The 57,671-nt window shown below is 37.2% G+C and carries 53 protein-coding genes (1 of these 53 only partly in view); 21 read left to right on the top strand and 32 right to left on the bottom strand.

Annotation, left to right across the window (positions count from 1 at the left end):
• The 6 genes from BGO88_RS09425 to BGO88_RS09400 form a co-directional block, all read right to left on the bottom strand.
• Nucleotides 1–82 carry the beginning of a tyrosine-type recombinase/integrase gene (locus BGO88_RS09425; RefSeq protein WP_286706708.1) on the bottom strand. Its footprint begins 815 nt before the window's first position, so 82 of the gene's 897 nt are visible here — the first part of the coding sequence; it begins with the start codon at nucleotides 80–82; its stop codon lies off the left edge, out of view.
• A gap of 69 nt (nucleotides 83–151) precedes the next feature.
• Nucleotides 152–346 carry a 30S ribosomal protein S21 gene (gene rpsU, locus BGO88_RS09420; RefSeq protein ID WP_056071364.1) on the bottom strand — a complete coding sequence of 65 codons (195 nt, stop codon included), beginning with the start codon at nucleotides 344–346 and terminating at the stop codon, nucleotides 152–154.
• Nucleotides 347–420: 74 nt separating this feature from the next.
• Entirely contained in the window at nucleotides 421–1,590 is a 1,170-nt protein-coding gene (locus tag BGO88_RS09415; RefSeq protein ID WP_056069287.1) for an acyl-CoA dehydrogenase family protein, read from the bottom strand.
• A 33-nt stretch (nucleotides 1,591–1,623) separates the two neighbouring features.
• Nucleotides 1,624–2,493: a ComEA family DNA-binding protein gene (locus BGO88_RS09410; RefSeq protein ID WP_286706707.1), complete on the bottom strand. Its 870-nt coding sequence runs from the start codon at nucleotides 2,491–2,493 to the stop codon at nucleotides 1,624–1,626.
• 50 nt (nucleotides 2,494–2,543) lie between these two features.
• Nucleotides 2,544–2,771, bottom strand: a complete 228-nt coding sequence (locus BGO88_RS09405) for a hypothetical protein (RefSeq protein ID WP_056071361.1) — start codon at nucleotides 2,769–2,771, stop codon at nucleotides 2,544–2,546.
• Nucleotides 2,772–2,824: 53 nt separating this feature from the next.
• Nucleotides 2,825–4,093: a DUF2851 family protein gene (locus BGO88_RS09400; protein WP_286706706.1), complete on the bottom strand. Its 1,269-nt coding sequence runs from the start codon at nucleotides 4,091–4,093 to the stop codon at nucleotides 2,825–2,827.
• 114 nt (nucleotides 4,094–4,207) lie between these two features.
• Here BGO88_RS09400 and BGO88_RS09395 point away from each other — a divergent pair, with 114 nt between their 5' ends.
• Nucleotides 4,208–5,878, top strand: a complete 1,671-nt coding sequence (locus tag BGO88_RS09395) for a PNGase F N-terminal domain-containing protein (RefSeq protein WP_286706705.1) — start codon at nucleotides 4,208–4,210, stop codon at nucleotides 5,876–5,878.
• Nucleotides 5,879–5,939: 61 nt separating this feature from the next.
• On the opposite strand, the gene BGO88_RS09390 is transcribed toward BGO88_RS09395, so the two are convergent.
• The 6 genes from BGO88_RS09390 to BGO88_RS09365 form a co-directional block, all read right to left on the bottom strand.
• On the bottom strand, nucleotides 5,940–7,301 hold the full coding sequence (locus BGO88_RS09390; protein WP_056069274.1) for a pyridoxal-phosphate dependent enzyme: 1,362 nt from the start codon (nucleotides 7,299–7,301) through the stop codon (nucleotides 5,940–5,942).
• Nucleotides 7,302–7,403: 102 nt separating this feature from the next.
• Complete coding sequence (locus BGO88_RS09385) at nucleotides 7,404–9,374, bottom strand: putative porin (protein ID WP_286706704.1); 1,971 nt, start codon at nucleotides 9,372–9,374, stop codon at nucleotides 7,404–7,406.
• 93 nt (nucleotides 9,375–9,467) lie between these two features.
• Nucleotides 9,468–11,348: a S8 family serine peptidase gene (locus BGO88_RS09380; protein WP_286706703.1), complete on the bottom strand. Its 1,881-nt coding sequence runs from the start codon at nucleotides 11,346–11,348 to the stop codon at nucleotides 9,468–9,470.
• 152 nt (nucleotides 11,349–11,500) lie between these two features.
• The gene (locus BGO88_RS09375; RefSeq protein WP_286706702.1) at nucleotides 11,501–12,292 is read right to left on the bottom strand and encodes a hypothetical protein; all 792 of its coding nucleotides are present in this window, start codon (nucleotides 12,290–12,292) and stop codon (nucleotides 11,501–11,503) included.
• A 9-nt stretch (nucleotides 12,293–12,301) separates the two neighbouring features.
• Nucleotides 12,302–13,816, bottom strand: a complete 1,515-nt coding sequence (locus BGO88_RS09370; RefSeq protein ID WP_286706701.1) for a RagB/SusD family nutrient uptake outer membrane protein — start codon at nucleotides 13,814–13,816, stop codon at nucleotides 12,302–12,304.
• Between the two features lie 12 nt (nucleotides 13,817–13,828).
• The gene (locus BGO88_RS09365) at nucleotides 13,829–16,873 is read right to left on the bottom strand and encodes a SusC/RagA family TonB-linked outer membrane protein (RefSeq protein ID WP_286706700.1); all 3,045 of its coding nucleotides are present in this window, start codon (nucleotides 16,871–16,873) and stop codon (nucleotides 13,829–13,831) included.
• A gap of 200 nt (nucleotides 16,874–17,073) precedes the next feature.
• On the opposite strand from BGO88_RS09365, the gene rnhB reads away from it, so the two are divergent.
• Complete coding sequence (gene rnhB, locus BGO88_RS09360) at nucleotides 17,074–17,673, top strand: ribonuclease HII (RefSeq protein WP_273239231.1); 600 nt, start codon at nucleotides 17,074–17,076, stop codon at nucleotides 17,671–17,673.
• On the opposite strand, the gene lipB is transcribed toward rnhB, so the two are convergent.
• Nucleotides 17,670–18,389, bottom strand: a complete 720-nt coding sequence (lipB, locus tag BGO88_RS09355) for a lipoyl(octanoyl) transferase LipB (protein ID WP_286706699.1) — start codon at nucleotides 18,387–18,389, stop codon at nucleotides 17,670–17,672. The genes rnhB and lipB overlap by 4 nt on opposite strands.
• Nucleotides 18,390–18,630: 241 nt before the next feature.
• Between lipB and BGO88_RS09350 the strand changes: the two genes are divergently transcribed.
• From BGO88_RS09350 to BGO88_RS09330, 5 genes are all read left to right on the top strand, one after another.
• Nucleotides 18,631–19,326 (top strand): GEVED domain-containing protein, encoded by a 696-nt coding sequence (locus BGO88_RS09350; RefSeq protein WP_286706698.1) that lies wholly within the window; start codon nucleotides 18,631–18,633, stop codon nucleotides 19,324–19,326.
• 184 nt (nucleotides 19,327–19,510) lie between these two features.
• Nucleotides 19,511–21,214 carry a lysine--tRNA ligase gene (gene lysS / locus BGO88_RS09345; protein WP_286706697.1) on the top strand — a complete coding sequence of 568 codons (1,704 nt, stop codon included), beginning with the start codon at nucleotides 19,511–19,513 and terminating at the stop codon, nucleotides 21,212–21,214.
• Nucleotides 21,215–21,407: 193 nt separating this feature from the next.
• Nucleotides 21,408–21,737 (top strand): hypothetical protein, encoded by a 330-nt coding sequence (locus BGO88_RS09340; protein WP_101471427.1) that lies wholly within the window; start codon nucleotides 21,408–21,410, stop codon nucleotides 21,735–21,737.
• 149 nt (nucleotides 21,738–21,886) lie between these two features.
• A complete protein-coding gene (locus tag BGO88_RS09335) occupies nucleotides 21,887–22,306 on the top strand; it encodes a DUF4890 domain-containing protein (protein WP_286706696.1) in 420 nt (139 codons plus the stop codon).
• An 82-nt stretch (nucleotides 22,307–22,388) separates the two neighbouring features.
• Nucleotides 22,389–22,709 (top strand): hypothetical protein, encoded by a 321-nt coding sequence (locus BGO88_RS09330; RefSeq protein ID WP_056069238.1) that lies wholly within the window; start codon nucleotides 22,389–22,391, stop codon nucleotides 22,707–22,709.
• Between the two features lie 51 nt (nucleotides 22,710–22,760).
• Here BGO88_RS09330 and hemL read toward each other — a convergent pair whose 3' ends face one another.
• Genes hemL through BGO88_RS09310 form a run of 4 tightly spaced genes read right to left on the bottom strand, consistent with a single transcriptional unit; the run spans nucleotide 22,761 to nucleotide 26,222 of the window.
• Nucleotides 22,761–24,047 (bottom strand): glutamate-1-semialdehyde 2,1-aminomutase, encoded by a 1,287-nt coding sequence (hemL, locus tag BGO88_RS09325; RefSeq protein ID WP_286706695.1) that lies wholly within the window; start codon nucleotides 24,045–24,047, stop codon nucleotides 22,761–22,763.
• A gap of 55 nt (nucleotides 24,048–24,102) precedes the next feature.
• Complete coding sequence (locus BGO88_RS09320; protein ID WP_286706694.1) at nucleotides 24,103–24,978, bottom strand: glucosaminidase domain-containing protein; 876 nt, start codon at nucleotides 24,976–24,978, stop codon at nucleotides 24,103–24,105.
• Nucleotides 24,971–25,873: a 1-aminocyclopropane-1-carboxylate deaminase/D-cysteine desulfhydrase gene (locus BGO88_RS09315; RefSeq protein WP_286706693.1), complete on the bottom strand. Its 903-nt coding sequence runs from the start codon at nucleotides 25,871–25,873 to the stop codon at nucleotides 24,971–24,973. Before BGO88_RS09315 ends, BGO88_RS09320 begins: the two co-directional genes overlap by 8 nt.
• Before the next feature lie 22 nt (nucleotides 25,874–25,895).
• A complete protein-coding gene (locus BGO88_RS09310) occupies nucleotides 25,896–26,222 on the bottom strand; it encodes a hypothetical protein (protein ID WP_286706692.1) in 327 nt (108 codons plus the stop codon).
• Nucleotides 26,223–26,250: 28 nt separating this feature from the next.
• Between BGO88_RS09310 and BGO88_RS09305 the strand changes: the two genes are divergently transcribed.
• The 5 genes from BGO88_RS09305 (at nucleotide 26,251) to BGO88_RS09285 (ending at nucleotide 31,163) form a co-directional block, all read left to right on the top strand.
• A complete protein-coding gene (locus BGO88_RS09305) occupies nucleotides 26,251–26,427 on the top strand; it encodes a C1orf53 family protein (protein ID WP_162239682.1) in 177 nt (58 codons plus the stop codon).
• Nucleotides 26,428–26,510: 83 nt separating this feature from the next.
• Entirely contained in the window at nucleotides 26,511–28,493 is a 1,983-nt protein-coding gene (hutU, locus tag BGO88_RS09300) for a urocanate hydratase (RefSeq protein WP_286706691.1), read from the top strand.
• Nucleotides 28,494–28,511: 18 nt separating this feature from the next.
• Nucleotides 28,512–28,679 (top strand): hypothetical protein, encoded by a 168-nt coding sequence (locus tag BGO88_RS09295; protein ID WP_273238969.1) that lies wholly within the window; start codon nucleotides 28,512–28,514, stop codon nucleotides 28,677–28,679.
• Between the two features lie 32 nt (nucleotides 28,680–28,711).
• Complete coding sequence (locus BGO88_RS09290) at nucleotides 28,712–29,248, top strand: DUF4136 domain-containing protein (RefSeq protein ID WP_056069217.1); 537 nt, start codon at nucleotides 28,712–28,714, stop codon at nucleotides 29,246–29,248.
• 157 nt (nucleotides 29,249–29,405) lie between these two features.
• The gene (locus BGO88_RS09285) at nucleotides 29,406–31,163 is read left to right on the top strand and encodes an aromatic amino acid hydroxylase (protein WP_286706690.1); all 1,758 of its coding nucleotides are present in this window, start codon (nucleotides 29,406–29,408) and stop codon (nucleotides 31,161–31,163) included.
• Nucleotides 31,164–31,190: 27 nt separating this feature from the next.
• On the opposite strand, the gene BGO88_RS09280 is transcribed toward BGO88_RS09285, so the two are convergent.
• From BGO88_RS09280 to BGO88_RS09235, 10 genes are all read right to left on the bottom strand, one after another.
• Nucleotides 31,191–31,802 (bottom strand): DUF4230 domain-containing protein, encoded by a 612-nt coding sequence (locus BGO88_RS09280; RefSeq protein WP_286706689.1) that lies wholly within the window; start codon nucleotides 31,800–31,802, stop codon nucleotides 31,191–31,193.
• A gap of 53 nt (nucleotides 31,803–31,855) precedes the next feature.
• On the bottom strand, nucleotides 31,856–32,503 hold the full coding sequence (locus BGO88_RS09275; protein ID WP_286706688.1) for a response regulator: 648 nt from the start codon (nucleotides 32,501–32,503) through the stop codon (nucleotides 31,856–31,858).
• Between the two features lie 12 nt (nucleotides 32,504–32,515).
• Nucleotides 32,516–34,456 (bottom strand): tetratricopeptide repeat-containing sensor histidine kinase, encoded by a 1,941-nt coding sequence (locus BGO88_RS09270; RefSeq protein ID WP_286706687.1) that lies wholly within the window; start codon nucleotides 34,454–34,456, stop codon nucleotides 32,516–32,518.
• A gap of 159 nt (nucleotides 34,457–34,615) precedes the next feature.
• Nucleotides 34,616–36,481, bottom strand: a complete 1,866-nt coding sequence (locus BGO88_RS09265) for a hypothetical protein (RefSeq protein ID WP_286706686.1) — start codon at nucleotides 36,479–36,481, stop codon at nucleotides 34,616–34,618.
• Between the two features lie 6 nt (nucleotides 36,482–36,487).
• Complete coding sequence (locus BGO88_RS09260; RefSeq protein ID WP_286706685.1) at nucleotides 36,488–36,988, bottom strand: DUF6252 family protein; 501 nt, start codon at nucleotides 36,986–36,988, stop codon at nucleotides 36,488–36,490.
• Nucleotides 36,989–37,048: 60 nt separating this feature from the next.
• Nucleotides 37,049–37,528 carry a YbjN domain-containing protein gene (locus BGO88_RS09255; RefSeq protein WP_273238965.1) on the bottom strand — a complete coding sequence of 160 codons (480 nt, stop codon included), beginning with the start codon at nucleotides 37,526–37,528 and terminating at the stop codon, nucleotides 37,049–37,051.
• 104 nt (nucleotides 37,529–37,632) lie between these two features.
• A complete protein-coding gene (locus tag BGO88_RS09250; RefSeq protein WP_286706684.1) occupies nucleotides 37,633–38,577 on the bottom strand; it encodes a GSCFA domain-containing protein in 945 nt (314 codons plus the stop codon).
• A gap of 115 nt (nucleotides 38,578–38,692) precedes the next feature.
• Complete coding sequence (locus tag BGO88_RS09245; protein ID WP_286706683.1) at nucleotides 38,693–39,694, bottom strand: MvdC/MvdD family ATP grasp protein; 1,002 nt, start codon at nucleotides 39,692–39,694, stop codon at nucleotides 38,693–38,695.
• A 38-nt stretch (nucleotides 39,695–39,732) separates the two neighbouring features.
• Nucleotides 39,733–40,707, bottom strand: coding sequence for an MvdC/MvdD family ATP grasp protein (locus BGO88_RS09240; protein ID WP_286706682.1), 975 nt, complete (start codon nucleotides 40,705–40,707; stop codon nucleotides 39,733–39,735).
• A 102-nt stretch (nucleotides 40,708–40,809) separates the two neighbouring features.
• On the bottom strand, nucleotides 40,810–41,037 hold the full coding sequence (locus tag BGO88_RS09235; protein ID WP_082482215.1) for a microviridin/marinostatin family tricyclic proteinase inhibitor: 228 nt from the start codon (nucleotides 41,035–41,037) through the stop codon (nucleotides 40,810–40,812).
• 369 nt (nucleotides 41,038–41,406) lie between these two features.
• Here BGO88_RS09235 and BGO88_RS09230 point away from each other — a divergent pair, with 369 nt between their 5' ends.
• Both BGO88_RS09230 and BGO88_RS09225 read left to right on the top strand, forming a co-directional pair.
• Nucleotides 41,407–41,829, top strand: a complete 423-nt coding sequence (locus BGO88_RS09230; protein ID WP_056069189.1) for an SRPBCC family protein — start codon at nucleotides 41,407–41,409, stop codon at nucleotides 41,827–41,829.
• A 28-nt stretch (nucleotides 41,830–41,857) separates the two neighbouring features.
• Nucleotides 41,858–42,274 (top strand): VOC family protein, encoded by a 417-nt coding sequence (locus tag BGO88_RS09225; protein WP_056069186.1) that lies wholly within the window; start codon nucleotides 41,858–41,860, stop codon nucleotides 42,272–42,274.
• A 68-nt stretch (nucleotides 42,275–42,342) separates the two neighbouring features.
• Here BGO88_RS09225 and alaS read toward each other — a convergent pair whose 3' ends face one another.
• Nucleotides 42,343–44,979 carry an alanine--tRNA ligase gene (gene alaS / locus BGO88_RS09220; RefSeq protein ID WP_286706681.1) on the bottom strand — a complete coding sequence of 879 codons (2,637 nt, stop codon included), beginning with the start codon at nucleotides 44,977–44,979 and terminating at the stop codon, nucleotides 42,343–42,345.
• 196 nt (nucleotides 44,980–45,175) lie between these two features.
• Between alaS and BGO88_RS09215 the strand changes: the two genes are divergently transcribed.
• Genes BGO88_RS09215 through BGO88_RS09195 form a run of 5 tightly spaced genes read left to right on the top strand, consistent with a single transcriptional unit; the run spans nucleotide 45,176 to nucleotide 48,375 of the window.
• A complete protein-coding gene (locus BGO88_RS09215; protein ID WP_101471408.1) occupies nucleotides 45,176–46,153 on the top strand; it encodes a M23 family metallopeptidase in 978 nt (325 codons plus the stop codon).
• Nucleotides 46,153–46,485 (top strand): MerR family transcriptional regulator, encoded by a 333-nt coding sequence (locus BGO88_RS09210; RefSeq protein ID WP_273238960.1) that lies wholly within the window; start codon nucleotides 46,153–46,155, stop codon nucleotides 46,483–46,485. Before BGO88_RS09215 ends, BGO88_RS09210 begins: the two co-directional genes overlap by 1 nt.
• Before the next feature lie 54 nt (nucleotides 46,486–46,539).
• The gene (locus tag BGO88_RS09205; protein WP_101471406.1) at nucleotides 46,540–47,127 is read left to right on the top strand and encodes a LemA family protein; all 588 of its coding nucleotides are present in this window, start codon (nucleotides 46,540–46,542) and stop codon (nucleotides 47,125–47,127) included.
• A gap of 12 nt (nucleotides 47,128–47,139) precedes the next feature.
• Complete coding sequence (locus tag BGO88_RS09200; RefSeq protein WP_273238958.1) at nucleotides 47,140–47,577, top strand: TPM domain-containing protein; 438 nt, start codon at nucleotides 47,140–47,142, stop codon at nucleotides 47,575–47,577.
• Nucleotides 47,578–48,375, top strand: coding sequence for a TPM domain-containing protein (locus tag BGO88_RS09195; RefSeq protein ID WP_286706680.1), 798 nt, complete (start codon nucleotides 47,578–47,580; stop codon nucleotides 48,373–48,375).
• A 133-nt stretch (nucleotides 48,376–48,508) separates the two neighbouring features.
• On the opposite strand, the gene BGO88_RS09190 is transcribed toward BGO88_RS09195, so the two are convergent.
• Together BGO88_RS09190 and BGO88_RS09185 are read right to left on the bottom strand one after the other, a co-directional pair.
• Entirely contained in the window at nucleotides 48,509–49,960 is a 1,452-nt protein-coding gene (locus BGO88_RS09190; RefSeq protein WP_286706679.1) for a glycoside hydrolase family 30 protein, read from the bottom strand.
• A gap of 64 nt (nucleotides 49,961–50,024) precedes the next feature.
• Complete coding sequence (locus tag BGO88_RS09185) at nucleotides 50,025–52,814, bottom strand: outer membrane beta-barrel protein (RefSeq protein ID WP_286706678.1); 2,790 nt, start codon at nucleotides 52,812–52,814, stop codon at nucleotides 50,025–50,027.
• 423 nt (nucleotides 52,815–53,237) lie between these two features.
• Here BGO88_RS09185 and BGO88_RS09180 point away from each other — a divergent pair, with 423 nt between their 5' ends.
• Entirely contained in the window at nucleotides 53,238–54,158 is a 921-nt protein-coding gene (locus tag BGO88_RS09180; protein ID WP_286706677.1) for a hypothetical protein, read from the top strand.
• A gap of 479 nt (nucleotides 54,159–54,637) precedes the next feature.
• Here the strand turns inward: BGO88_RS09180 and der are convergent, their stop codons facing one another.
• Nucleotides 54,638–55,948: a ribosome biogenesis GTPase Der gene (gene der, locus BGO88_RS09175; RefSeq protein WP_286706676.1), complete on the bottom strand. Its 1,311-nt coding sequence runs from the start codon at nucleotides 55,946–55,948 to the stop codon at nucleotides 54,638–54,640.
• 162 nt (nucleotides 55,949–56,110) lie between these two features.
• Between der and BGO88_RS09170 the strand changes: the two genes are divergently transcribed.
• Complete coding sequence (locus BGO88_RS09170) at nucleotides 56,111–56,605, top strand: hypothetical protein (RefSeq protein ID WP_056069156.1); 495 nt, start codon at nucleotides 56,111–56,113, stop codon at nucleotides 56,603–56,605.
• Here BGO88_RS09170 and era read toward each other — a convergent pair whose 3' ends face one another.
• The gene (gene era / locus BGO88_RS09165; protein ID WP_056069153.1) at nucleotides 56,606–57,490 is read right to left on the bottom strand and encodes a GTPase Era; all 885 of its coding nucleotides are present in this window, start codon (nucleotides 57,488–57,490) and stop codon (nucleotides 56,606–56,608) included.
• Nucleotides 57,491–57,671: the final 181 nt, after the last annotated feature.

Genomic DNA, 57,671 nt, shown 5'->3' with positions numbered 1-57,671 from the left:
TACTGTAGGCCGTAACCGTATGAAGGGAATATTTTTTCTCTTTTTGAAGATAATCCTTAAATGATTCTTTATTATCAAGCATAAAAAAACCGTTAGCATCAAAGGTATTAAACTTTCATGACTAACGGTTTTATCTTGAAGAAAATTAATATTAATTTTCTAATTGATCTCTAAGGCTTTGGATGTAACCAGCTTTTTGGATTTGAGCTCTTCTGACAACAGACGGCTTTATGAAAGCCTGACGTGCTCTTAATTGACGAACTGTTCCAGTTTTATCAAATTTTCTCTTATAGCGCTTTAATGCTCTATCGATATTTTCTCCGTCTTTAATTGGTATAATTAACATAAGTATGACACCTCCTCTCATTAAGGCTGCAAACTTATAAAATAATTATGAATTAAGAATTATAAATTGGAAATTTATTTTACCGCCGGTTTATAATTCTGCTTGTCGATTATTATTTTCGATAAAATTTCTTTTAAAATTTCTGAGGTTCCTCCACCAATCGGACCTAAACGACTATCTCTCAATAAACGCGCCAGAGGATATTCTTCCATATATCCATAACCTCCTAACATTTGCAAACAGCTATAGATTGTTTCATCAGCCACTTTGGTAGATTTCAATTTAGCCATCGAGGCCTCTTTCACCACATATTCTTTTTGGTTTAGCCTGGCAACTGTGGCATAGTTAAATATTTTGCAGTGTTCCACATCTGTCGCATGTTCAACAATGGTGTGTCTTAATGCCTGAAATTTGTCTATCGTTTTTCCAAACGCCTCACGTTCCGACATATACCCTATAGTATATTCAATGGCATATTCAGCTCTCGCATGCGCATTTATTGCCATAATCAATCGTTCGAGTGCAAAATGCTGCATAATATAAGGAAAACCTTTTCCTTCTTCTCCCATAAGATTCTCTTCGGGAATTTCAACATTATCAAATGCAATTTCGGCAGTATCTGAAGCTCTCCATCCTAATTTATCCAGTTTTGTAGTGGCTATCCCTTTTAGATTCGAATCCACTAAAAACATACTTATACCCTTATTGCCCAATTCCGGACTTGTTTTGGCCGCTACTACATAATAATCTGCATAGACACCATTTGTGATAAAAGTTTTTGAGCCATTAATAACATATTTATTACCCTGCTTAACTGCTGTTGTACGCATTCCGGCAACATCGCTTCCTCCAAAAGGCTCTGTAATACACAATGCCCCTATTTTATCTCCTGAAATACTCGTAGCTAAATAATCCTGTTTGATCCTCTCGTCGCCTTCTGCATTTAAGTGCGTCATTGCCAAATAAGCATGAGCCCACATTGCTGCTGCAAAGCCCGAAGATTTAATTTTCTGAAGTTCCTCTAAAAAAACCACAGTATAAAATAAATCCAAATTCATCCCTCCGTAAGCTTCAGGATAATTGATTCCGAAGAAACCCATTTCGCCAAATTTTTTCCAAATAAAACGCTCTATTGTTCCTGTTTTTTCCCATTTTTCAATATGCGGGACCACTTCTTTTTGTAAAAAATCTTGTAGGCTCTTTCTAAATAATTCGTGTTCTTCGGTAAAGTATGTTGAATTCATATATATAATTAAGGGTATTTTTATGTCATTTTTTTAGAATTCCAAATATAAAGCAATTATTTTTATTTTTTCAACAGGAAAACCTTTAACTTTTGTTAAATCCTCAATAGTTAAAACCCCATTATTCATGCTTCTGTAAGTGACTATTTCCTTACTAACCGGATATCTAAAATACGGGAATTGAGACAGTTCTTTTACAGATGCATCATTTATTTTTATTTTCTTAATTTCCGTCAGTGATCCAACATAAAATTGCACATTTAGCTTTTCAATAACTTCCGGCGATAATCCCCATATGTCACTCATCTGCTCCATGCTGACAAAACCTCCCAGCAAATCTTTTTGCTTCAAAATCCGTTCAGACAAACCCGATCCGATTCCATATATTTTCACCAGGTCTTCCTGGGTCGCCTTATTGATATCGATAAGTGCTATTTTCTCTTTCTTAAACGCAGGCTGTTTTTCTTGTGAAAAATCATTCTTCTTATTTTTAACCCAATCCGGAAATTTGAAATACGGAGAAATGACATTTAACAATGAATCGGAAATTTTTGTGACTGTCTGAAATTCTTGTGCAGAATTTACATATTTATTTGCCTTTCTGAATTCCAGAAGCCTGTCTATTTCAATGGTAGACATCCCTAATTTATAGCCTTTATAATCTGTAATGAAATTAGGGTTAAAAGGATACATTTCCGGTTTACGGCTTGTCTTTGCAATTTTCAGGGAATCCATTTCTGTTTGAAGAGAAAGCCACTCTTGTTTTTCAACAGAGACGTCTTCCTTAATTGTCACATCAATAAAATAAGCCGTTAACTGTATTATCAGTATAATCATGAGTAGTACAAAAATACCCATGCGTTGTTTGGAATCAAACCTGAAGAAAGATTTGTTTATTGGCATATATAAGAAATTGGTTGGCGTAGAAAAAAGAAATGGTGTAAATAAAGAATTTACAAATCAAAAACGGAACTCCGTTTTGTATAGACAAGGTCTTTTAACCTGACCAGAAAGGCAAGTGTGAGATAAACCCCAAACCAGAGACCTACAGTAAAAAAGGAAATATAGATAAAAAACAATCGGACACTGGAAGCCCTCATCCCGAGCCTGTCTGCCAAACGGGACGATACTTCAAAGCCGTGCTTTTCAAAAAAGTGCCTGATGTTTGTTATAAACGACATATCATTGGAAAGTTCAAAAGTAAGCATTTTCCATTTTTTTAATACTACTATTTTCAGTTTTTCATGAGTTCGAGCCCAATTCCACATTCCAGGCAGCGTTTCTTGTTACAATATTCGTTTTTGAGCTGTAATAAGGCCTGCGTTTCATAGGCATTGTTCGCAACAATCCCAAAATCGCGGAACTTATCGATAATTATGTTTTTCTCTGCCGGAATTTCAGAAAGCAATTGTACAATCTCCTCAGAAATATCATTACCTACATAAGCAGCGTAAGCAAATTTTAGCGGAACGACGGTATTAATCAGTAATAAATCAATAAAAGTATTCGTAAGCTTTTTCTCTTTTCTGTGGCTTTGCCTGTCAAACTGGTAATGTTCGTTCCAATAGTCAGAAGCAGACACATTAAAGATTTTATAAAACTCTGCAAGCGATTTGCTTTCTATGACTTCCGAAAATAAATTTGGCTTTGAATGATACAGATTGGCCAATTGCGAAAGTCTGATCGTCGGAAAATTACTTGGGCGGAGTCTAAAAAACTGTACCGGTTCAACATATATTCTCTTCAAAAGATGCTTATTTCTTAAATAATCCCATCGTCCTTTCAAATCCTGAAAATAAACATCTTCATTTTCATTATTAAGCAATCCAGCCCGACCATAAAATAAGGCTTCCAAATTTCTGACTTCAAAACTTTCCTTTCTGATTTTCTGAAAAGGAATGGAAAGTGCCATCTTTAAAAAGGTTTCACCATTATTGTTTAGTCCGAAGTTTTTCGCCAAAAGGCAAAACAACAAAGCTTCCCAATCATTTAAGGTCTCTGAAAATGTATTCCATATCAATCGTGATTTTTTTTCAAGCCTTTCAAAAAACTGCCGTTCTTTCCAATTATCCAGCACAAAACTATCTACCGAGGCAATCTGTTTTTCACAAAAAAGCCAGGTTTTATCCAGCATTAGCGATTCGTAATTCTCCAACATTTTTCCAGAAACAAATTTACTCAGTTCCAAAACGGCAAGTTCCGTGTTGTCTTTTCTGAAAACTTCTGTATCATGTTCCCATACAACATGAAGAATTACATTGTCATAATTAGGATCAGTTTCATGGTTATGCAAATACCAGTCTGATGACTTGCGATGTATTTCAACATTTCCGGCCCATTTTTGGGCACCTATAACAATCTGGGCATTAAAAAAATCTGGCCCGGCTTTCTGAAGATAGAGCCCTGAACTGATAATAGTGAGTTTTTCTCCCTGAGTAGTGTATAATCGGGCAAGATCAAACTTTTTGAACTGCCAGAGAAAATGCAGAAAATCTTCTTTCATCTGTATGGATCTTAAAATTATTATTAGGCGTGTATTACTCAAAAGATTAACTAATGTAGCAAATATTATTTAACAAACAAATCTATCTTTGCGATACTAACTATTATATGAACCATGAAACTCTACTTCTTAATCATTTTTGCTTTTTTTACGATTGCTTCTACGGCTCAAAAAAACAACAAGGCCTATAAAATAACCTATTCCAGAACTTCAAACGGAAAAACAATCGAAGGCCAGGATCCTGTTTTGGTATTTTCGGATGCCAATGAATCTATCATTACTTCTGAAAACAATATTACCGGCAAAGCCGAATATCCTTTTGAAGAGACTTTTATTACCCAAAATTCTAATGTCATTCAACTTGCACGTCTTTCTGCCTCAAGAAAAATTTTTACTGTTGACAGCTTGTCTCTGGCAAAACAAACCTTTGAAATTGGAAATGAAACCCGCACTATTTTAGGATATAAATGTAAAAAGGCAAAGACGATTATCAACTCAAATACTATTGAGCTGTGGTTTACGAATGACCTGAACATTAAAGGTGCGTCAAGCATTTTAGGACAGAAATTAGGTTTGGTACTCGAAATGAACCGCAATAACAATTACATCATTACTGCTACAAAAATTGAAAAAATCAAATCGATACCAACCAGCTTACTTACATTAAAAAGTAACTTTTCAGCTATTGACGCTTTAACCTATCGCGACCTGCTGTGGAAAAGCCGATTTATTACCATTCCGGTTTTCGAAAACGAAGTCATTAATTTTTCCGATGCATCAAAATCAAACGACAGCATTCTCAGATTTGCCAACGGGACGATTATCCTGAAAAAAATAAAGTTTCCTGAAATCAAATCGGGCAGTCAGGTATTTGTTGACTTGAAAGAACAATCCAACGGAGATGCGTATGACAGGACTGGAACCGTTTTCGCCATTCCTGCCAAAGAAAAATTTTCTTTTATGGAAGGACTGAAAAATGGAGCCAAGACACTTCCTGTCTATGAGAACGGAAATGGAAAACAATATCAGGGCGTAATAAAAACAGGCGAGTTTTCGCCACTATTAGAATTAATGCGATTTTTTACTCCTTTTGGCATCAAACAGTATGGACACATACAGCTAAAAGATAAGACCTGGCACGAAAGTGTACCTTATCGTCAGGATATTTCAGAACTGTATTCTGCCTTGAGCAATCAGGAAGTTTATATAGGAACTTTTATTGGGAATTATGATAAAGGCGGGCATAAGATAAGCCTGAACATTACAATTCATGGAGAAGAAAGACAATCCCCTAAAGACACCTTCGTACTGCCTCTTTTCAACACGACCAACATCATGGAGATGGCCGGCCAGGAATATGCAACGATGTTCAATAATGAAAAAGGACTGGTTGTAGATTTCGTTTTGGAAAAAGATGTAAAAAATGCCAAACTCCGTTATATTACAACCGGACATGGGGGATGGGAAAATGGAGATGAGTTTGTTCCAAAGAAAAACACGATTCTATTGGATGGAAAAGAAGCATTCGGTTTTATTCCCTGGCGAATGGATTGCGGTTCTTATCGTCTTTTTAATCCGGCTTCAGGCAACTTCAACAACGGATTATCTTCGTCCGACTATAGCCGTTCCAACTGGTGCCCTGGAACAGTAACCAACCCTATGTTAATCGAATTAGGCGACCTTAAAGCAGGTAGGCATTCTATTCAGGTAAAAATTCCTCAAGGTCCTAATGAAGGCGGCGGTTTTAGTTCCTGGAATGTTTCAGGAATCTTAATTGGTGATTAATCCATTTTTTCAATAAAAAAAGCCTAACAAATATGTTAGGCTTTTTTTATTGTCTGAACTATTATTTTATAGAACCAATAATATCGTATTTGGTAATAATATGATGTTTCCCGTTACCCAAATCAACCAGTACTGCCTGATTGTCTTTGCTGAACAATTTAGAAACTTCTTCTATTGAAGTTCCCGATTTCACAATCGGATAAGGCTTGCCCATAACTTCCTTAATTGGTTTATCGGCTACATTTTTATCTGAAACATAGCTTTGGAATAAATCCGTTTCATCAACCGATCCTACAAAACCATTGATATCGATTACAGGAATTTGTGAAATTTTATATTTGCGCATTCTTTCAATGGCATGAGAAACTAATTCTTCTGTACGGACTACCACCAATGGTTTATCTATATGATCTTTGATTACGTCTTCCGCTTTTGTAATTTCTTCATCAAGGAATCCTCTTTCACGCATCCAGTCGTCATTGAACATTTTACCCACGTAACGACTTCCCGAATCATGGAAAAGAACCACAACGACATCCTCCGGCTTGAAATGCTCTTTTAACTGCAACACACCTTTTATAGCTGAACCGGCTGAATTACCAACGAAAATCCCTTCTTCCAAGGCAATTTTTCTTGTATAAACTGCTGCATCTTTATCGGTTACTTTTGTAAAACCATCTATTAGTGAGAAATCAACATTCTTTGGAAGGATGTCCTCACCTATACCTTCTGTGATATAGGAGTAAATTTCATTTTCATCAAAAATTCCGGTTTCATGGTATTTTTTAAATACAGAACCATAAGTATCAACACCCCAAATTTTAATATTAGGATTTTTTTCTTTCAGGAATTTTGCGACTCCGGAAATAGTTCCACCTGTCCCTACACCAACAACAAAATGCGTGATTTTTCCATCCGTCTGTTCCCAGATTTCCGGACCGGTTTGCTCATAGTGTGCTAAAGAATTGGATGGATTATCATATTGATTCACATACCATGAGTTTGGCGTTTCTTCGGCCAGTCTTTTCGAAACTGAATAATAAGAACGTGGGTCAGTTGGTTCAACATCTGTCGGACAAACCACAACCCGTGCTCCAACCGCACGAAGAATATCCATTTTTTCTTTGGACTGCTTATCAGAAATTACACAAATCAGCTTATATCCTTTTACAATAGCACCTAAAGCCAAACCCATCCCTGTATTACCAGAGGTACCTTCAATAATAGTCCCACCTGGTTTTAGTCGTCCGTCAGCTTCGGCGTCTTCAATCATCTTTACCGCCATTCTATCCTTAACCGAATTGCCGGGATTGAAGGTTTCTACTTTTGCCAAAACCAAAGCATCGACCTCTTTAGTGACTTTGTTTAGTTTTACTAAGGGCGTATTCCCTATAGTTTCTAATATATTATTTGCGTATTTCATGTATAATTCGTGATTTTTTTAAGCTACAAAGATAGGAACTACAAAATTAATTACGAATTATGAAGTATAAATTATACGCCTTCTGAGTTGCGATATAAAATCTTAAGAGAAGAAATTCCAAACCAATCCGAAACGCACGATAAAATCACGGTATGGATAATTAGGCGCCGAATAATAATTTTTATCCATAAAACCCGAATTGAAATGCTCTGCTTTCAGATAGACTCTTGTATTGCGAATCTTAGCATTTACAAAAAAGTCAAACGTTGGAAAACCTCCTATTTCTCTTTTGGTTTGGATGTAGAAGTCACCTATAACCGGATTGTAATCATTTGCATAATATTTCGAGAAATAGCTGAATGTTACACCTGTCTGTAAAAACATTGCTTTCTTGAAAACATGGGTAGAATAATAAAGCGTATTTCTTGTAACCAATTGTGGAACATTTATAATGTCATCGTCCTGGGCTACTTTTTGGTAAAGGACAGTATTGTCAAGCGCCCATTTTCTGAATTTAAATTCTTTAGAAACTTTCAGCGACAAATAATTAATTGCTTTGGAGTATTGTGCCGGTTTGATCGTTAATGTGTCCTGGGAGGTGCTTTCATTAAAAAAGTACAAATGATTTTTCAAGTTTGACACCTGCAAGGATGCATTTGCCCATTGCGTATTTGCATTTACGTTCAGGCTATTTATCTTTTCATTTTCAAAATTATTAGCCCAATTATAATCTATATAGCTACTTTGAAAAAGATTATATATATGATCCGGAACCTTACTCAGATTCTGATATTGGAAATGTATATTGTTTTTTTCATCAAATTTGTAGGACAGGTTCGCATCAAGCGTAAACATTTTCTGTTCGGAAATTGAGCTTGAAAATAAAAACCTTCCATTCCAATTGTTTTTTTGATAAGTGTATTGCCCGCCAACTAAATTAAATTTATCGGACAACAGGTTCCCAATGGTATAGGTTGGACTTTCTATTATTATACGGTTATAGAAATAATTGTATCTGAAATCTTCTATAAAAAACTGGAACTGCCCTAATGTACTGTTTTCATAAGTCGCCCCAACTTTATTGTACATCCTGTTATAACGGGTTTTATCATTTATGTTGCTTGACCTGTAGGAACTTCCAAATCTGGACATTCTGATTGTTCCTTGTGCAGGTGTAGTGATTGAGGTAACGATTGTTGGCTGTGTATATTCAAAAAACTTATTTTCGTAATTGAACTGGTGGTCTACATAAAGGTTGTTAGCACTCTTATTGGCATTGATTCTAAAATGATGGTCTATAAAATAACGATTCCCTTTAAGAATTGAAGTAGCATCTAAAAAATACACATCCAGCCTTGCCCTGTTGTCAAATTCACTATCGCCTCCTTCAAAGTCTTCCAGATTTACAATACCTCCATTTTCTCCATTGGTGAGATCCTGGCCGGTAAAATGTGCTTTTAAGAAATATCTTTCATTTGAGGTATTATAACTGGTCATAAACTTGAAATTCCCGTTACTTGAAAGCTGATTCACATATTTTCCAAGCGAACGCAAACCTCTGTATCCAATTGAAAAGTTTAACCTTTCTGACGTATTCAGGGTAATAAAAGCATCTATCATCTGGCCTTGCTCCATAACAGTTTTAAAATAAAGGTCTGTCATTGGCGTAGCAACATTATAGTATTTTATGTCGTCTACTTCAAGATAGTTGAAATGTTTTCCTGCGAATCCAAATCCCGGATAGGCTGTCGTTTTGTTATAGCTATAATCAAGCGTATTAAAAGTCTGTCCTTCGTTGGCAAAAGGAAGTAACCCGAAATTATCCTTCCGTAGATAATTGAATTTATATTCCTTCTGTATGGTTAAAGAAGTATCAACATAAGTAGTATCATGCTGCAGAGTGATAATCTTGTACATATCAATTGTAGCAATAGTGTCATTTTTGGCAGGTTCGGTTAATTGAACCTTTTTTTCTTTGCCCGCAGCAATATTCCCTTTTGTTTGTGGGTCTTTTGTTTGCGCAAAGACAAAAAGGGGTAATAAAAATAGCGCTACATAAAAAAACTTTGCCATTCAGATACAATTTGAGCAAAGATACTTTTTTTAAGTAAAATAAAAACATAAAAAAACCCGCTTTAAAAGCGGGTTTTGTATATACTTCAAGAATTATTGCTTGATGAATTTTTTGGTAACTGTTTTGTCTTCACTAGCAAATTTTGCAAAGTAAACTCCTGATTGAAGTCTTGAAACGTCAATAGAGTTTGATGACAAATCTTTACTTGAAAGAACCTGTTTTCCTGTTACATCATAAATTGAAACATCAGACAAAACAATTGAATTTGATACAGCAAAACTCAAACTGTTAGCAACAGGGTTTGGATAAATTGATATTGCATCATCAATCTTAGCCGTTTCTTTTGTACTCAAAACCTGAGGACCTGAAACAATCAATGAAAAGTTTTGTGAACCTCCTGTTAATGTACCTTTGTGAGTTACAACGATATTGTATGTCCCTCCAGGATTATCAACCTGTACTTTTTCATAGTTGTCTCTAAAGTTATCTTGAGTTCTTAAAGGAGCATTAAACGTGTTTGCAGGATCTAATGTCCAAGGAAAATATGTTGTATTATCTGTTTTAATTACTCTAACATCCAAATCATTTACAAGATTTAAATCTGTCGGGTCTTCAACTCCATTATTGGCGGTACCCGGCCTGTCTGTCCAAGAAATTGATACCATCAAAGGTTCAGTTCCGTTTACAGTTATAGATCTTGTATATGTCTGGCTGTTGTTCAGAGTCAGTTCATCAATTATTGTAGACCCAACATTTTTACCTGTAATAACATTAGCTGCCTTTTCAGCATTTAGCAAGCCCCATCCATACTCATAATCCGGACCATCATATATACCCGCCTCATCAGCTGTGTGCAACAGTAAGCCTTTCACAGTTGCTGCCCTCATGTAGTTATTAAAAATATTATGATAATGTTGCTGCATTAACACTACGGCTCCAGTTACAGCAGGTGATGCCATAGAAGTACCGCTTTTAAGTCCTGAGGCTGTATCTGAAGAAACCAATGTTGACCTCACACTTACTCCTTTAGCAACAATTTCAGGTTTAATTCTACCATCATCTGTTGGCCCCCAACTACTAAAAGAAGACATTACAACACTGTCCGGGCCTGTATAATTACTTACCTGGCTTACTGCACCTACAGTTAAGAAATTTTTCCCATTTTGCATTCCTCTTATTAGATTATATCCAAATTTTTGATTCAAATATGGACCAATTAGCGGATCTGCCGAATCATTCCTATCATTTCCAGCCGCTGTAACTGCTAGATAAAAAGGAGCATTGAAAGCAATCTGATCGAAAGATCTCGCCCTGGAATCATAAGCTCCAAAATTCCATCTTGCATTTTGTCCAATCCAATAAGAATGATTAGACACTAACATCCCGGAAGCAGCCTCAATAGCCATTTCACCATAATCATTATTCCAATCATAACTATCTGCTGAAGCATCAAAAGCTATACCTTTTAAAGAAGCAGTAAGCCCTTGTGCTACTATAGTTCCAGTAACGTGTGTAGCGTGATCATCAAGAGCTGCTCCATCAATAATATTAACCTTATTGTTAGGAAACTCAACATGGGTAGTTCTTGCTCCTCCGCCATCCCAGACAAATGCTTTCATACCTTGGCCTTGTACATTTAACCCTAATGATCCTCCAGAGTATAATCTATTCGTACGAATAGTTGCAGAAGATCCAGCATTTGATGTTACATAATAGGATACTTCACCATTTACAACATCATAAATTTCTTTTTTGGAAAACTCATCCTTTATTACCCTTGAAGCTTGAGGATTCTTTAGCAAATAATCATTAATTCGTTCTTGACGTTCTGCATATTCAGCCTGGAACTTTTTATTTAATTCCATCAGCTCAGGAACATTAGTATTCTTTATTACCTCTTTCAAATCTTCTTTAGATTGAGAGAAAAGTATGCTTGTGCAAAAAACACTAATTAAAACGTAATAGTTTTTCATAGTAAATAGTTTATAGAATGCCAAAAATAAATAAAAAAAGCGAGATATCACTTTCAAACTAAAATTTAACACCGTACAAAAAGTTTAAGTTATGACAAATAAAAACAGCTATAAGTTTCCTTATAGCTGTCCTTAATTATTATATTATAAAATTACTGTTTTGTAAAAATATCTTCTCCGTCAGGATATGCTCCTAAATTAGGAATGTAATATTTCACCTTAAGGGTAATTTTATTTGTACATGGATCTATTTTTGAAGTACCAACTGTAGCAGCTGACATTCTTAACCATAAGAATCCACCATTTGAATCGTAGTAACCTGTATTTTGGTCTGCAAAAGTAACATTGTTATCTGCATCATATGTCAATACAAGGTTTGGATTTGTAGTAGATGGGAAAAAATCTACAATTTCTAAAGTATTAGGAGCAGATCCTTCGATAATATCGTAGTCTCCATTATCCCAGTAATAAAGATTTCCACTGAAAACACCAACGAAATCTTCCATAACTAAAGGACAAACCTCATACATATTAATTGTTATTTTTTCAGTATCAGTAGATTCTTTAGCATTTAAGCCAGAAACTTCAAGAACAAGTTTTTTAACAACAAAGTCTAACAAACCATTATCAGTACCAGTTATAGTAGCAACTCCTTCATATGAATTTGCAGGAATAGTTATAGTTGCAGGAACACTGTAAGTAAGAGGATCTGCATTAGTTTCTTCTGTTACAACACTCAGATTATAAGTTCTAGCCACATTCGACTTGCTACTTGCAACGAATTTAATATCTACTGTAGAACTAGAGTTTACAACTACTGGCAGATTGTACGTACTAGCTTGGAAACCAAGATAAGTCGAACTATCGTTGTAGGTAACCCCATCTACATCTGAGCAGCTAATAAAAGATGCTACAGAAATTAAAAGGATAAAAAGTTTTTTCATAACAATAAATTAATAATTAGGATTTTGAACAATCGTAGGGTTTGCAGTAAGTTCTACTGTAGGAATTGGCAAAGTAAATCTATAATCACCAGCGGCCAAAGAAGTAGGAGCACTAAATGAAAAAGCATCCGACTCTAATCTATTGATACCTACATTAATCTCACCTCCAATACGCTTTAAATCAAGATATCTATGACCTTCAAAAGCAAATTCTTTTCTTCTTTCAAGCAATATATCTGTTAATGCACCATTTAAGCTAGTATATGTTGGTAGAACATTGGTAGTACTGATTCTCTTATCTCTAAGTTCTTTTACAGCTGTGGCAGCACCTAGAAAATCACTATTTCTAGCTTTACATTCAGCAACAATCAATTTTAGCTCAGAAGATCTGAATAATTTAACATCATTAATTGTAGGCCCATCTGTACTTCCAACATATTTACGTATTGGGAAATTATTAATAGCTAAATTCTCTGGCGTTACAACATTTCCGAAAATAACAACTCTTCTAACATCAGGGTTATTTGCACTATTTCCAGCTGGGAACAAATCGTACAATTGTCTTGAAGCTGTTAAGTATGGATCGATTGGACCTGTAGAATTAGTATTAAAATAAAATAAATTTAAAATACTATTATTGTTAAGAACTCTAGAAAGTTTAAAGATACATTCACCAGGAGCATCAGCATTACCATACATTTGTAAGTAGGCTGCTCTATTAGCTAAATCAAAAGCTGGAGTAGCCAAAATTGTAGTCGCAATACTTTCAGCAGTTGGATAATCTCCTTCTAACAAAGCAACTCTACATCTGATAAAGTCAACTGCTACAGGTCTTAAATAAATTACAGAATTATATGCTGTTACACCACTAGGTAAAGTTGTTTCACCATCAACCAACTGTAAACCTGCATTCAAGAAAGTTTTTGCATCAGTTAAATCCTGTTTAATAAATGCAAGAATTTCACCCACAGTATTTCTAGGATATACATCAAAAGGCGAACTTGGCACAAAATCCATTTTTATAATAGAAGGAGCCGAAAGATTCTTGTAATCCACAGTAAAATACTGGAACAAATCTAAATGACATAAAGCTCTTAATGCTAATAAATTTCCTTTAACGTGCTTAGCATTTCTTTGGTCAGCTTCATTAAAAGTAGGGAATAATCTATCATATGCTCTTAAAACTCTATTAATTCTGTTAATAGTAGCATATCTGTTACTCCAAACTGAGGTAGGCATATCAGAATTAGGCTGCATAAGGAAATTATACTCCTCAGCTCCTTGACCATTATTGTTTGGCCCTCTTCTTATGTTATCAGTAAACAAGTCATTAAATGCTATGGCATCACCTCCAAAATCAGGCCCATAAGCTGCATATGCTCCATTTAGCCCTGATCTTAAGTGGCCAATAGTCACATAGGCTTCGTCTTCAGGCAATTCATTATCTTGAATAATATCATACGCATCTGAGCACGACAATAGCATCAAGAAAAAAATTGGTAATAATAATATCGATTTTTTCATATTCTTTTTTTTTTAAAAATTAATTGATGTTCCAAAAGTAAAGATTTTTGGAGTAGGATACTGACCTCTATCAGTAGATCTAAAGTTAGATTCAGGATCCCAACCTCTCCAAGAAGAGAAAGTAACAATATTCTCAGCCTGGATAAAGAAACCAAGGCCTTTCAAGAATGTTCTGCTCAATTGGTCAGAAGTAAAGTTATAGCTTAATTTAATGTTTCTCAATCTTAAGTATGAAGCATCTTCAAGGTATCTGTCAGTACTATTGATATAATCAATTTCGTTGTATCCTTGACCAATTCGTGGAATAGAAGTGATATCACCAGGATTTTGCCAAGCATTTAGCAATGTTGTAGATCTGTTACCACCGTTGTTCAATGAACCTGATGTTCCATTTTCTAAAGTACCTAAGTCTAAGTTGTTTCTGTAAATATCAGCAACAAAGCTCCATTGTGTATATAGGTTGAACCCTTTGTAAGATACATTTGTATTGAAACCTCCTTGCCATACCGGATATTGAGACTTTCCAGTAAACACTCTGTTTGCATCAGTAATTGTTTCAGTCAATCCGCCATCAGCAGTTCTGAATAATGGGTTACCATTTGCCGGGTTAACTCCCGCGTATCTAACTACATAGAAAGAACCAATAGCTTCTCCTGTTCCAAGAGCAGTAGAACCTCCCTCAAATACTAAACCATTTGTAGATGGAGGTAAGTCCTTAATTTTATTCTTATTGTAAGATCCATTACCACCAACTGAGATATCCCAATCCTGGTTTTTGAAAATATTATAATTCAAGGTTAATTCAATCCCTTTATTCTCCATTGAGCCTATGTTAGTAACAATATTAGTATCTGAATGGATAGGAGAAATCGGCACACCTTGGAAAAGTTTAGTAGTTACTTTTCTATAAACATCCAAACTACCATTCAATTTATTTTGCCATAGACCAAAATCCAAACCAATATTTGTTTGAGCAATTTCTTCCCACTGAAGAGCTGGGTTTCCTAACTGAGTTAAAACTGTTGAAGTTGTACCATTATAACCTGTACCTCCACCATATAAGAAACGAGGGAAACTCAATGCAGAATATTGCGCATTAAGTATTCTTTGGTTACCAGAAGTACCGTAAGACCCTCTTAATTTCAACATATTAAACATAGAGCCTTCCATAAAGCTTTCCTGATCGATATTCCATCTACCTGCTACAGACCAGAAAGTACCCCATCTATTATCATCAACAAATCTAAAAGAAGCATCTCTTCTCACATTGGCACTAAAACCATATTTTTCAGCATAGTCATAATCAACCTGCCCAAAATAAGAGAATAAACCTTCCTGTACTTTACTAGAACCAATAGTTGGAATATAAGGAGGCAAAGTTCGGAAAGACTCAACTGTTGTTCCAGGAATAAACGCTGCACCAGTACCTGTCAATCTTGGATCTAAACCTCTTTTTTGGAAGTTAAAACTGTTGAAGTGAGCCTTATAATATTCAGTATACAAACCTACATTTAACGAGTGTTTCTCATTAAACACTTTGTTATATTTCAAATAAGTAGTACTGTTAAATCTGAAATCTCTTGAATTTCCTTCAGTATGAATACCACCAAATTGTGCTGCAGCACTTACCTGAAATGGCCCTAGTAAACTTAACGGATCAAGAATACTTAAAGTGTTGAAAGAAGAGTAGTCAACCCCTAAGTTAATTCCAGCCGTAAAATTATCTGTAAGTTTATAATCTGCATTAAAATTAGCTAAGATTTTAAGCTCATCTGAAAGGTTTTCATTCATTCTAGCAGAATTCAATAATACTAGCGGAGCATTAGTCGGCGTAAGAGCCGCTGTATCACCATAAGGTAATTCGAGATTAGGATCAACATAAGGTAAACCTCTGATAGCAGCCGTAAAAGGAGCAAAGAATGTTGCATTAGAACCGGCACCATCCTGACCTTTACTTCTAGAGAAGTTCACATTGATGTTTGAAGCATAAGTAAACTTTTCGTTATCAGATTTTCCGTTGAAGTTATTTCTAAAGTTAAATCTTTTAAAGTTTGTATTGATAAAGATACCATCTTGATCCATAAAACCTATGGATGTAAAGTTTCTTGAGTTTTTTGAACCTGAAGAAAATGAAATATCATGCTGTTGAGTAACTCCTGTTCTAAAGAACACATCTCTCCAATCAGTATTAATCAAAGCAGCCTCAGCAAGTTGAGCATCAGTCAAAGTACTTCCGTAACCGTCATTATATTTCTTTTGGAATTCCAAAATCTGTCTTGAGCTCATTACATCAAGATTAAATTTCTGAAGCTCAGTAATACCGTATTGTCCACGATATTTAATCTCAAGACTTTGTCCGAATTTAGCATTTTTAGTATTAATAACAATAACACCATTCGCACCTCTGTTACCATAAATAGAAGTAGCAGCCGCATCTTTCAAAACCGCAATCGATGCAATATCATTTTGGTTTATAGATCTGAATCCATCCTCATCAACAGGCATACCGTCAACAATAAACAATGGCTCTATGTTACCATTGATCGACCCAACACCTCTAAGAAGGATAGTACTATCAGCTCCTGGCTGACCACTACCTGTACCAATGTTCAAACCAGCCACCATACCTTGAAGGTTTTGAATTACCGAAGCATTTGATCTTTCTTCGATTTCATCAACACTTACAAAGTTTACTGCCGCCAAACTTTTAGGTCTTTTGGTGCTTGTATATCCAGTAACAATTACCTCATTAAGCATCTCGTCACCTTCTTGCATAGCCATATTTACTACACTTGAAGCCCCAATAGTTGCCGTTGAAGTTTTATAACCTACGAAACTAAACTGCAAAACCTCACCCTGACTTGCCGAGATGGAATATTTACCATCAAAATCAGTCTGTGTTAAACGAGCTGTTCCTTTAACTACAACATTAACACCTGGCAATGGCAAGCCCTGACCATCGGTAATTGTACCAGAAATAGTTTTCTCCTGTGCGAAGGAAAACTGCATTGAAAACGCTAGTAAAAGCGCAAAAATCCATTTGAACTTAGATCTCATATTTAAATTTATTTGAGTTAGTTATCTTGCAAACTTCTTAATAATTTCTTAAATAAACAAATATTACTTCGGAATAATATTTTTATTAACGCTAAAGAAGCCCAATATTTCAGATTTATGCAGATATCCTTCATATTAGATACACAAAATTCAAAAGGTTGCGTCATTTTTTGTATTTTTGCTAAAATTCCGAAATGTTAATGTTACTTAATAGTTACTCCAATTTAAACTTTGAATGCGGAACAGACGAGGCGGGACGCGGCTGTCTTGCCGGACCTGTAACTGCCGCCGCATTAATTCTGCCCGAAGATTTTCTTAATGAATTATTAAATGATTCCAAACAATTGTCAGAAAAAAACAGAGATTTCCTGAGACCTGTTATTGAAGAAAATGCACTATGTTTTTCTGTCACCCATATTGAGCCGGGAATTATTGATGAGATAAATATCCTGAACGCCTCAATACATGCCATGCAGGAATGTATAAAAAAGCTGAATCCCATACCTAACTATATCATAGTAGACGGCAATCGCTTTAAACCTGTAGCCAACATACCGCATAGCTGCATCATCAAAGGCGACAGCAAATACCTGAGTATCGCTGCCGCTTCTGTTTTAGCAAAAACATACCGGGATGAATACATGAATCAAATTCATGAAGAATTTCCAATGTATAATTGGAAACAAAATAAAGGCTACCCAACTAAAGAGCACAGGGAAGCCATAAAGAAATATGGCACGACCAAATACCACAGGATGTCGTTCCGTTTATTGCCAGAGCAGTTAGAAATTGAATTTTAAACCATCGCAGCCTTAAAAGTAACAAACTGCGATTCGAAGAGTTCCGTGAAGTGTTTTTTTATTTTTTCTTTCACCTCTTCCATATCTATTTCTTCCATGCCAAGCTCTACATTTAAGGATGTCACCGATTTGCCCCGTATTCCACACGGAATAATATTATCAAAATACCCCAGGTCAGCATTTACATTCAAGGCAAAACCATGCATGGTAACCCAACGCGAAGCCCGTACTCCTAAAGCACATATTTTTCTTGCAAAAGGCGTTCCTACACCCAACCAGACACCGGTTTCCCCTTCGCTTCGGGTTGCAGTAAGCCCATAATCTGCCAAGACACGAATAAAAACCTCTTCCAGAAAACGGAGGTACTTGTGAATATCTGTAAAAAAGTTTTCCAAATCTAAAATCGGATAACCTACAATCTGTCCAGGCCCGTGATAAGTAATGTCACCACCCCTATTTATTTTATAAAAAGTGGACCCTTTGCTCTCCAATTCTTTTTCACTCAAAAGCAGGTTGTTAAAATCTCCGCTTTTTCCTAGTGTATAGACATGCGGATGTTCTACAAAAAGAAAGTAATTTGGCGTATTCAGTGCCAACTCTTCCCTTCTGTTTTTTATTTTTAAATCAAGAATATCCTTAAAAAGGCTTTCCTGATATTCCCAAGTATCTTTATAGTCTTTCCGGCCCAAATCCAGAAGCTGAATCTCTTTATTCATAATCCAAACTTTATCAATACAAAGATACTAACTTAAATACCACAATTTACACAGGCTGAAACACAAACAAACCATTAATACAAATAGTTAAATATTAACAAATTAAATATATTAAATTTATTTTATTTAAATTTACATATACACATTCTTAAATAACAACCTCTAAAACCACATTATTATGAATTGGAAAACTACTTTTAAAAATCAAAAAAAACAATTTACCCGTATTAGATTTCACAATATGAAGTTTATTTTCGGAATTCTTTTTTGTTCGTTAGGATTTCAGGCACATTCTCAATACTGCCAGCCAGTATTGGACTGCACCGATGACGATTTAATCCTAAATGTTTCAATAGGAACATTGACCAATGCCAGCACATGCGGCAGTAACGGATACAGCAATTTTACAGCACTGGCAGCACCTAACCTTAACATGGGATCCTCTTATCCTATTTCAGTGACTGTAGGAGATGGATGGTCAAACGAATCCGTAAGCGTATGGATTGATTATAACGGAAACAACTCTTTTGAAGCTTCTGAATTCACATACATCGGCACTGGAAGTGGCAGTGTTGTAACCGGAAACATCACGATTCCAACAACAACTACAGTCGGAAACAAAAGAATGAGAGTTCGTGTGGCTGCAGTTGGCGCAGCAGCAGCTACAGATGATCAGGCTTGTGATGAAGATTCCGAATATGGAGAAACAGAAGATTATACTGTCAATATTCAGCCTGCCTTAGGAATTGATGAAATAAAAAACCAAAACAAACTGGTTGTATCAAACTCAAATAGCCTTTTAAACATTAGCAGCTCCAATAGCTTAATAGACAGCATTGAACTTTATGACCTTACCGGTAAACTAATTTACCATAAAGCCAATATTAAAACAACTCTTCCAGTTTGGACAACTCCTTCTTTAGCAATCAAATTTTAGTACTAAAAATATTGACTTCAGACCAGGTTGTGCATATTAAAAAAATAGCCAACTAACAGACTGAAATTCTACCTTTAAAAAGGCTGCCATTTAAATGCGTAGCCTTTTTTTTCATCTTTTCATTTTTTTGATTTTCTGACATACCAACTTTTAATTATCTTTGCACCCTTAAAATTAACACTATATGCAACTTTCAGAACAAGAAATCATCAGAAGAGAAAAGTTGGGCAGACTGAGAGAACTCGGCATCAACCCATATCCGGCTAATTTGTTTCCAGTGACACACACTTCGAAACAGGTCAAGGACACTTTTGAAGAAGGAAAGAAGGTGATTGTTGCAGGTCGTGTGATGAGTACACGAATTCAGGGAAAAGCTTCATTCGCATCCTTACAGGACAGCGAAGGACGTATTCAGATTTATGTAAATCGTGACGAATTATGTACCGGCGAAGATAAAACTCTTTATAACGAGGTTTTTAAAAAATTGGTTGATTTAGGTGATTTCATAGGTGTTGAAGGAACCTTGTTCACCACACAGGTAGGCGAAAAATCAATCCTTGTGACCAATTTTTCCCTGTTAAGCAAAACGCTCCGCCCATTGCCATTACCAAAAATCGACGCTGAAGGTAACCTTCACGATGGTTTTACAGATCCGGAATTGCGCTACCGCCAGCGTTATGTTGACCTGGTTGTAAATCCGCAAGTAAAAGAAGTTTTCGTAAAAAGAACAAAACTGTTCAATGCCATGCGTAACTTTTTCAATGCGGCAGGATATATGGAAGTAGAAACTCCTATCTTACAATCTATACCGGGAGGGGCTGCAGCCAGACCATTTATTACGCACCACAATTCCTTAGATATTCCTTTATACATGAGGATAGCCAATGAATTGTATCTGAAAAGATTGATTGTAGGTGGTTTTGACGGTGTATATGAATTTTCTAAAAACTTCAGGAATGAAGGAATGGACAGAACTCACAATCCTGAGTTTACCGCCATGGAAATTTATGTAGCTTACAAAGACTATAATTGGATGATGGAATTCACAGAAAATCTTCTGGAGCATTGTGCCACAGCGGTAAACGGAACTCCTGAAGCGACATTTGGCGAACACAAAGTAAGCTTCAAAGCCCCATACACCCGTGTGACAATGACAGATGCCATTAAAAAATATACGGGTTTTGATATTTCCGGAAAATCAGAAAAAGAAATTTTCGAAGCTGCGCGTTCTATGGGAATTGCAGTTGATGAAACTATGGGTAAAGGAAAGTTAATTGATGAAATTTTTGGAGAAAAATGCGAAGGAAACTTTATCCAGCCAACTTTCATTACCGATTATCCAAAGGAAATGAGTCCGCTTTGCAAAGAACACCGTAACAATCCGGAACTTACAGAACGTTTTGAGTTGATGGTCTGCGGAAAAGAAGTAGCCAACGCTTATTCTGAATTGAACGACCCTATAGACCAAAGAGAACGTTTTGAGGCACAGTTGAAATTGTCTGAAAGAGGTGACGATGAAGCCACACAGTTTATCGATTATGATTTCCTTAGAGCTTTAGAATACGGAATGCCTCCTACATCAGGATTGGGAATTGGAATGGACAGATTGATAATGTTCCTAACCAACAATGCTTCTATCCAGGAAGTATTATTCTTCCCACAGATGCGTCCTGAGAAAAAAACAGTAGAAGTCGAGCTTACGGCAGAAGAAAAAGGGATTATCGAAATCCTGAAAACTAATGAAAATGCCATGCCTTTAAACCTGTTAAAAGTCAAAGCAGATTTGAGTGGCAAAAAATGGGATGCTTCTATGAAATCGCTGGCAAAACATGCTTTAACAAAAGTATCTATTGAGGGTGAAGACAAAATAGTCCACTACATCGGATAATATGGCTTGACACAATATTCAAAAAGACTGTTCCTTGGACAGTCTTTTTTTTATTACCAGAATCGTAATAACTTTGAAAAGCAGCAAAACCTGTTAAAAAATTACATAACCATCAATTTTACAATTATATTTCTTTGATTTTATTTTTAAATGATTTAGATTTGGTTTCTTAAACCTAATCAAATCAGCTATTATGAAAAAAATACTTGCTATTCTTGCCTTTTTCCTTGCATTCTCAATTGGAGCAAGTGCACAAGAATCTCAAAAAGACGCTTATGCATCTGCCCAAGCGGATTTTGCTGCACTAAACGCAGTAATACCTATATCTAAGAAAATAGAAAAAGACATCAAGGAAACGCTTTATGATAAACATAAATTTTTAATCTCACGAACTGATGTGACCGCAGAACAAAAAGCTCAGCTTTCTACAGAAATTGAGACAAAATTAGCTGAGATATTATCTCCTGAACAATTCAGAAAGTTAAAAGCAAACCAACAACTCTTTAAAAAATTAACTCAATAATTTTTTAGAATTATATACAAAAAAAACCGCCCTATGGCGGTTTTTTTATTTTAAATCCTAAATAAATACAAAAAATACAACTGGAGATTAAACCTTTCTTTCCTACTTCGGTCTTATTATTAAACTAAAAATTTAAAAAAGAAAAGATTATGAAAAAAATGTTTGTATTTGCAGTATTGATGATAGGAATGGCATCATTTGCACAAGAAAAACCAGTTGTCAAAAAAATGGACAGAGCTAAAATGGAAAGGTTAACACCGGAACAGCGTAATGAACAGCACTTGAAAAAACTGACTACAGATCTCGGTCTAAACGAATCCCAACAAAAACAAATGGCTGCGTTACTTTCCGAACAGTCTGCAAAAAGAGAGGCTAAAAAAGCAGAAAGAGAAAAATTAATGCAGGCAAAACGTACGGAAAGAAATGAAGAAATGAAAGCTTTCGACACTAAGGTTAAAGCTATTTTAACTCCGGACCAATCTAAAAAATGGGACGAAATGAAAGCTGAAAGACGCGAAAAAGTAAAAGAAAAAGTTCAGGAAAGAAGAAAAAGAGCTGAAAAAAAGTAAGTAAATATTGAATGTTTTTTGAAATTATCGTATTTTGGCTTCAAATTTGATATACTATTATCAAAACAAATTCATTTTAATCATGAAAAAATTTATTGCTATTCTATCGGTATTTTTTGCATTCACGATTGCTTCATTTGCTCAGACAAGTCCTGCTGATCTTGCAAAAAAAGATGTTGCTTCCTTATCCGAAGCAGTAACATTAAGCGAGCAGAATAAAGCCACTTTTCTGGAACTTTTCAAAAAGAAACATGAAGCGCTATCGAAGCCAGGACTTACTGATGACAAGAAAAAAGTAATTTACAAATCGATTGATGCTAAATTGAGAGGTACTTTAAGTGCGGAACAGATGGCAAAAATCGACAGCAATCCTGAATTATTAAAACAACTGACTCAGAATTAATCTTCTGAGATTCAATAAAAAAAGGCTTTCCAATTGGAAAGCCTTTTGTATTTAGAATTGTTTTGATACTTTATCGACAGCATTTATTGTAAAATCTAAATCTTCATAAGTCAGCGCATCTGTAATGAACCAGGTTTCATAAGCCGATGGCGCTATATAAACTCCTTCCTGTAACAAACCATGAAAGAATTTCTTGAAATTTTCATTATCTCCTTTTGAAGCCGATTGCAAATCGGTTACCGGACTTTCATCAAAATGTACCGAAATCATTGAACCTACCCGGTTAATAGTAAAGGCTACGCCATTAGCAGTTAGCTTTTCTCTTATTCCTTTTTCCAAATAAGCTGTTTTTTCATCCAATCTTTTAAAAACATCGGCATCGGCATTCAGAGCTTTCAGCATTTCAAGACCTGCTGCCATTGCCAAAGGATTTCCAGACAACGTTCCTGCCTGATATACAGGCCCGACAGGGGCCAGATAATTCATAATTTCATTTCTTGCAGCAAACGCTCCAACCGGAAGTCCACCGCCTATAACCTTTCCAAAAGTGACAATGTCTGCTTTGATGTCAAAAAGCTCTTGCGCTCCTCCTTTTGCAAGGCGAAACCCTGTCATGACTTCATCAAAAATCAACAGCGCACCATTTTCATTACAAAGACTTCTTAAAGCCTTTAAAAAGCCCTCATTTGGAGGAATACAACCCATATTTCCTGCTACAGGTTCAATAATTATAGCTGCAATTTCATTTTTATTAGCATTGAACAAATCAGCCACATTTTGAATATCGTTGTATCTGGCCAACAAAGTATCTTTTGCCGTTCCCTGTGTTACTCCGGGACTGTTTGGCGCTCCAAAAGTAATGGCTCCGCTACCGGCCTGGATTAAAAACGAATCGGAATGTCCGTGATAACAACCAGAGAATTTGATAATCTTATCTCTCTTTGTATAACCTCTTGCCAAACGTATGGCACTCATACAGGCCTCTGTTCCAGAATTTACAAACCGGATTTTATCAATATTCGGAACCATAGAAACTGCCAAGTCCGCAATTTCTGTTTCCAAAGCAGTAGGCATACCAAAAGAAGTTCCCAACTTTGCCCTTTCAATTACAGCATTGACAACCGGATCATAGGCATGTCCTAAAATCATTGGCCCCCAGGAATTAATATAATCCACTAGTCTGTTTCCGTCTTCATCATACAGATAAGCTCCTTTAGCAGATTTTACAAAAATTGGTGTGCCTCCAACAGCTTTAAACGCACGAACCGGAGAATTGACTCCTCCGGGAATTACTTTTTCAGCCTGAGCAAAAAGCTGGCTGCTTCTTTGATATAACATACTTTTAATTAACAACCCCGGCAGGGTTTGGAATCCTGCCAGGGTTAAGATTAAATTATTTTACTTTTATAAATTGTCCAATCGAAATGGCATTGTCAGAAAGATTATTCAATCTTTTCAAATCGTCAACAGTAGTATTGAATTTTTTTGAAATCGAATATAAGGTATCTCCTTTTGTCACTTCATAAAAACCTTCCGTATTGCCCGGCCTCGTATTCACGGCTACCGGTTGACTTTTCTGGATAGGCGTAAACTCTACACCTAAAACCTCAGCATCATATTGATGCAAATTGTATCGTTCAATATAGCTGATTAACTTATCCGGATATTTTGGGTCTGTTGCATATCCCGCAGCTTTTAACCCTTTTGCCCAGCCTTGATAATCACCTTTTTCTAACTTAAAAAGGCTGGCATAACGGCTTCTTCCCGTCAAAAACTCTGCATGGTCCCTATACGATTCAGCCGGGTCATTATATTTTCTAAAACATTCCTGTTCGGCATCATCATCATGACGGACACTTTCTCCGGTCCATCCTGTATGGCATTTGATTCCGAAATGGTTGTTTGCTGTTTTGCTCAAAGTTCCTGAACCAGCACCCGATTCCAAAATTCCTTGCGCCAGAATAATACTTGCAGGTATTCCATATTGTTTCATGTTTCCTTTTGCAATTTCTTTGTATTGCAAAACATAACTGTTTACCACATCACTGTATACGATTGTCTTTGAAGTTGATTCGATAACTTCTGTAGTACGACCTGAGCCAGCACCGGATTTGGTAGTTGATACTGTTCTTCCGGTGTGAGTTTTTCTTGTTGCTACCTCTCTTTTCGGCTTATAAGCCGCTTTTTTTGTCGTAGCTACCTTTGACTTTGAAGAACCGCAACTAGCCAGCGTTGCGATTGTCAATAGAAAGAAGATTTTTTTAAACATTGATATTTATTTTGGGTAATTGTTTATTCTCTAATACTGTGTTCATCCCCTGGATACCTTGCAATCCGCCTGTGTGGATTATCAAGATTTTCGACTTGTCGGGAAAATAATTTTTCTCAATCAAATCGGCAACACCAAAGACAAGCTTTCCAGTATAAACGGGGTCTAACGGAACATTATTATCCTGATAAAAATTATTTATAAATTCTATCAGTTCTAAATTGACTTTTCCATAACCTCCGAAATGATAGTCAGCAATCAGCTCCCAATTTTCATTTGAGGCAAATTTACGAATTTCTTTTTTTAGGAAATCCCCTTTTAACGCCGGAAATCCTAAAACTTTCTGATGCGGCAATACCGAATTAATGATTCCCGAAATCGTACCTCCCGTTCCTACTGCACAACAGATATAATCAAATTGCGCATCGTCAGCGGTCAGTATTTCTTCACAGCCTTTAACCGCTAACTCATTTGTTCCGCCTTCCGGAATAAGATAAAAATTACCAAACCTGCGTCTTAATTCCTCCTCAAATTCCGGACTTTGCTTATCCGAATATTGCGCCCTTGAAATGAAATCAAATTGCATGCCGTTTTCCTGAGCAAATTTCAGGGTTGGGTTGTCTTCGACTTTCTCTCTCAATTCATCACCTCTGATTATCCCAATGGTTTTAAAATTATTTTCTTTTCCTGCAAAGGCAACAGCTGCGATATGGTTCGAAAAAGCACCACCAAAAGTCAACAACACAGAATATCCATCTTCTTTAGCTTTTAGCAGGTTATATTTGAGCTTTCTATATTTATTTCCGGAAACAAACGGATGAATAAGGTCTTCCCTTTTTATGAAAACACCAACCTTGTTCGTCTTAAGAATCAATTGATTTTTTATCTCGACCATACAACATTTAGATTTAGGGGATTTATAAATACTTTCTAAAATCCCATACTTTCCTATTCTTTAGATAATTTAAATCAAACTCCCGGGAATAGGCTTCCTTTTCAAAACTGATATTTCTGTAAGCTATGTTTTTATTTTTATACTGAATCAGCCTTATCATATATTCTACGAAATACCATAGAAAAAAAGGAATGATTAAAAATTCCAGCTGTTGGCGGATGTGAATCTTTTCATGATTGACCAATACCCTATTTTGCCTGTCTAAAGGATTTTTAAGAATGACAAACGGGAACAATGTTATGCCACGATAACCTTTAGGAATTAAATATCTGGAAACGATTAGAAACATTCATTATAAAGTTTATAAATTTGTATTTATGAATGAGCAAAATAATGAAAATAAATTAAAAGAAGGCGAAGATTTTTATTATACGCCCGAAGGTTACAAGTGCTTTACAGAAAAACACCATTTAAAAAGGGGTTACTGTTGCAAGAGCGGATGCCGGCACTGTCCTTACGGGTTCGATAAAAAAACAGGGCTGAATAAAAAATAGACAACCTTATTATCCTGCGAAAAAACGAATTAGAATCAAATATACTAACGGGCCAAAAGACAGCCCTGAAATTAACAACTAAAATGACTTTCCAAGAACAAATACAACAAGGCATTCCATCGGTTTTGCCGCAACCAAAGCCATACGAAACCAATATAAATCATGCGCCAAAACGAAAAGAAATTCTTTCTGCCGAAGAAAAAAAACTGGCTGTACGCAATGCATTACGTTATTTTGACGCAAAACATCATGAGGTTTTGGCCAAAGAATTCAGAGATGAATTGGAAACTTACGGGAGAATTTACATGTATCGTTTACGTCCGGATTACAGAATGTATGCCCGTCCGATTTCAGAATATCCAGGAAAATCAGAACAGGCAAAGGCGATTATGTTGATGATTCAAAACAACCTGGATTATGCTGTGGCGCAGCATCCTCATGAATTAATTACGTATGGCGGTAATGGTGCCGTTTTTCAAAACTGGGCACAATACCTGCTAACTATGAAATACCTTTCTGAGATGACCGACGAGCAGACTTTGGTTATGTATTCCGGCCATCCGATGGGATTATTTCCATCTCATAAGGAAGCACCAAGGGTTGTTGTTACTAACGGAATGGTTATTCCTAATTATTCCAAACCGGATGATTGGGAAAAATTCAATGCTCTGGGAGTTTCACAATACGGACAAATGACGGCAGGAAGTTATATGTATATTGGCCCGCAAGGTATTGTTCACGGAACAACAATTACCGTTTTAAACGGATTCCGAAAAATAAAAAAATCACCGGCAGGACACCTTTTCGTTACTTCAGGATTAGGCGGAATGTCCGGAGCACAGCCAAAAGCTGGAAATATTGCGGGTTGTGTTACAGTTTGTGCAGAAGTCAATCCAAAAATCACCCACATACGCCATTCACAGGGATGGATTAATGAAATCATAGAAAATATTGACGAATTGGTTCCGAGAGTAAAAAAAGCCCTGGAAAATAAAGAAGTAGTTTCTATTGCCTATTTAGGAAATGTTGTGGATGTATGGGAGCGATTTGACCAGGAAAACCTGCATATCGATTTGGGTTCAGACCAGACTTCATTACACAATCCATGGGCTGGCGGCTACTATCCTACCGGATATACTTTTGATGAATCGAATGAACTGATGGCCAATGACCCTGAAAAATTCAAAGCCGAAGTACAGAAAACATTACGCCGACATGCAGCCGCCATCAACAAACATACAGCTAAAGGAACTTATTTCTTTGACTACGGAAATGCTTTCCTTTTGGAAGCTTCGCGTGCAGGTGCAGATGTAATGGCCGAAAACGGTATTGATTTCAAATATCCAAGCTATGTACAGGATATTATGGGCCCAATGTGCTTTGATTACGGATTTGGACCTTTCCGTTGGGTTTGTACCTCAGGAAAACCTGAAGATTTGCAAAAAACTGATGAAATAGCTTCAAAAATATTGGAAGAAATGTCCAAAACAGCTCCGGTTGAAATCCAGCAGCAAATGCAGGATAATATCCAATGGATTAAAGGCGCTCAGGAAAACAAACTGGTCGTGGGTTCACAAGCCAGAATTCTTTATGCTGATGCCGAAGGAAGAATCAGGATTGCCGAAGCTTTTAACCAGGCAATTGCCAAAGGAGAAATTGGCTATGTGGTATTAGGGCGCGACCACCACGATGTTTCCGGAACAGATTCGCCTTACAGAGAAACTTCCAACATTTATGACGGTTCCCGATTTACGGCAGATATGGCTATCCATAACGTCATTGGCGATAGTTTCAGAGGCGCAACCTGGGTCTCGATCCATAATGGCGGTGGCGTTGGCTGGGGCGAGGTTATTAATGGCGGCTTTGGTATGGTTCTTGATGGTTCAAAGGAAGCTTCCAGACGCCTGGAATCCATGCTTTTCTGGGATGTAAACAATGGAATTTCCAGAAGAAGCTGGGCCAGAAATGACGGTGCCATTTTTGCTATAAAAAGGGCAATGGAAGTACAACCGTTATTAAAGGTTACGCTTCCAAATAAGGTAGACGAAAGCCTTTTGGATTTTTAAAATTTTCATTAAGCAATCATGAAAACGCTAAACAGCATTTCATTAATGTTTATGAGCCTTGGGTTCTTTATTCTCGGGATGCTTTTTGAAAATGTACGATTAAAAATCGTTGTCCTGACAGCCGCTGCAATTGTAAGCATTGCTGCTGCAATAAAAAGTTTTCAAGAAAAGAAAAAGAACAAATAACTCATTCTCAATAAAATATTAAATAAATTGCTATGAAAACAATTAAATTATTACCCCTGCTCTTTCTTTTTGCGCTGGTATCCTGCTCATCAGTGCAGGTTGCTACAGATTATGACAAAAATGTTGATTTTGCCAACTACAAATCATTTGCCTTTTTCAAATCAGGCATTGATAAAGTTGAAATTTCCGACCTTGACAAAAGAAGAATACTGAACGCAATTGATGCGGAACTAACTGCCAAAGGAATAACAAAAAGCGAAAATCCGGACCTTCTGGTTAATATTTTTACCAAGTCAAGACAGCAGGTTGATGTTAACCAATTCAATGCCGGATGGGGCTATGGTTGGGGATGGGGCTGGAACCCATGGATGTGGGGCGGCAGGTCTACTACCGTTTCTACTACAACAGAAGGAACCCTATATATAGACCTGATTGATGCCCGAAAAAAAGAACTGATTTGGCAAGGTGAAGGCGTAGGCGTACTGACGCAGAACATCAACAAAAAAGATGAGCGCATCAAGGAATTTGTCAAAAAAATCCTGGAGAAATATCCTCCCGGAAAGAAATAATAATAATACGATTTAAAAACCGCAATTTCTTGCGGTTTTTTTATAGCCTGGTTTTCGATTATTCGCAACAACAGGTGTTCGACTATTTTTTAAATTTTTTTAAGACATGTTTCTGCTAAAGATTTGTAATTTTACAAAAACTACAACGTTTGAAAACATGAATGCACCTTTTGAAAGCAACCCATTAATTGACAGACTTCCTGAACATTTAAAGCAATTTATAAAACCGCAGGATTATGAAGACTATACACCTATCAATCAGGCTGTATGGCGCTATGTAATGCGTAAAAATGTGGATTATCTTTCAAAAGTAGCACACAATTCATATTTGGACGGATTGAAAAAAACAGGTTTGGAAATAGAAAACATTCCAAACATGTATGGCATGAACCGCATCCTTAAAGAAATAGGATGGGCGGCTGTAGCTGTTGACGGATTTATCCCGCCAAATGCTTTTATGGAATTTCAGGCCTACAATGTTTTGGTAATTGCTTCCGACATCCGACAATTAGAACACATTGAATATACGCCTGCGCCGGATATTATCCACGAAGGAGCCGGCCATGCTCCTATTATTGCCAATCCGGAATATGCCGAATACCTGAGAAGGTTTGGCGAAATTGGCTGCAAGGCTATCTCATCTTCCAGAGATTATGAAATGTATGAAGCCATCCGACTGCTTTCTATCCTAAAAGAGGCAGAAGGAACACCGCAGGACGAAATCGACGCTATTGAAAAAAAGGTGGACGAACTTCAAAGCGATATGGGTGAATTGTCTGAAATGGCACTTATCCGAAACCTGCACTGGTGGACAGTAGAATACGGATTGATTGGCGATATTAATAATCCGAAGATTTATGGTGCCGGTTTACTTTCTTCAATTGGAGAGAGCACCTGGTGTATGACCGATAATGTAAAAAAGATTCCTTATGATATTACGGCGGCTTTCCAAAGTTTTGATATTACAAAACCGCAGCCGCAACTTTTTGTTACTCCGGATTTCGCACACTTAAGCCAGGTTTTGGAAGAATTTGCCAACACTATGGCCCTACGAACCGGAGGACTTTCAGGTGTTCAAAAATTAATACAGTCAAAAGCTTTAGGCACGATTGAATTAAGCACGGGAATACAGATTTCAGGCGTATTTACCAACGTTATTGAAAGTGAAGGAAAACCTGTTTACGTACAAACCACGGGAGAAACTGCCCTATCTTACAGAGAAAAAGAACTGGTTGGACATTCTACATCCTATCATTCAGAAGGCTTTGGCAGCCCAATTGGCAAACTCAAAGGAATCAATCTGGCTATTGAGGACATGAGCCCGAGAGATTTAAAAGCATACGGTATTTATGAAGGAGAACGTGTTACGCTCGAATTCCAGGGTGATATTACCGTTACGGGAGAAATTATTACCGGCACAAGAAATATTCAGGGAAAAATTATCCTGATTAGTTTTAAAGATTGTACAGTAACCCATAACGACACCGTTCTTTTCCAACCGGAATGGGGAATATATGATATGGCTGTAGGCAAAAAAGTAATTTCCGCTTTTTCCGGACCAGCCGATGTCAGAAGTTTTAACCTCGTTAACCATGTGCCTTCAAGCAAAACTATAAAGGCCAAAAAAAGTACGGAAAGAGAAGAGTTGGAAAGCCTTTACCTGAACGTCAGAAATATGCGTGAAGGAAAGACACCGTTTATGACTATTGAAAAAACCTTTGAAATACTAAAAGAAAACCATCCTAAGGATTGGCTTTTGGCGGTAGAAATTGCCGAATTACTCGACAAGAACCATCAAACCGATTTCTTACAGGAAGTGCTTATTTATCTCGAAAAACTAAAACAAACCCGTCCTGAAATAGCGCATTTAATTTCCGGTGGTTTGGAATTAATTTTTGAGAACGAAAGCGTTTAATCTATAAAAAAACAGGGAATCGATTGGCTAAAGCAACACTTTGTCAATCGATTCTTCATTTACAGTCTGCCCGTCATAGCGTAGGGTCCATCCCATTGAATTGGTCGTAATCAATATTTTGGAAAGCTCGCTAATCAGCCTGTTCTGGGCATTTGTTTTCAAAGATGATTTTTCTATTTTTTTGGCCAGATTGGCCTTTACAGACTTATTGATTTTATTGTAGTCATCGCTTGTAAAAGGATTCATACGGCTCTGATTAATATCATAAAACTTGATATCAGGATTTATTTTTATTTCTTCTTTGGGAATATATTTGATTGTTATCGTTTTGTTTTTCTCGTCAATATCATATTTCATCTGTCTCAGGTCATAAGACACAGTCACATCTGCATTTACAATAACCAATGCCTTCTTCTCAAAAGAAATCAGGTCCATTAAATATTTTTCCTGGTCTTTATAGGTAAGCACTTCGGCAAAATGTCCTTCTGTAACAATCAACTTGCCTACATTCACAATTCGTTCCTGAATAAGATTGGTGTCATATTCTATTGTGGAACGGTCATCTTTTTTGAATTCACAAAAACGAAAGGCTAAAATAACGGCTAATACTATTCCGGCTATGATGAGGATTCTTCGCATTTCTTTTTTCTATAAAGTTACAGAATTTTAATAATGTCCTGCAAAGATTTTGTTTATATCAACTTGTTGTTTTTGGCTTTTTCAATGGCTTCAATCTTGTTGTGCACCTGAAGCTTGCCATAAATATTTTCGATATGTTTTCTCACCGTGCCTGGTGAAAGAATAAGATTGTCTGCTATTACATTATAATTCAAACCTTTGCTAAGCTGTTCTAAAACTTCTATTTCGCGGGATGTGAGCTTGACTTCTTCAACGCATTTTCGTTCAAATTCTATCGGATTCCGAAGCAGTTTTAATGTTTTAAGGGCAATTGAAGGATTCATTGCTGCACCACCATTCATGGTTTCCAAAATGCCCTGACACAAATCTTTTGGATTTACTTCTTTCAGCAAATAACCGTCTGCCCCAACCTTAATGGCATTAAAAATGTTTTCATCATTATCAAAAACAGTCAGCATGATAATTTTGATATGGGGATATTTGCTTTTTACACGTTCTGTTGCTTCTATACCATCCATTTCGGGCATTTCTATATCCATCAATATCAAATCAATATTGTGGTTGACTTCCAGTTTTTCAAGCAACTCTTTCCCATTGAGTACCGTAAACCTGCATTGCAATTCGGTAAAAAAAGACAATTTTTCCAGAATGGTTTTCTGCAAAAAATAATTATCGTCTGCTATAGCTATCTTGATGGACATAGTTTTTGCGGGTTAGTCGTTATTGGGTAGAAACAGCTTCATGGCCGTTCCCTCACCCGGTTTAGAATTAAGTTCAATTTCACCCCCGATTTCTTTGGCGCGTTTTCGGATATTATTGAGTCCGTTTCCTTCCTTATTCAGCCCGGGACTGAATCCTTTGCCGTTGTCTGTTACTTCTATGACCAGATTATCTTCATCTCCATCAATGGTTACTGCTATTTTTCCGGCTCCGGAATGTTTTATGGAATTGTTTATTGTTTCCTGAATAATCCTGTAAATATTCATTCCTTCTACAGATGTAAATGTCCTTTTACACAAACCGGCATCAGAATAAACAAATTGAAAATCAATTCCTACAGAAGAGATTTTGGCATTATCAATAAAGTTTGATATTCTTGATTTTAAATCCTCAAAGGTTATCTGGTTCATATTCATCGCCCAAATCGTATCCCGAAGTTCATAGATAGTTTCTTTGGTAAATTCGCTGATTCCCGCCAATCGGTTTTGCAGCCTCTCATCGTCAATCTGAAAGCCATATTTGAGATTGTCTATTGACGAAATAATAAAGGTCAGCTGCGCCCCAATAGTATCGTGCAGGTCTCTTGAAATCCGAAGCCTTTGTTCCTGTAATTTATTTTGGGTTTCGATTTTTAAAAGTGCGTCTTTAAGTTCATTTTCTTTTTGAAGCTGTATGTTTTTTAGTTTCTGCCTGTTGAAAAACTGCCAACCTATTAAAACGGAAAGCAACAACAGAAAAACAATCGCCAGAATCATGAGGTTTTTACGTTCAATTTTTAACTCATTCTCTGCAATTCTCGCTCTTTGTATCAGGATTTCCCTTTCCTTTTTTTCCGTTTCATACTGAGTTTCCAACTCAAAAACGGCTTTGGTTTTTTCTTCTTCAAAAAGAGCGTCCCTGCCTTTAGAATAGGCACTTGACAGTTCGTAAGCTTTTAGATAGTTTCCAATACCCGCATAAGCATTGGCGAGATTTTTTAAAGCATTGACTTCCAGAGGAAATAATTTTGCCTTTTTTATATAGCCCAAAGCTTCTTCAGAAATGCGAATACTTTCCTTAAATTTTGATTGCTTGTTCAAACTTCTGGAATAGGCATTCGAAATATTCCCTATTTCATAATCATTTTTAAATTTTTTATGCAGGTTTATGGCCTGCAAATAAAACACTTCTGACTTATCATATTCTTTCAGGCTATCGTAAGCAATTGCAATATTAGAAACCGGATAGGCCACATACCTATCATAACCCAGTTTTTGATAGCCTTCTTTTGCCAGTTCCGAATAGCGTATTGATTCTCTGAACTTTTTGAAATCAATCAGAACAGAACCTATATTTCCTGAGGTAGCCGCAAAACCAAATTCTGATTTGTTTCGGGCATAGATGGCGTTAGCTTTTTTATAATAGTCTAACGATTTTTCGTATTCTTTTTGGGTTTTATAAACGATTCCGATGTTTACATAGGTCATCGCTATTTTCTCACTGTCTTTTTTCCTTTCATATATTTTCAGGGCTTTAAAATAGTTTTCCAATGCTTCCTGAAATTTTCCCTGCTGGTCCAAACAAATCCCGATATTGTTGAAAGTGTCTGCCATTCCAATCCGGTCTTTCAATTTGACACGAATATCGAGGGCTTTTTTATGGTAAAAAAGCGCCGAATCCAGTTTGCTTCGAACTTCAAAATTTAAGGCAATACTGTTATAGCTAACTGAAATAAGACTGTCGTTTTTAATTTCCTGTGAAGTTCTTAACGCTTCCCGGGCATACAAAAGTGAATTTTCAGGATTGGAACTTGACAATTCATCCGAAAGCAGAATCAGCGATTTGGCTTTGGAAACACTGCTTTTAGAATAAATCTGTTTTTTTAAACTGTCAATTTTTGTCCTATTGGCTTGACTGAAACCGGAAATAGCTCCAAACAGAAGGAAAACTGCCAAAATAAATTTAGTTTTTAAGTGCATAGTCTCAAGATATAACAGACAAAAACGATTTGGGCTCTTTAAAAATACAAAAAATCTTGCCTCATTAAAAAAGTCCTTTCCAGGCGCACAAAACTATTTTCCCGCTGCGGCCTGAAAAGGACAAGTCAACAACTTTTATTGTTGTGTTAGGTTATAGGCATTAATCTTATTACTTCCTGCCTTATGATAGAGTATTCCTGCAATTTCATCAACTTCGTACTCCGGCTTTTTATCTTTCAGGACAATTTCTTTTTCTTTTTTCCCGCTATCCTTACTGATTTTGACCAATCCGACTCCGTCATCTAGTTTAGTAAGTATAAATTGGGCATTTTCTGTGGCAGCAGTAGCCTTGAAACGTTTGTTCATTTCAGAAAATGAAGCCGAGGCAATACCGGAGAAAGCATCCTGAACATTTTTTGCATTTTGTCCATAATCGTTATACTGTCCGATGGCATTTTTATTGGCTCCGGCAGTAAATGCAGCCGAGCTTGCCACCGCCATAGAAGCGGCTCCCATAACACCAGTCAGGATTTTACCGAAAGTACTTGTTCCGGGCGACTTATAGTATTCGTGAAATTTCGGGGTTCCGTCAAAATTCAGCATGACCATATTTTGTTCTGAAGTAAGAAGCAATCCGTCATTTCTGACCTGTAATTTTGAAGGGACTTCCTTTTCCTGAAATTTATAATTGGCCAATGTTGAAATTTCTCCCGATTCTTCCTGTATTGCCAGCATTTCCTCTCCAGTACTAATCAAATATCTTTTGTTTGCCTTATCATAGGTACTCGCTACTGCTTTTGCCTTTTTATACTTAATAGGTTTGTTCCAGATAGATTCGCCTGTTGAGAGATTAATAATGTCCGCATCCAGATCTGTAATATATATCATTCCTTTTGGCGTTAAAGCCATCGTATGGATATTTTCTCCTGTCTTTAAAGGTTTCTTGAATAATGTCTTGCCGTCAAAAGAAACCTTGTTTATTCCGCCTTCCTGAATTCCGAATAAGATTCCATCATCCATAATATAAAAATGCTGTACATAGCCTTTGGTTTTAGGAGCTTTCTCCCAAAGGTCCTGTCCGTCAGAGGCACTTAGGAAAGCTATTCTGGATTCAGAAGCTGCAGAAGCCAGTTTTGCCAAACCCGATTTCCCCGAATTGTCCACATCACTTACAATTGCCAGTCCTTGAGGCAGAATCTCAAACCTGCTTATTTTCCCTTTCACCTTATGAGAATCTGCCCATAGAACCTGGCCCGTATTGCTGACTTTATGAATTCTCGTGTCGCCACCCGGAGTTTGCTCAAAAGCGTAAATTTCTTTTCCTGATGTATCTGCTGTCATCCACGTAATGTCGTCCACCTTTGCTGTCCATGTAATATTTCCGGAATTCATATCAATATGAAGCAGGGCTTTACTTGTTGGAACAATCAATCCGCTTCCAACCATTAAAGGTTTTCCGGTAACGGTTGTAATTCCCATCGAAACTTTATTAGGGTCCTGAAGATTAAAAAGATAGTCCTGATTTCCACTAACCAAATCATAAATTCCTACAGCCATTGCATACTTTTCTTTTGCCGTACGCTGTCCGCTGACAACCAATTTATTTTGAGGCATCATAACGTCACAGGTATAAATCATCTTCCAGCCTTTATCTTCGGTCGCAAAAAGCTTCTTTCCAGACACAAAATCCAGTACGCTTTTCTTTGAACTCAACATTCCTCCCTGAGAAATTACTACATAAGGAGTCATTGGAATGAACTCCAGTTCCTCTTGCTTTACCTTACCATAATCATTAAAATCAAAATGTAACTTACTTTCACCAGGTTTGATTCCGGCAAGGCCATCGCCATTAGCCACTACCAAAACACCGGATTCTGTCAGTTTCATAAAGTCAATTTTACCGCCAAGATTATAGGTGTAATCCGGAGTGTCCTGTGCAACTGACACAATAGAAGTCAGCAGCACAAGAACACTGCAGATTAATTTTACAGAAAATTTCATAATCTATTATTGAGCCTGTATCTTGGCCTTAAAGCTACCTTCTGTAATCTCCACACTTTCTGTAGAATTTGAGACATTCTCTGGCGCAGTCGCTGAAAATGTTCCTTTTACGTAAGTATCTGTCACTTCCGTAATTTCCACCAAACCATCACCTCGAACCGAAGTAAAAGTCTTGAACTGGCCTACTGTAGCTCCTGCTTTAAGATAATTAATATATCCCGCCATCAGGTTATTGTTCCCTGAAGTATAGCTTCCAACTCCGTTATAATTCATAACCTGAATCTGAATTGAGTTTCCACCATTATCGCTGCTTTGGATAACCAGAATGTTGTTTGTAATGACCGCCATCGGGTCAAAATAATTGGAATTGGAATAATTGGCCCCATTCACTTTTGCTGTTAGCGAAAATCCTCCTGAATTTGAGCCGCCTCCGCTATCATCGCTACTGCATGAAAATAAGATTGTGGCCAAAAGGCACATTGCTCCTAATGTTTTTAATGTTTTCATAGTTAAAAGTTTTAAGTTAGTTATTAAAATTTGTTTGATTTTAAAGGGATGCTATAGCTTTTATTTTATAATCTTCTTGGTGTCTTTTTGAAGTGAAAGCGTCAATGCCGAAACATACATCTTAAAAGCGCTAACCATTGACTGCGGACTAAATCCTCTTTCTGTCCAGAAATAGGCGATGTAGTTAATCGAATTGTTTTTTTCGATATAATAGCTCTTTACCAGAATGATGTCTGTATTTAGCAGATTCATCAATTCCAGGGCATCTTTTGAAGAAGTTCCGGCCACTAAAGAATAAGAACTGCTAAAACAAACATATCTTTTTGAAGGGTCGATATCAATAAAGACATCATACGTATCCTGCACCTTGATAAAGCCATCCTGAGTTTCCAGAACCTTGATATAGGCATTTTCAAATGTTTGTTTTAAAAGTGCCGGAGTCAGATTTTCTGCCGGAACCAAATTTTGGGAGAAGGCTGTCGTTCCGAGAAAGAAAAAGAAAACGATAGCCATTTTTGAAAGTAAAGTTGTTGGTTTCATAATAAAGTTATTTTTTAGGTTTAACATTCCAAAATTCTCTTTATTCCGGGCAAAAAAAAATACGGCATCTGCCGTATTCTTATAAAAATGAACCTATTACAGTCTCAAAACTCCATAAAAGGGTACTCCGATTTCAAAACCAATATCTTATTCTGAAGGTTTTCTAAAAACTTTTGGTGCTGTTCTGATTGCGGATTAAATGACCTGTGGCTCAGTCCCTTCTGAATACTGTCTATTTCCTGCATTATTGAAGAAGCATCTTCCGAAATCCAGGTTTCTGCAAACCGTTTCCAGATGTAATCTATTGCCAATGAACCGGGATGAATCATGTCTTCTGCATAAAAGCGGTAATCGCGTAATTCATCCATCATAATTTCATAGCTTGGAAAATAGGTGCTTTCTGTAGCATGGACTACCTCTTGAAGGCTCGAAATTAGATTGGCTTTGCTCCATTGGTTTTCCACAAAACCATCTTTGATGTGACGCACAGGAGAAACTGTAAAAATCAATTTTGTTTTCGGATTGAAAGTCAAAATGGTTCCGATAATTTCTAAAAGGCTTTCTTTAATCTGTACTACAGAAAGTAATTCTTTTTTAAACGCCGCCTGAGGCACTTTATGACAATTTGCTACGATGGCATCTGTTTCAATTTTCCGATAAACCCAGGAGGTTCCTAAAGTGATTATAACATGCGAACTTTCCAGTAAAGCATTGTGAAAATTCCCTATACCAGAATTAAGGTTCTCCAAAAACGTTGTCTTGTCTGCAAGGCTCAACTCAGAATGTACGTCAAATGAATGCCATCTTTCGTTATGATAAAAAACATCTTTTTCTGAGAACAGTTCCTGTCGGACCGCTTTGTGTATTATTTTCTGTAACGCCAACGGATGAAATAAGATTCCGAAAGGATTGGTTGTATTCTGAAATTTAAAATAATCCAGCTTGTTTCCCATGTTTTCGGCAAAGCAGGAACCCAATGAAACAACTTTCGAAGCATAATCGATTGAATGAGAGCTTTTGGGTATTGGTACAGGCGTAGTGAATTGCATTTGTTATAATTTTAGTTGCAAAGATAGGAAACTGGTGGGAAGCGGACAGTGGATAGTGGGTAGTGGGTAGTGGGTAGTTAAAAAAGCCGGCCTTGATAAGGCCGGGATTAAGTTTTTAGAGTACCGGGATGTAACGTCTGGGTGCTTCGTCAGACAAAACTTTGGCAATCTGGTCTGAAATAGCACCGTCAATAAGTCGGTCGAGCCAGAAAAATTCTCCTGCCGAATTAATTTCAAGGAAATAATGTTCGTTTTCAGGAGTAACAATAATGTCTACCGCACCATAGTTAATCTGGTAGATATCCATCATTTTCAATAATTTTTGTTTTATGGTTTCCGGCAAGTCATAAGGCTCCCACTGGTCCAGCAGTTCAACACCTTCACGACGCCAATCAATTTTAGCATTGTCCAGTTTTTGGGAATCAACCGCAAAGGAAAAAACAGCATCACCCACAATGGTTATTCGTAACTCTTTCTGTTTTTCCAGTTTTTCCTGGAACTGCATCGGGCAATATTGCAAGCTGTCAATCGCATCCAGATTGTCTTCGGTTATGACATTGGTAAACACAACATGCTCTACGCCTCCTCTGTCAATGGCAAAAGAGCTTTGCATTTTTGTAATTGCTCCTTTGGGATGTGAGAGTACAAATTTTTTAGCTTCGTCCGGATTGTTCGTTATGCAGGTTTCCGGAATTTTCAATCCGAGTGAAGAAGCAATTTTCATCTGTTCTTCTTTACTGTCCAACCTCCTGTATTGGCTGAATTTGCCTATCTGGAAGCAATTCATACTTTCCAGCATTCCAAAAAGCGTGGTTCTTATTTCTCCGTGCGCAGAAGACAAATACTCTCCTTCCAGCACGCTGCTCAAACCGCTTCCCAGATTATGGCTACGCCTGTACCACAAAGCTGCAATGTCGTGTAGAGACTCCCTTTCACCGTTGTGGTCAAGATAGATTTTCCATTGCCCGTCTTCAAAACAACTTGTCAATCCGTAGTGAAGCGGATATAAATCGACATTAAAACGTATGGCCCGGGCATTATATTTTTTTAGCTGTTGCGTAACAGTTTCTATAGATTCGTTATCGTGGGTATGTGTAATTATCAGTACTTTTTTCATAGAATTTTGGGAGTTTAATTGATTAGGGAAAGGAACCGCTACTCTAACCTCGCGACTAATTTTTCGGCTATGGTTTCCCCAATAGGATAGCTTAAATCTCTTTGCAGCATTCCCCATTCACCCTGAGGATTTACCTCCAGAAAAATATAGCGCCCGTCCTGATGGCGAATCATGTCAATAGCGCCAAAAAAGAGTCCCATCTGTTGCATCATTTTTGAAAGCGAAGTTGCAACCGGGTCTGGAAGTTTATAAGGTTCCCATTTAAAATAAATATCAGTTGCAATACGCCAGTCTGTTTTGCCTCGTTCTGACTGTCCCGCATTTATTTTTCCGGCAAAAAATTCGCCATCAACATAAATTATGCGGAGCTCATAGGCTTTCGGAATCATTTCCTGAAAAATCATGGGACAGTAAATCAGGGTAGCAAGGCCGGCCAGATTAGGTTCTGTTATCTGTGTAGTAGGAAAAAAAGGTGTATTGCCCAACATACTTCGGGAAAGTGTACCATGAAGCTTGGCTATCATCTGTTTGTTGCATTCCTCATAGAAAAACGCTTTTACCTGTTCCTGATTGTTTGTAAAAAGACTTTTGGGTATCTCAATGCCATTTTGAGCGGCAACAGATAATTGTCCGAACTTGTTATTGCTTATTTCATGGTCTTTTGCTATTGGATTAAACCAGGGAATATCACGTAGCGATTCAAAAAAGATATTTTGCATGGTGTAATATTCCTGAAGATAGATTTCTTTAAAATCATCATCGAGTTCGTCAGGCGCTTCTGCCTGCCAAAGTTTTCGGTACCAAACAGCTTCCACTGCATTGGCATCAATGACACGGTCATCAATTTGGATTTGGACAGTATTCTTATTATCGGAAAGCGAATAATCAAAAGATAGTTTGGACGAAAAAAGGTCACTATTCATTCTATAGGCCTCCTTCCCCAGTTCTTTCAGCCTTTTCATCACTATATCTATAGTATAGAGATCATTGCTGTGTGTCAGACAAAGTATCATTAATAGGAATTATTTAAATAAAAAAAGCCCAAGCATATCCCTCTTGAGCAAAAAAAAAGCAACAGTATTTCCATACAGAAACACTGTTGCTTTCATCAAATCTTAAAGCTCGACTCCTTCTTCATCACTATCAGACGGATATTTCATCGTCTGATAAAGATCTTTGACTCTGCTTGTGATTACCTGGCCCGGGCCATCTTCACCATCTGATGGGAATTTCATAGTTACTGCATCAGTTCCACCATTAATTTGTTCCATTTCCTTTTCAGGAACCTGGCTTTCCAAAAAGTTGGCAAAGAAAGGTTTTTTCAATTTTTTGTCATTTTCCATGATAATAAATTTGGGATTAATACTATGTTTTTCTTTTTCAGTCCTAAGATAGGAAAATAACCCAAACAATCTTAATTTATAGCATTGAAAATCAAAATTTTAACATCGTTAGTTCGCATTTAGCGAACAAAAAACAGGTAAGAAATCGCTCACATGTCCTTATTTGACTGGCTTTGGCAGAAAAATCTTTTGAGGAATCAGATCTGTGTCTGCAATATTTTTCCTGAAATTATTTTCTTTATTGAAACCGATATGATAACTGTCCTGTTTCGCCCTCAACATTGTCTAATTTACAACCTCTCACTTCCATAGCTTCAATCTACCTTTGTAAAAGGCAAAAACAAAATCAATCATTTAAAAAAACAAACAATGAACAATTCAAATCAAACAATTACCGTAGAAACTACTGTAAAAGCACCTATTTCCAAAGTATGGCAAAGCTTTACAGAACCACAACACACCATGAACTGGAGTTTTGCATCTGAAGATTGGCACGCTCCTGAAGCAGAAAACGATTTGAGAATCGGAGGAAAATTCAGAACAAAGATGGCGGCTAAAGACGGCAGTATGGCATTTGATTTCGAAGGCGAATACACCCAGGTCGAGAATCATAAAAAAATAGAATATGTAATGGGTGATGGCCGTCGCGTAAGTGTTAGTTTCGAAGATTCCGGTGATACCGTAAAAGTAACGGAAACTTTCGACCCAGAAAATACGCACCCTATCGAATTCCAAAAAGCAGGATGGCAAGCCATCATGGATAATTTCAAAAAATATACAGAGACACTGTAAATCATTACACAACTAAAAAACAACAGTTATGGCAAAAGAATTCTGGATAAATCTTCCGGCAAAAGACCTTGGCAAAACCAGGGCTTTCTTTAAAGCAATTGACTTTAGGGAAAATTCACAATTTAGCGAAAACCCTACAATGGCTTCGTTTTTTGTAGGAGACAAGAATGTAGTGGTTAATTTCTTTCCTGAGGCGCTTTTTAAGAGCTTTAGCGGCAACGAAATTGCAGATACGGCAAAAGGTACCGAAACCCTGTTTTCAATAGATGCACAATCCCCTAATGAGGTTGACGAACTGGCTAATAAAGCCGTGGCTGCCGGAGCAGTACTTTATGCCCAACCGGGTGAAAAAGACGGCTGGATGTATGGTTGCGGATTCAGTGACCCGGATGGCCACCGCTGGAACGTTCTTTTTATGGATTTCAGCAAAATGCCACAACAATAATAATTCCTCTTAAAAACAAAAAACCACAACAGTACTGTTGTGGTTTTTTTATGAATTTTTAAAATCTGTTACTTTATAAAATCTTTTGCTTTTTCAAGCGCTTCTCTGATTCCGTCTGCATTTTTTCCTCCTGCTGTTGCAAAGAAAGGCTGACCCCCACCGCCACCTTGGATATATTTTCCAAGTTCACGAACAACTTGTCCGGCATTCAGGTTTCTTTCTGCTACCAATTCTTTAGAAATATAACATGTCAGCATTGGCTTTCCTTCTTCGGCTGTAGCCAAAACCAGGAAAAGATTAGTACCAAGACTACCCAATTCATAAGCCAGATCTTTCGCCCCTTCCGGATTCAGGTCAACTTGTTTAGCTAAAAATTTCAAGCCATTTATTTCCTCGATTTCTGAAACCAATTCGCCTTTTAGATTTTTTGCTTTTTCTTTCAGCAAAGCCTCCACCTGTTTTTTCAATTTGGCATTTTCCTCCTGTAAAGAAACAACCGCTTTTAATGAATCCTGTGGATTTTTCAAAGCTTCTTTTATTTCTTTCAAAGCATTTTCCTGAGAAGCAAAAAACTCTTTTGCACCTTCATTTGTGATGGCTTCAATACGTCGTATTCCGGCAGCCACCGCTCCTTCACTTACAATTTTAAAATACCAGATGTCTGCGGTATTGCCAACGTGGATTCCTCCGCAAAGTTCCATGCTGTCGCCAAATTTTATGGCACGTACCGTATCGCCGTATTTTTCTCCAAATAATGCCATAGCACCTTCTTCGATTGCCTGTTTGAACGGAATATTTCTTCTTTCAATCAACGGAAGCTGTTCCTGGATTTTTGCATTTACAAAAGTTTCTACTTCCTTCAATTCATCGTCGGTTACTTTTGCAAAATGAGAAAAGTCAAAACGAAGATGGTTAGGCGCTACCAACGAACCTTTTTGCTCTACGTGTGTTCCTAAAACATGTCTCAGGGCCTGGTGCAACAAGTGCGTAGCCGAGTGATTGCTTGCCGATTCGCTTCGCAGTTTGGTATTGACCAATGCCATGAATTTTCCTTGCGGATTTTCAGGCAATTCTTTTGCAAAATGCAATATCAGGTTGTTTTCCTTTTTGGTATCTATAATCTCGATGGCCTGGTTTGGCGTGAACAATGTTCCTTTGTCACCTACCTGACCTCCGCCTTCCGGATAAAATGGTGTAGCATCTAAAACAATCTGGTACAGCTTACCGTCTTTTTTAGAATCTACTTTTCTATATCGTGTTATTCTTACTTCTTTTTCTACCTCATCATATCCTACAAAAGTTTCAATGTTTCCTTCCACCAAAACAGTCCAATCATCTGTTGAAGTTTCTGATGCGGCACGGGAACGGTCTTTCTGCTTTTGCAATTCGGCATCAAATTCTTTTTCGTTATAGGACATTCCTTTTTCTTTCAGAATCAATGCAGTCAAATCTTTTGGGAAACCAAAAGTGTCATACAGTTCAAAAGCTTTTGCTCCCGAAACCTCATTCCCTTTTGTTTCTTTGACAACATTTTCAAGCAGCTGCAACCCCTGGTCCAGTGTTCGCAAGAAAGAAGCTTCTTCTTCCTTGATTACATTGGTAACCAGATTCTGCTGTGTCTTGATTTCCGGAAAAAACTCTCCCATCTGGTTTGCCAAAACAGCAACCAATTTATAAATAAACGGTTCTTTCGTATTCAGGAAAGTAAATCCGTAACGGATAGCGCGACGCAAAATCCTTCTGATAACATAACCCGCACCTGTGTTGGAAGGCAACTGACCGTCTGCGATAGCAAAAGCTACGGCACGAACGTGGTCTACAACAACGCGAATTGCAATATTGGTTTTATTCTGTTCTTCGCTTATATCTTTAACCTCGTTTGAAGTATATTTTTTTCCGGTGATGGATTCAACTTCGCGAATGAGCGGTGTAAATACATCTGTGTCATAATTGGACTGTACACCTTGCAAAGCCATGCACAAGCGCTCAAATCCCATACCGGTATCCACATGCTTAGCCGGTAGTTTTTCAAGAGAACCATCAGCCTTACGGTTGAATTCCATAAAAACGTTATTCCAGATTTCTACAACCTGCGGATGGTCGTTATTGACCAGGCTCTTTCCGGAAACCTTTGCCTTTTCTTCTTCACTACGCAAATCGACATGGATTTCTGAACACGGCCCGCATGGTCCCTGTTCTCCCATTTCCCAGAAATTGTCTTTTTTATTTCCAAGTATAATACGGTCTTCATCGACCAACGTTTTCCAAATGTCCCAGGCTTCCTGGTCAAACGGTACATTTTCAGCCGGATTACCTTCAAAAACAGAAACGTACAGGTTTTCTTTTGGAATTTTGTAGACTTCTGTCAGCAGTTGCCAGGCCCAATTAATCGCTTCTTTTTTGAAATAATCACCAAAACTCCAGTTCCCCAACATTTCAAACATGGTGTGGTGGTAGGTGTCAAAACCTACATCTTCCAAATCGTTATGTTTACCGGAAACGCGAAGGCATTTTTGGGTATCGGCAATTCTTTTACTTTTTGGCGTGGCGTTACCCAAAAAATATTCCTTGAACTGGGCCATCCCAGAATTATTAAACATCAAGGTTGGGTCGTCTTTTAAAACGATAGGCGCTGAAGGCACAATTAAATGCCCGCGCTCCTCAAAAAATTGTAAAAATTGCTTTCTGATATCCTGTGATTTCATCTGAAATATTAGTTTATGGTCTTGGAGTAAATTTCTTTATTCTAAAAATAATAAGACGAACCTATGAAACATTTTTTAAATTTGTTCGTATAACATTTATACAATTGAAAATAATAATCAATTGTTGTTATCAGTAAACTTTTAAAACTAATTAGTTTACCGCTAATAAAGCTGCAAAAATAGCATATTTTAAAATATGAAGAAGGTAAAATATTATTACGATACCGAAAATTTAGCTTACCGGAAAATCAAACCCAAAAAAGGACAAAAACTAGGCGTAATCGCCTTATTTTTATTGGCTTCGGCATTGTTCGGATTTTTATGCTTCGTGATATTAATCAATACACCGTTCTTTGAAACTCCAAAGGACAGACTTCAGGCCCGTGAGATTGAAAACATGAAAATCAATTATGCTATCCTGAACAAAAAAATGGACCAGATTGATGAAGTTCTGGAAAACGTTGCGGAACGTGACAATAATTTGTATCGTGTTTACTTCAACTCCTCACCTATTCCTGAAGAACAGCGAAAGGCGGGTTTTGGCGGTGTGAACCGATATAAGGCACTGGAAGGCTATAACAATTCCGAACTGGTTGTCAGTACGACAAAACGCGTGGATATTATATCCAAAGAATTGGTTATCCAATCCAAATCTTTAGACGAAATCCTAAAGCTGGCAAAAGAAAAAGAAAAACTACTGACAGCAATTCCTGCCATTCAGCCAGTCAAAAATGAGCAATTGAAGCAGATGGCATCCGGATTCGGTTACCGTAGCGACCCGTTTACCAAAATCAGGAAATTCCACGCAGGAATGGACTTTTCTGCCAAAACAGGAACTCCGGTTTATGCAACCGGTGACGGTGTAGTAGAACGGGCAGACAATACGGCATCCGGTTATGGAAACCATATCGTAATTCGGCACGGATTTGGATATGAAACATTGTATGGGCATTTAAGCAAATATAAAGTAAGAGCCGGGCAAAGAGTAAAACGGGGTGATGTGATTGGCTATGTAGGAAGTACAGGGCGTTCCGAGGCACCACACCTGCATTATGAAGTCCATAAAAACGGAGAAGTCGTAAACCCATTGAATTATTATTACGGAAATATTTCGGCAGCAGAGTTTGCGGCCATATCAAAATTAGCTAACCAGGAAAACCAATCTTTAGATTAATGCATTTAGACTTATCGCCGGATAAAAGATATTACAGCATTGGCGAACTAGCCAAAGCTTTTGACGTGAATGCTTCGCTCATCCGATTTTGGGACAAGGAATTCGATATCCTGAAACCTAAAAAGAATGCGAAAGGCAACCGTATGTTTACGCCCGAAGACGTAAAAAATCTCCAGTTAATTTATCATCTGGTCAAAGAACGAGGCTTTACCCTTGAAGGTGCCAAAACGCATTTAAAGGAAGGCCAGAAAAAGACTTTGGATAAATTTGAAATCATCAGCAAGCTGGAAGCCATAAAAGCCCAACTGACTAATATTAAAAATGAATTATAGCGTTATAATTAAAATAGAAAACAAATAAATAATAAACCTAAAAACAAAAGCAAAATGAGAAAATGGTTAATACCTCTGGGAATTATTGTTGTATTGGTAGTAATTATCGGATTCTGGGTTGTCGGAATTAAAAATACGGCATTGAAACACAATCAGGCTGTTTCAAAAGAATGGGGAAATGTTGAGACTACTTACCAAAGAAGAAATGATCTTATAGGCAATTTAGTCAATACCGTAAAAGGAGCTGCCGATTTCGAAAAAGGAACCCTGACTGCAGTTGTGGAAGCCCGTGCAAAAGCAACTTCTATGACAATTGACCCAAGTAATGTTACTCCGGAACAAATGGCACAATTCCAACAGGCACAATCGAATGTATCTTCCAGCCTTTCCAGATTATTGGTCTCTGTTGAAGCTTATCCGCAATTGAAAGCAAATGAAAACTTCCTGAAACTGCAAGATGAACTGGCCAGTACAGAAAACCAAATCCTTACAGCGAGAACGCGTTTCAACGAGCAGGTTCAGATTTACAACGGTTATGTGCTTAGCTTCCCGAACAGTTTATTCCTGGGAGGTTCCTATCCTGAAAAACCATACTTTAAATCGGTTGAAGGCGCTGAAAAACCTGTAGAAGTAAAATTCTAAAAACACAAATCAATGTCAAAAGTTGAAGATTTCCTTACTCGGGAAGAAGAAAACGAAATCGTGCAGGCTATTTCGCAGGCAGAAAGAAACACTTCTGGAGAGATAAGGGTGCACATTGAAGACCATACTGAAAAACCTCCGCTCGAAAGAGCCCAGGAGGTTTTTAATTTTTTGGGTATGCAAAACACCAGTATGCGCAACGGCGTACTGTTTTATGTAGGTGTTTCAGACCATACTTTTGCAATTATTGGAGATGAAGGCATCCATAAAATGGTTGAGGAGGATTTCTGGGATTGCACGAAAGATACCGTCATTTCGCACTTTAAGGAAAAGAAATATAAAGACGGGCTTGTTTCCGGAATTTTAAGAGCCGGCGAACGGCTGAAACAATATTTCCCTTTTGAGAATGACGATACGAACGAATTATCTAACGAAATATCTAAAGGATAAATGAAATTTTCCCCTATAAAAAATACGTTCCTGTTATCCTTTTTTTTACTGTTGCTGGTACAAACCGGATATGCTCAATTTGATATTCCGAAAAAACCCAGTTTTCAGACCAGCGTTTATGATTATGCCAACATACTTGGGGCTGACAAGGCAAAACTGGAAGAAAAACTGATCCGTTATTCTGATTCTACCTCTACGCAAATTGTAGTGGTTACTGTTCCTACCATAAATGGCGAAGACATTGGGCTTTTAGCGCCAAAATGGGGCCATGCCTGGGGCATAGGTCAGGAAAAAGAAGACAACGGTGTTTTTATCTTATTGGCTGTAAAAGAAAGAAAAATATGGATAGCTCCCGGTTATGGCGTTGAAGACAGACTAACGGCAGGAATCAACGGAGAACTTATACGGAACATAATAATACCTGAATTTAAAGCAGGCAATTATTACCAGGGCCTGGATAAAGGTGCTGATGCCATTTTTGATGTATTGAAAGGAAAATACAAAGGGACCCGAAAAGGCTCTAACGGAGGAGAATCAAACTCTGGCGGCCTGGTCGTTTTCATCATTATTTTTATCGTTATTCTTTTTATTCTTTCCAAAAACAAGAACAACAGAAATGGCGGGAATCGTGGTGGCGGTTTAGACCTTTCTGACATCATTATCCTAAGTAGTCTTGGGCGCGGAGGCGGAGGCTTTGGCGGTTCTTCCGGAGGCGGATTTGGTGGCGGAGGCGGTGGCTTCGGCGGAGGTTTTGGTGGCGGCGGCTTTAGTGGCGGCGGTGCCGGAGGAAGCTGGTAAAAATATCACAATAAAAAAAGACTGCTGTTTAGCAGTCTTTTTTTTAAGTAATTGTTAGCCAAACTTAGCGCCTTTGCGTCTTTGCGTGCAATTATTTCTCGCAAAGGCGCTAAGGCGCTAAGCACAAACGATTTTAGTACACTAAAGTCTGAATCGCATGCGCAGGAATCGTGAGTTCTGACTCTGAATTACCTACAAACAATTTGTATTTGATTTCATTGTCTGATTGGTTCATCACTACAGTTACCATTTCTCCGTTTGTATTCAGGAATGTTGTGCTTAGCAATTGGCTTCTGCTGGCTGCCGTGCTCACTCTTTTAGCTTCCGGACGGATAAACTTTGAAAAATGCCCTATGTAATAATACGATGGCGTGTAAATTAACTTACCTGCCGTTAAATCTCCGTGAATTGGTGCAAAACAGAAGTTAGACACGTGGTTTGGCCCGCCTTTTTCATCGAGAAGAATGTTCCAGTCTGTCCAGGCAACCGTTCCGTTATTGAAATCGTTAATCATGTTGATTCCATAACGTTCCGCATTAGCCCAAAACTGATAACGTGCCGGATTAAATGCCTCGATGCAGCCTTCCGTAAACATCAGTTTCTTGTCAGGAAAAGAATCGGCTACTAATTTTACATTATCAAACATCGGTTTTCCGCCATTCCAGGTTTCATACCAATGGAAACCCATTCCCCAGGCATATTTTGAAGCTTCAGGGTCAGAATAGATTGTATTGGCACGTTGCACCATCAGGTCTCTGTTATGATCCCATACTACTATTTTTTTGTTTTCCAGCCCGTTCTTTTGCATAGTAGGACCTAAGTATTTTTTCAGGAAATCTCTTTCTTCTTCGGCCGTAAAAATACAGGACTCCCACGTTTGGGTTGCCATCGGTTCGTTTTGTACCGTGATTCCCCAAATCGGAATACCTTCTTTTTCATAGGCCTGGATGAATTTCACATAATAATTGGCCCAAGGCTGGTAAAATTCAGGAGCTAATTTTCCACCTTTCAGCATGCTTTTAGTGTCCTTCATAAACGCAGGAGGACTCCACGGGCTGGCATACAAAGTCATTTCTTTACCAGCCGTTTTCATCGCATCTTTAATAAGTGGAATTTTGTATTTTTTGTCGTGGTCGATTGAAAAGGATTTTAGTTCCTTATCATTTTCATTGACATAAGTATAACTCTCACTACTAAAATCAGAGCTATGAATGGTGGTGCGAATTAAAGAATAGCCTATTCCTTTTTCCCTGCTGTAATAAGCATCTAAAAATTCTTTTTGCTGTTGTTTTGAAAGTTTGGCAAAAACTTCGGCGCTTGCATCCGTAATTGCTCCGCCTATTCCCATGAAGGTTTGGAATTGCTTATCCGGGTTTACGAAAACCGAAACTTCGTTTTCCAAAGGTTGTTTTGCCGGCCTGAACTCAGAACCCGAAGTCGGGCTGAGTCTTAAACTGGTATTCTCTGCCGTGGTGAATACCTTGATTTTTTTTCCGCTTGCTACAAATGGCTTGTTTTTAGAATCCTGAGCGAATCCGGCAAAACAAGCCATTACTAACAATGCGCTTACTACATTTTTTTTCATTGAATATTTAATTTGGTCTGCTAATTTACCAAATAGAATATTAAATCTTCTAAAATGAGTGTTCTTAAAAGCTAAAACTATTCCCTTCTTTTTTCTTTCCCGCAAATTTTTCGATCTTATACGTGAGTGAGAACATAGCATATCTTTTCAATACCGTATTTTGGATATCCTGAATCGATTCCGGATTGATGTATCTTACGGCACTCTGGTTTTGGTTCAGCACGTCATAAACTTTAACCTTAAGTGTAAGTTTGTCTTCCATAAAGCTATATCCCAAACTTGTATTCAAAAGATAGAAATCCTTTTTATAGCCGTCAGAAATATTAGAATTGTAAGTATATCCAAAATCATTACCGAACACAAAATGCTTAGGCCAGTGGCTTGTGGTCTGTATCTTAAAATTATGCGTGAAATTAGACGAACTGTTCACCGAATAATTTTCATAGCTGGTTGTATTCCATGAGTAGGAATATGACGGCTCAATGGTCAGTAATTCTCCATAATCCCAGCCAATGCTCACCTGTGGTTCCAGGGTCAATCCTCTCGCTTCATAAAGAGCGTTATTGGTCAATCCTTTATTAAGGTTATAATTTGCATTTCCTCCGGCACTAAATCGGAACGTATGCTGTTCTTTTTTTATTGTTTTTCTCCAATTCAGCCCACCATAGCTATTATAGGTATCGTTTATATTCTGATAATTCGCCCTGTTAATCAAATCTACAGGATTAAAAACTCTTGAAAAAACAATTTGCTGTTCGAAATAATTAAAGCCTGTATATAAGTAAAACCCGGACTTAGAGGCATAATCATAATTATTATAGTTTAGGTGAAGGCTATGATTTTTTGTCGGATTCAGGTCAGGATTTCCCGAAACCTGGAATAATGGATTGGTCAGGTCAACCACAGGAAGTATCTGCTCTGCTGTTGGCAACTGCACATCAAAATTATAATACATGTAAAGCGATTTCGACTTCGAGAGCCTGAAATTCAGCCATGCATTTGCTGATGGATATACATAATTTTTATCAACCTGTGCAGTAGTCCCGTCGTATTGGGAAGTATTTTCCATGCGAATGACTTTGGTGCCCAACGTTACTCCTCCTGAATATTTTTTCTTCCTCAGATTTATGGAAGCATTCGGGTTAAACGTTCTTGTTTTTGACATCAGGCCATATGACAACAAGCTGTTAAACTCCGAATACTGTCCTGAGAGTGCGTTTCGATTGAATGTAGATTTGGTATTGTCATAATCTTTCCATTCATAGGAACCTCTAACCATTATACTTAACGAATCGGTTATAGGTTCCGAATATCCAATTCGGGTGTAGTAGCTATTGTCTTTTTCGACATCGTATACTCTCTGACGGCGAATATCTTCTGTCCTGTCCGGGTCCTGAAAGAAATAGGTTTCAGAGTTTGTTATATTGTCTCTATCATTACTTTTATTTGAGTTATTAAAAGTGACCCCAAAATTCCTTCCCTTTTTCTTGAATTTTTTATGAAGGTATAGTTCATTTCCAAAAGAAGAAGACGCATTATTTGATTTTGATGAATTGGTGCTTTCGTTGACCAGACCTAAATCGTTTGTAGAAGACTGTTCTGAAAAGTTTTTTGAAATCGTGTTGTTTTTCACCAAAGTTGGACGAACCGATAACGTCAGCGACGGATTAATCTTATATTCAAGTTCCAGATTAAAATTATGCCCATCACTTGTTCTTCTTGTCGTACCTGACGATTCCGTGATAAAAGAGCTGTTGGTACCGTTTTCAGATGTCAGAAAGTTTTCTGTGCGGCTACGCGTATCGTTATCTGTTTTAGAATTGGTATAAAAATAACTTCCGTTAGGCTCCAGTTTTTTGAACCATTCGTCTGCAAAGTTAAGTCCAATCATACTCGACTGCGTAATCCCTTCATTTCCGCCAAAGTTCATGCCGTCTATGCCAAAAGAACCATTACTGTTGCTATAAAAATTCCGTCCCCCACCCATGGCATCAAAAATCTCGTCCATAGAAAACCCTACGGAATTGATATTATTGGATGAGGCGAGAATACTTATTTTTTGCTTGTCCTTGAAATAATTTACCAGACCGCTAGATTCATACCGCTTGTCTGTACCGTATCCTCCTGTAAATTTCCCAAACAATCCTTTATTCTTATCTTCCTGTATGGTGATATTAATACTTTTATTATCGGAACTTGCCGCATCGCCAGAGAGTTTTTCTTCTTTTGTTTTTGTATCAGAAACCTGAATCTTATCTACGATTTCAGAAGGCAGGTTCTTTATGGCTACCTTCCCATCTTTCCCGAAAAATGATTTCCCATTGACAAGAATCTCATTGACTTCCTTTCCATTTACTTTTATCTTACCGTCTTTGTCTATTTCAACACCCGGCAATTTCTTAAGTAACGCTTCGACGTTAGAATCAGGACGCACTTTAAAAGAAGATGCATTGAATTCAAGCGTATCATTCTTGATTCGGATAGGCGGTGCTTCGCTTACAATCTCTACTTCTCCTAAAGTTGTAACTGCATCCGAAATAAAAATTTCTCCCATATCTATATCTGACGTCAATTTAGGAAATTCTTTTTCCCAGGTCTGATACCCCAATGACGCTACTTTTACAATGAATGGCTGGTTTAATTTCTTAACCGAAATGGAAAAGTTTCCGTTTTTATTCGAAATGGTGTAATCAATAACAGTTGAATCTTTTGCTGCTGTAATGTAGATGGTAGCTGATTCCAGAGGCAGATTTACCTCTTTACTGACTGCTTTCCCTTTAATGGTAAATGAATTTTGTCCAAACGCTGCGCACGATAAAAGGACGAAGAGAACTGGGAGGATGGTTCTTAGCATTAAAATGTACTTTTTGTTATAGTTTGTAAGAAAATAAAACTGCGAATTACAACTTTTATTATGGAAAGAAATAATTTCTTACAGAATTTTTAACAAATCATCAAAAAACAACAAATTAACCAGCATGTCAAAAAATTTGCTTATTCAACTCCCTTTTGAATAAAAAAGGGAACTGCTTTGACACCATATGACTTTATCTTAAAAGCAAATTTGTACTACACTAAAGGATAGAATTCATATTCAGACTTAAACTCTACCTTTTTGTGTAGCTCACATTAAATTTTTAATACTTAATTTTCGAATTCATTCGAATGTAACAATTTGCGCAAATATTTTAAACAACGACAGACCATTGTTTATTATTTAACATTCCTGAGATATGTGTTTAGTCTGTCCACAGAATAAGGAAATTAAGTAATTTATATGAAAAATTTAGCTTTAAAATCAGCGCTTTTATTCTTATTTTTTGGAGTTTTTTCATTCTGCAATAATGATTCTGAGATTACTAATCCGAATAAAAAAAACTCAAGTGATAGTTTTATTCTGCGACGAAGTCAATTGAATAACCCGCTTGAATATATAGGGGTAGCTCACAATACCTATATGAAGGAATTCATGAACCATTTAGAGTTAAGCCATAATAATAACGAATGGAAAGACATAGAATTTCTAAGTAGTGAATATAAAACACAATTTTCTAAAATATCAAATGAAGCATTTCTTAAACTTTTTCCAAAGTCTAATTCAACTACTGCGAAACAAGAAATTTTCTACAACGATTTAAAAATTAACGAATGGTTTGATAACGATTCGACAGATGAGTTATCGCTAGCTAAGGCAGTACTAAACGAAAAAGCGACTTCTAAAGACAAGGAGTATACAATGAATCTGCTCCATGATGTCTATAACGCCATTAATAAAGCTAGTGATGACCAAAGCGCATACAAAGAATTAGAAAAAGTTATTGTTTATCATGAAAATTTAATTTTGGCAGAAAATTGGGAGTCTAACGAAGATTATGCTCTTGGGACATTGGCAGTCGCTAAATACTCTACGGAGTTTTGGAAGAATTATGATTTCTCAAAATTTTCCAGAAATAATTTTGGTTATGCAAACAGAAAGAAAAACCCGAGAAGCTCTATAATTGTTGGTGCTGATATTGCAGGATATGTTATTGGCGGAGTAGTTGGCGGTGTTGCTGGAGTCGCAGTTGGCCCAGTAACTCTTGGAGCTGGCACGGTTGCAGGTGTACTTGGAGGCAAAGCACTTGGTGCTTGGTCAGGATCAGCAGCGGCAGCTACCGCTATTGCAATATATGATGCTTGGAGTGATTGGTTCAATTAATCTGAAATCAAGCACTATGTTTTCATTTTTAAAAAAACAAAATATAAGCATTAAATTGTCAATCTTATTTACCTTATATTTTTCTGGCTCAATAGGTATTGCCCTTATTTATATTTTTAACGTTGAAAACAATATTATTTTTCATTCTGTTTTCTTTTTGTTAGTTATATTCATTAACAGGCAATCAATGGAATTCTATGAGCAAAAAAACAAATTCAATGTATTTTTATTTTTTTCAATACTTCCTTTTATCATTTATGCAGTGCTAATCTTATTATTAAGAAATAACTATTTTTTACAATACAAGCTATTAATTATACCTCCAATATTTTTAAGTTTTTATCAAATGTCAAAAATTGTTAGAATAGGCAAATAACCAAAACAGGGTTATCCAAATAAAGGATAACCCTGTTTCTTTTGAATATAATTGTCAGAGCAAACACAAATATGTCTACATAGTGAACATTAAATCATTGCTATTATTTTTCTCTGATGTAAATATCAATCGGCACTCCTGAAAAGTCCCAGTTTTCACGGATTTTGTTTTCGAGAAAACGTTTATAGGGTTCTTTTACATATTGCGGCAGGTTGGCAAAAAACACAAACTGCGGTGTTGGAGTTGGCAACTGCATGCAGAATTTGATTTTTACATACTTCCCTTTTAAGGCCGGTGGCGGATAGTTTTCGATAATCTTGAGCATGTGGTCGTTGAATTTCGAGGTAGCAATTCGCTGTTTTCTGCTTTCGAATACTTTTACCGTTTCTTCCAAAGCCTTTAGCAAACGCTGTTTGGTTAAGGCCGAAGTAAAAATGATTGGCACATCTGTAAAAGGCATTAATTCCTTGCGGATTTTAGCTTCGTATTCTTTGGTTGTCATGGTATCTTTTTCAACCAAATCCCATTTGTTAACCAGAATAACGATTCCTTTTCTGTTTTTTTCTGCCAGCCAGAAAATATTCTGGTCCTGACCTTCAAAGCCTCTGGTTGCATCAATTATAAGAATACATACGTCTGAATGCTCTATAGCACGAACCGAACGCATGACAGAATAAAACTCAAGGTCTTCTTTTACTTTTGCCTTACGACGGATTCCAGCCGTATCGACAAGGTTAAATTCAAAACCGAAACGGTCGAATTTGGTATCAATAGCATCACGGGTAGTTCCCGCAATGTCGGTTACAATATATCTTTCTTTTCCAATCAGTGCATTGATAAAACTGGATTTACCCGCATTTGGACGTCCTACCACTGCAAAACGAGGCAATTCCAATTCTTCTTTTGTAGGTTCCGGCTTTTCAGGGAAAGCTTCAATCAGGGCATCTAATAACTCCCCTGTTCCGCTTCCGGAAATACTGGCAAATGTGTAGTAATCTCCCAAACCTAAGTTATAGAACTCGACCGCGTCTTTTTCACGCATGGCATTGTCAACCTTATTCACCGCCAATAAAACCGGTTTGGTGACTTTACGCAATAATTTTGCAACGGCTTCGTCCATTGGCGTGATGCCCTCTTCTACGTCAACGACAAAGATGATAACATCAGCTTCATCAATAGCCAGTTCTACCTGTTTTCTGATTTCGCCTTCAAAAACGTCATCTGAACCACGAACGTAACCACCGGTATCAATTACCGAAAATTCCTTTCCATTCCATTCACTTTTGCCGTAATTCCTGTCACGGGTCACACCCGAAACTGAATCTACGATAGCTTCTCTTCTTTGAATCAACCTATTAAAAAGTGTTGACTTTCCTACATTTGGCCTTCCAACAATGGCAACGATATTGTTCATACTGTTTTTAAAATATTTTGCAAAGGTACGGTTTTTGTTTCAAGTAAAAAGCGGAAAGTTCAGGCCTTATCGTTTCGTGCCATTTCTAACCTTAAATCTTTAACGACAATTTAGCATTTTCAGCAAAATAAAAATAATCGTTTTGCTGTTATAGGAATTATTATGGAACTTGATAAAAACATACAACTTCGTCCCAAATTCGAGCAGTTTTCGCCTAAGACAATTGGCGAGATAAAGTCTACGTATGAAAAAATTAAAACTTTTGCATCGGAAGATTTTAAGTTTCGAAATGCCGGAAACCACATCTGGCTAGGGGTTGGAATGTTCCGAAGAGAGTTCTGGTCGCCTTCGCTACACATTGAACTGGATTCTTATGAAGACGGCAGAACTTATGTGAAAGGAATTTTTGGCCCTGACCCAATCTTATGGTTTATTTTTCTGGCAATGCATTTTATTGTAGGCGGACTGTTTATCGTTTTCGGAATAATTGCCTATTCCAAATGGACGCTTTCGCAATCTAACAGTTTTGATCTCTTTATGATGTCTGTTCTTTCTATTATCTGGCTGCTATTGTATTTTGTAGCCCGGATCCACAGAAAGAAAGGAGCCGCCCAAATGCGCGAACTCTTTTCATTAGCCCACAGGATTATTGCCTGATTATTTGTTGTTATAGCCGAATCTTCTTAATTGGTAAGCATTGCTTCTCCAATCTTTGTTTACTTTTACAAAAAGCTCGATATGAATTTGCTTTCCGAAGAATTTCTCCAGGTCTTCACGGGACTGAACGCCCACTTTTTTTAGTGCCAATCCTTTGTGACCGATGATGATTCCTTTTTGGGTGTCGCGTTCTACCATGATAACAGAACGGATACGGATGATGTCTTCATCTTCTAAAAACTCTTCCGTTTCGATTTCTACAGAATAAGGAATTTCTTTTTCGTAGTTCATCAGAATTTTTTCACGGATAATCTCATTGACAAAAAAACGTTCCGGTTTGTCTGTCAAGGCATCTTTAGGATAAAATGGCGGTGATTCCGGTAAAAGTTCTATGATTCTGGCAAATACTTCTTTTACGTTGAAATTTTCCAGGGCAGAAATCGGATACAGCTCAGCATTCGGAACTTTTTCTTTCCAAAGTGCCATCTGCTCTTCCAATTGTTCCTGGTTTGATTTGTCTATTTTGTTTAAAAGCAGCAATACGGGAATCTTGGCATGAATAATCTTATTGAAAAAGGCTTCATCTTTCAGTTCTTTTTCTCCCACCTCAACCATATAGATTAACACATCAGCATCTTCAAAAGCCGATTTAACGAAATCCATCATGGACGATTGCAGTTCATAGGCAGGTTTGATGATTCCCGGTGTATCTGAAAGCACAACCTGAAAATCTTCCCCATTCACAATTCCCAAAATCCTATGACGTGTGGTTTGCGCTTTTGATGTAATGATTGACAGGCGCTCGCCTACAAATGCATTCATCAATGTAGATTTACCTACGTTCGGATTTCCAATAATATTTACAAAACCTGCTTTATGTGACATCTCAAAAATAATTTATGCTGCAAAGGTAGTCATATCACCCCAATACAGGAAATAAAACATTTTTCAGAAAAAAGCTTGTTATTTAAGATAATCGTTGTAAATTTGCACCCGAAACATCGCGGGATAGAGCAGTAGGTAGCTCGTCGGGCTCATAACCCGAAGGTCACTGGTTCGAGTCCAG

The organism is Flavobacterium sp. 38-13 (genome assembly GCF_001899155.1).
GTDB classification, from domain to species: Bacteria; Bacteroidota; Bacteroidia; order Flavobacteriales; family Flavobacteriaceae; genus Flavobacterium; species Flavobacterium lindanitolerans.
This window is presented reverse-complemented; position numbering and strand designations above follow the sequence as displayed.

What these genes read in the sequence shown, in the direction of transcription:
- rpsU (WP_056071364.1), bottom strand. Translation starts at nt 346, where the DNA reads ATGTTAATTATACCAATTAAAGACGGAGAAAATATCGATAGAGCATTA.
- BGO88_RS09415 (WP_056069287.1), bottom strand. Translation starts at nt 1,590, where the DNA reads ATGAATTCAACATACTTTACCGAAGAACACGAATTATTTAGAAAGAGC.
- BGO88_RS09410 (WP_286706707.1), bottom strand. Translation starts at nt 2,493, where the DNA reads ATGCCAATAAACAAATCTTTCTTCAGGTTTGATTCCAAACAACGCATG.
- BGO88_RS09405 (WP_056071361.1), bottom strand. Translation starts at nt 2,771, where the DNA reads ATGTCGTTTATAACAAACATCAGGCACTTTTTTGAAAAGCACGGCTTT.
- BGO88_RS09400 (WP_286706706.1), bottom strand. Translation starts at nt 4,093, where the DNA reads ATGAAAGAAGATTTTCTGCATTTTCTCTGGCAGTTCAAAAAGTTTGAT.
- BGO88_RS09395 (WP_286706705.1), top strand. Translation starts at nt 4,208, where the DNA reads ATGAAACTCTACTTCTTAATCATTTTTGCTTTTTTTACGATTGCTTCT.
- BGO88_RS09390 (WP_056069274.1), bottom strand. Translation starts at nt 7,301, where the DNA reads ATGAAATACGCAAATAATATATTAGAAACTATAGGGAATACGCCCTTA.
- BGO88_RS09385 (WP_286706704.1), bottom strand. Translation starts at nt 9,374, where the DNA reads ATGGCAAAGTTTTTTTATGTAGCGCTATTTTTATTACCCCTTTTTGTC.
- BGO88_RS09380 (WP_286706703.1), bottom strand. Translation starts at nt 11,348, where the DNA reads ATGAAAAACTATTACGTTTTAATTAGTGTTTTTTGCACAAGCATACTT.
- BGO88_RS09375 (WP_286706702.1), bottom strand. Translation starts at nt 12,292, where the DNA reads ATGAAAAAACTTTTTATCCTTTTAATTTCTGTAGCATCTTTTATTAGC.
- BGO88_RS09370 (WP_286706701.1), bottom strand. Translation starts at nt 13,816, where the DNA reads ATGAAAAAATCGATATTATTATTACCAATTTTTTTCTTGATGCTATTG.
- BGO88_RS09365 (WP_286706700.1), bottom strand. Translation starts at nt 16,873, where the DNA reads ATGAGATCTAAGTTCAAATGGATTTTTGCGCTTTTACTAGCGTTTTCA.
- rnhB (WP_273239231.1), top strand. Translation starts at nt 17,074, where the DNA reads ATGTTACTTAATAGTTACTCCAATTTAAACTTTGAATGCGGAACAGAC.
- lipB (WP_286706699.1), bottom strand. Translation starts at nt 18,389, where the DNA reads ATGAATAAAGAGATTCAGCTTCTGGATTTGGGCCGGAAAGACTATAAA.
- BGO88_RS09350 (WP_286706698.1), top strand. Translation starts at nt 18,631, where the DNA reads ATGAAGTTTATTTTCGGAATTCTTTTTTGTTCGTTAGGATTTCAGGCA.
- lysS (WP_286706697.1), top strand. Translation starts at nt 19,511, where the DNA reads ATGCAACTTTCAGAACAAGAAATCATCAGAAGAGAAAAGTTGGGCAGA.
- BGO88_RS09340 (WP_101471427.1), top strand. Translation starts at nt 21,408, where the DNA reads ATGAAAAAAATACTTGCTATTCTTGCCTTTTTCCTTGCATTCTCAATT.
- BGO88_RS09335 (WP_286706696.1), top strand. Translation starts at nt 21,887, where the DNA reads ATGAAAAAAATGTTTGTATTTGCAGTATTGATGATAGGAATGGCATCA.
- BGO88_RS09330 (WP_056069238.1), top strand. Translation starts at nt 22,389, where the DNA reads ATGAAAAAATTTATTGCTATTCTATCGGTATTTTTTGCATTCACGATT.
- hemL (WP_286706695.1), bottom strand. Translation starts at nt 24,047, where the DNA reads ATGTTATATCAAAGAAGCAGCCAGCTTTTTGCTCAGGCTGAAAAAGTA.
- BGO88_RS09320 (WP_286706694.1), bottom strand. Translation starts at nt 24,978, where the DNA reads ATGTTTAAAAAAATCTTCTTTCTATTGACAATCGCAACGCTGGCTAGT.
- BGO88_RS09315 (WP_286706693.1), bottom strand. Translation starts at nt 25,873, where the DNA reads ATGGTCGAGATAAAAAATCAATTGATTCTTAAGACGAACAAGGTTGGT.
- BGO88_RS09310 (WP_286706692.1), bottom strand. Translation starts at nt 26,222, where the DNA reads ATGTTTCTAATCGTTTCCAGATATTTAATTCCTAAAGGTTATCGTGGC.
- BGO88_RS09305 (WP_162239682.1), top strand. Translation starts at nt 26,251, where the DNA reads ATGAATGAGCAAAATAATGAAAATAAATTAAAAGAAGGCGAAGATTTT.
- hutU (WP_286706691.1), top strand. Translation starts at nt 26,511, where the DNA reads ATGACTTTCCAAGAACAAATACAACAAGGCATTCCATCGGTTTTGCCG.
- BGO88_RS09295 (WP_273238969.1), top strand. Translation starts at nt 28,512, where the DNA reads ATGAAAACGCTAAACAGCATTTCATTAATGTTTATGAGCCTTGGGTTC.
- BGO88_RS09290 (WP_056069217.1), top strand. Translation starts at nt 28,712, where the DNA reads ATGAAAACAATTAAATTATTACCCCTGCTCTTTCTTTTTGCGCTGGTA.
- BGO88_RS09285 (WP_286706690.1), top strand. Translation starts at nt 29,406, where the DNA reads ATGAATGCACCTTTTGAAAGCAACCCATTAATTGACAGACTTCCTGAA.
- BGO88_RS09280 (WP_286706689.1), bottom strand. Translation starts at nt 31,802, where the DNA reads ATGCGAAGAATCCTCATCATAGCCGGAATAGTATTAGCCGTTATTTTA.
- BGO88_RS09275 (WP_286706688.1), bottom strand. Translation starts at nt 32,503, where the DNA reads ATGTCCATCAAGATAGCTATAGCAGACGATAATTATTTTTTGCAGAAA.
- BGO88_RS09265 (WP_286706686.1), bottom strand. Translation starts at nt 36,481, where the DNA reads ATGAAATTTTCTGTAAAATTAATCTGCAGTGTTCTTGTGCTGCTGACT.
- BGO88_RS09260 (WP_286706685.1), bottom strand. Translation starts at nt 36,988, where the DNA reads ATGAAAACATTAAAAACATTAGGAGCAATGTGCCTTTTGGCCACAATC.
- BGO88_RS09255 (WP_273238965.1), bottom strand. Translation starts at nt 37,528, where the DNA reads ATGAAACCAACAACTTTACTTTCAAAAATGGCTATCGTTTTCTTTTTC.
- BGO88_RS09250 (WP_286706684.1), bottom strand. Translation starts at nt 38,577, where the DNA reads ATGCAATTCACTACGCCTGTACCAATACCCAAAAGCTCTCATTCAATC.
- BGO88_RS09245 (WP_286706683.1), bottom strand. Translation starts at nt 39,694, where the DNA reads ATGAAAAAAGTACTGATAATTACACATACCCACGATAACGAATCTATA.
- BGO88_RS09240 (WP_286706682.1), bottom strand. Translation starts at nt 40,707, where the DNA reads ATGATACTTTGTCTGACACACAGCAATGATCTCTATACTATAGATATA.
- BGO88_RS09235 (WP_082482215.1), bottom strand. Translation starts at nt 41,037, where the DNA reads ATGGAAAATGACAAAAAATTGAAAAAACCTTTCTTTGCCAACTTTTTG.
- BGO88_RS09230 (WP_056069189.1), top strand. Translation starts at nt 41,407, where the DNA reads ATGAACAATTCAAATCAAACAATTACCGTAGAAACTACTGTAAAAGCA.
- BGO88_RS09225 (WP_056069186.1), top strand. Translation starts at nt 41,858, where the DNA reads ATGGCAAAAGAATTCTGGATAAATCTTCCGGCAAAAGACCTTGGCAAA.
- alaS (WP_286706681.1), bottom strand. Translation starts at nt 44,979, where the DNA reads ATGAAATCACAGGATATCAGAAAGCAATTTTTACAATTTTTTGAGGAG.
- BGO88_RS09215 (WP_101471408.1), top strand. Translation starts at nt 45,176, where the DNA reads ATGAAGAAGGTAAAATATTATTACGATACCGAAAATTTAGCTTACCGG.
- BGO88_RS09210 (WP_273238960.1), top strand. Translation starts at nt 46,153, where the DNA reads ATGCATTTAGACTTATCGCCGGATAAAAGATATTACAGCATTGGCGAA.
- BGO88_RS09205 (WP_101471406.1), top strand. Translation starts at nt 46,540, where the DNA reads ATGAGAAAATGGTTAATACCTCTGGGAATTATTGTTGTATTGGTAGTA.
- BGO88_RS09200 (WP_273238958.1), top strand. Translation starts at nt 47,140, where the DNA reads ATGTCAAAAGTTGAAGATTTCCTTACTCGGGAAGAAGAAAACGAAATC.
- BGO88_RS09195 (WP_286706680.1), top strand. Translation starts at nt 47,578, where the DNA reads ATGAAATTTTCCCCTATAAAAAATACGTTCCTGTTATCCTTTTTTTTA.
- BGO88_RS09190 (WP_286706679.1), bottom strand. Translation starts at nt 49,960, where the DNA reads ATGAAAAAAAATGTAGTAAGCGCATTGTTAGTAATGGCTTGTTTTGCC.
- BGO88_RS09185 (WP_286706678.1), bottom strand. Translation starts at nt 52,814, where the DNA reads ATGCTAAGAACCATCCTCCCAGTTCTCTTCGTCCTTTTATCGTGCGCA.
- BGO88_RS09180 (WP_286706677.1), top strand. Translation starts at nt 53,238, where the DNA reads ATGAAAAATTTAGCTTTAAAATCAGCGCTTTTATTCTTATTTTTTGGA.
- der (WP_286706676.1), bottom strand. Translation starts at nt 55,948, where the DNA reads ATGAACAATATCGTTGCCATTGTTGGAAGGCCAAATGTAGGAAAGTCA.
- BGO88_RS09170 (WP_056069156.1), top strand. Translation starts at nt 56,111, where the DNA reads ATGGAACTTGATAAAAACATACAACTTCGTCCCAAATTCGAGCAGTTT.
- era (WP_056069153.1), bottom strand. Translation starts at nt 57,490, where the DNA reads ATGTCACATAAAGCAGGTTTTGTAAATATTATTGGAAATCCGAACGTA.